At 38.4% G+C, this 57,671-nt stretch carries 46 protein-coding genes (2 of these 46 only partly in view); 36 read left to right on the top strand and 10 right to left on the bottom strand.

What is annotated here, in order from left to right; all coding sequences use genetic code 11:
- Together dnaK and dnaJ are read left to right on the top strand one after the other, a co-directional pair.
- Window positions 1-1,182: the 3' portion of a molecular chaperone DnaK gene (gene dnaK, locus JEP40_RS01520; RefSeq protein ID WP_115350510.1), read on the top strand. Its footprint begins 744 nt before the window's first position; the window shows 1,182 of its 1,926 coding nt (coding positions 745-1,926); the start codon falls outside the window, past its left edge; its stop codon occupies window positions 1,180-1,182.
- Between the two features lie 105 nt (window positions 1,183-1,287).
- A complete protein-coding gene (dnaJ, locus tag JEP40_RS01515) occupies window positions 1,288-2,427 on the top strand; it encodes a molecular chaperone DnaJ (protein WP_198622130.1) in 1,140 nt (379 codons plus the stop codon).
- An 80-nt stretch (window positions 2,428-2,507) separates the two neighbouring features.
- On the opposite strand, the gene JEP40_RS01510 is transcribed toward dnaJ, so the two are convergent.
- Window positions 2,508-3,353, bottom strand: coding sequence for a DMT family transporter (locus JEP40_RS01510; protein ID WP_198622129.1), 846 nt, complete (start codon window positions 3,351-3,353; stop codon window positions 2,508-2,510).
- Window positions 3,354-3,804: 451 nt separating this feature from the next.
- Here JEP40_RS01510 and nhaA point away from each other — a divergent pair, with 451 nt between their 5' ends.
- Together nhaA and nhaR are read left to right on the top strand one after the other, a co-directional pair.
- Window positions 3,805-4,983: a Na+/H+ antiporter NhaA gene (gene nhaA / locus JEP40_RS01505; RefSeq protein ID WP_198622128.1), complete on the top strand. Its 1,179-nt coding sequence runs from the start codon at window positions 3,805-3,807 to the stop codon at window positions 4,981-4,983.
- 190 nt (window positions 4,984-5,173) lie between these two features.
- On the top strand, window positions 5,174-6,094 hold the full coding sequence (nhaR, locus tag JEP40_RS01500; RefSeq protein ID WP_198622127.1) for a transcriptional activator NhaR: 921 nt from the start codon (window positions 5,174-5,176) through the stop codon (window positions 6,092-6,094).
- A 72-nt stretch (window positions 6,095-6,166) separates the two neighbouring features.
- On the opposite strand, the gene rpsT is transcribed toward nhaR, so the two are convergent.
- Window positions 6,167-6,427, bottom strand: a complete 261-nt coding sequence (gene rpsT / locus JEP40_RS01495; protein WP_004248964.1) for a 30S ribosomal protein S20 — start codon at window positions 6,425-6,427, stop codon at window positions 6,167-6,169.
- A 430-nt stretch (window positions 6,428-6,857) separates the two neighbouring features.
- On the opposite strand from rpsT, the gene ribF reads away from it, so the two are divergent.
- The 12 genes from ribF (at window position 6,858) to JEP40_RS01435 (ending at window position 23,767) form a co-directional block, all read left to right on the top strand.
- Window positions 6,858-7,799 (top strand): bifunctional riboflavin kinase/FAD synthetase, encoded by a 942-nt coding sequence (gene ribF, locus JEP40_RS01490; protein ID WP_198622126.1) that lies wholly within the window; start codon window positions 6,858-6,860, stop codon window positions 7,797-7,799.
- Window positions 7,800-7,828: 29 nt separating this feature from the next.
- Complete coding sequence (ileS, locus tag JEP40_RS01485) at window positions 7,829-10,639, top strand: isoleucine--tRNA ligase (protein WP_198622125.1); 2,811 nt, start codon at window positions 7,829-7,831, stop codon at window positions 10,637-10,639.
- Window positions 10,640-10,642: 3 nt separating this feature from the next.
- Window positions 10,643-11,158 carry a signal peptidase II gene (lspA, locus tag JEP40_RS01480; RefSeq protein ID WP_198622124.1) on the top strand — a complete coding sequence of 172 codons (516 nt, stop codon included), beginning with the start codon at window positions 10,643-10,645 and terminating at the stop codon, window positions 11,156-11,158.
- A 69-nt stretch (window positions 11,159-11,227) separates the two neighbouring features.
- Window positions 11,228-11,698, top strand: coding sequence for an FKBP-type peptidyl-prolyl cis-trans isomerase (fkpB, locus tag JEP40_RS01475; protein ID WP_072069463.1), 471 nt, complete (start codon window positions 11,228-11,230; stop codon window positions 11,696-11,698).
- A complete protein-coding gene (ispH, locus tag JEP40_RS01470; protein WP_109408056.1) occupies window positions 11,679-12,632 on the top strand; it encodes a 4-hydroxy-3-methylbut-2-enyl diphosphate reductase in 954 nt (317 codons plus the stop codon). Before fkpB ends, ispH begins: the two co-directional genes overlap by 20 nt.
- Before the next feature lie 224 nt (window positions 12,633-12,856).
- A complete protein-coding gene (gene dapB, locus JEP40_RS01465) occupies window positions 12,857-13,678 on the top strand; it encodes a 4-hydroxy-tetrahydrodipicolinate reductase (RefSeq protein ID WP_198622123.1) in 822 nt (273 codons plus the stop codon).
- Window positions 13,679-14,112: 434 nt separating this feature from the next.
- Window positions 14,113-15,276, top strand: a complete 1,164-nt coding sequence (carA, locus tag JEP40_RS01460) for a glutamine-hydrolyzing carbamoyl-phosphate synthase small subunit (protein ID WP_198622122.1) — start codon at window positions 14,113-14,115, stop codon at window positions 15,274-15,276.
- A 17-nt stretch (window positions 15,277-15,293) separates the two neighbouring features.
- A complete protein-coding gene (gene carB / locus JEP40_RS01455; RefSeq protein ID WP_198622121.1) occupies window positions 15,294-18,521 on the top strand; it encodes a carbamoyl-phosphate synthase large subunit in 3,228 nt (1,075 codons plus the stop codon).
- 504 nt (window positions 18,522-19,025) lie between these two features.
- Window positions 19,026-19,169, top strand: a complete 144-nt coding sequence (locus JEP40_RS01450) for a Hok/Gef family protein (protein ID WP_088493748.1) — start codon at window positions 19,026-19,028, stop codon at window positions 19,167-19,169.
- 119 nt (window positions 19,170-19,288) lie between these two features.
- Window positions 19,289-20,233: an AraC family transcriptional regulator gene (locus JEP40_RS01445; RefSeq protein WP_198622120.1), complete on the top strand. Its 945-nt coding sequence runs from the start codon at window positions 19,289-19,291 to the stop codon at window positions 20,231-20,233.
- 209 nt (window positions 20,234-20,442) lie between these two features.
- Window positions 20,443-22,137 carry an ABC transporter ATP-binding protein gene (locus JEP40_RS01440; RefSeq protein WP_198622119.1) on the top strand — a complete coding sequence of 565 codons (1,695 nt, stop codon included), beginning with the start codon at window positions 20,443-20,445 and terminating at the stop codon, window positions 22,135-22,137.
- Entirely contained in the window at window positions 22,127-23,767 is a 1,641-nt protein-coding gene (locus JEP40_RS01435) for an ATP-binding cassette domain-containing protein (RefSeq protein ID WP_198622118.1), read from the top strand. Before JEP40_RS01440 ends, JEP40_RS01435 begins: the two co-directional genes overlap by 11 nt.
- A 293-nt stretch (window positions 23,768-24,060) precedes the next feature.
- Here the strand turns inward: JEP40_RS01435 and JEP40_RS01430 are convergent, their stop codons facing one another.
- The 3 genes from JEP40_RS01430 to JEP40_RS01420 form a co-directional block, all read right to left on the bottom strand.
- Window positions 24,061-26,967, bottom strand: coding sequence for an inverse autotransporter beta domain-containing protein (locus JEP40_RS01430; protein ID WP_198622117.1), 2,907 nt, complete (start codon window positions 26,965-26,967; stop codon window positions 24,061-24,063).
- A gap of 207 nt (window positions 26,968-27,174) precedes the next feature.
- A complete protein-coding gene (dkgA, locus tag JEP40_RS01425) occupies window positions 27,175-28,005 on the bottom strand; it encodes a 2,5-didehydrogluconate reductase DkgA (protein ID WP_198622116.1) in 831 nt (276 codons plus the stop codon).
- A gap of 29 nt (window positions 28,006-28,034) precedes the next feature.
- On the bottom strand, window positions 28,035-29,192 hold the full coding sequence (locus tag JEP40_RS01420; protein ID WP_198622115.1) for an iron-containing alcohol dehydrogenase: 1,158 nt from the start codon (window positions 29,190-29,192) through the stop codon (window positions 28,035-28,037).
- Between the two features lie 177 nt (window positions 29,193-29,369).
- Here JEP40_RS01420 and JEP40_RS01415 point away from each other — a divergent pair, with 177 nt between their 5' ends.
- Window positions 29,370-30,152 carry a class I SAM-dependent methyltransferase gene (locus tag JEP40_RS01415; protein WP_198622114.1) on the top strand — a complete coding sequence of 261 codons (783 nt, stop codon included), beginning with the start codon at window positions 29,370-29,372 and terminating at the stop codon, window positions 30,150-30,152.
- Window positions 30,153-30,314: 162 nt separating this feature from the next.
- Here the strand turns inward: JEP40_RS01415 and JEP40_RS01410 are convergent, their stop codons facing one another.
- On the bottom strand, window positions 30,315-30,983 hold the full coding sequence (locus JEP40_RS01410) for a DedA family protein (protein WP_198622113.1): 669 nt from the start codon (window positions 30,981-30,983) through the stop codon (window positions 30,315-30,317).
- A gap of 123 nt (window positions 30,984-31,106) precedes the next feature.
- On the bottom strand, window positions 31,107-32,297 hold the full coding sequence (gene metC, locus JEP40_RS01405; protein ID WP_198622112.1) for a cystathionine beta-lyase: 1,191 nt from the start codon (window positions 32,295-32,297) through the stop codon (window positions 31,107-31,109).
- Window positions 32,298-32,624: 327 nt separating this feature from the next.
- On the opposite strand from metC, the gene exbB reads away from it, so the two are divergent.
- From exbB to yedF, 14 genes are all read left to right on the top strand, one after another.
- A complete protein-coding gene (exbB, locus tag JEP40_RS01400) occupies window positions 32,625-33,635 on the top strand; it encodes a tonB-system energizer ExbB (protein WP_198622111.1) in 1,011 nt (336 codons plus the stop codon).
- Window positions 33,636-33,641: 6 nt separating this feature from the next.
- Entirely contained in the window at window positions 33,642-34,070 is a 429-nt protein-coding gene (exbD, locus tag JEP40_RS01395) for a TonB system transport protein ExbD (protein WP_006535192.1), read from the top strand.
- Between the two features lie 1,923 nt (window positions 34,071-35,993).
- The gene (gene hybO / locus JEP40_RS01390; RefSeq protein ID WP_072069443.1) at window positions 35,994-37,118 is read left to right on the top strand and encodes a hydrogenase 2 small subunit; all 1,125 of its coding nucleotides are present in this window, start codon (window positions 35,994-35,996) and stop codon (window positions 37,116-37,118) included.
- Complete coding sequence (gene hybA, locus JEP40_RS01385; RefSeq protein WP_036911746.1) at window positions 37,115-38,128, top strand: hydrogenase 2 operon protein HybA; 1,014 nt, start codon at window positions 37,115-37,117, stop codon at window positions 38,126-38,128. The genes hybO and hybA overlap by 4 nt, the downstream gene beginning before the upstream one ends.
- Complete coding sequence (gene hybB, locus JEP40_RS01380; protein WP_023580918.1) at window positions 38,115-39,296, top strand: Ni/Fe-hydrogenase cytochrome b subunit; 1,182 nt, start codon at window positions 38,115-38,117, stop codon at window positions 39,294-39,296. Before hybA ends, hybB begins: the two co-directional genes overlap by 14 nt.
- Window positions 39,293-40,996 (top strand): hydrogenase 2 large subunit, encoded by a 1,704-nt coding sequence (gene hybC, locus JEP40_RS01375; RefSeq protein WP_198622110.1) that lies wholly within the window; start codon window positions 39,293-39,295, stop codon window positions 40,994-40,996. The genes hybB and hybC overlap by 4 nt, the downstream gene beginning before the upstream one ends.
- Complete coding sequence (locus JEP40_RS01370; protein ID WP_109408036.1) at window positions 40,996-41,484, top strand: HyaD/HybD family hydrogenase maturation endopeptidase; 489 nt, start codon at window positions 40,996-40,998, stop codon at window positions 41,482-41,484. The genes hybC and JEP40_RS01370 overlap by 1 nt, the downstream gene beginning before the upstream one ends.
- On the top strand, window positions 41,481-41,975 hold the full coding sequence (gene hybE, locus JEP40_RS01365) for a hydrogenase-2 assembly chaperone (RefSeq protein ID WP_198622109.1): 495 nt from the start codon (window positions 41,481-41,483) through the stop codon (window positions 41,973-41,975). The genes JEP40_RS01370 and hybE overlap by 4 nt, the downstream gene beginning before the upstream one ends.
- Before the next feature lie 62 nt (window positions 41,976-42,037).
- Window positions 42,038-43,270 carry a hydrogenase nickel incorporation protein HypB gene (gene hypB / locus JEP40_RS01360; protein ID WP_198622108.1) on the top strand — a complete coding sequence of 411 codons (1,233 nt, stop codon included), beginning with the start codon at window positions 42,038-42,040 and terminating at the stop codon, window positions 43,268-43,270.
- Entirely contained in the window at window positions 43,261-43,527 is a 267-nt protein-coding gene (gene hybG, locus JEP40_RS01355) for a hydrogenase maturation factor HybG (RefSeq protein ID WP_198622107.1), read from the top strand. The genes hypB and hybG overlap by 10 nt, the downstream gene beginning before the upstream one ends.
- Complete coding sequence (gene hypD / locus JEP40_RS01350) at window positions 43,514-44,650, top strand: hydrogenase formation protein HypD (protein WP_198622140.1); 1,137 nt, start codon at window positions 43,514-43,516, stop codon at window positions 44,648-44,650. The genes hybG and hypD overlap by 14 nt, the downstream gene beginning before the upstream one ends.
- Complete coding sequence (gene hypE / locus JEP40_RS01345) at window positions 44,647-45,666, top strand: hydrogenase expression/formation protein HypE (RefSeq protein WP_198622106.1); 1,020 nt, start codon at window positions 44,647-44,649, stop codon at window positions 45,664-45,666. Before hypD ends, hypE begins: the two co-directional genes overlap by 4 nt.
- A 209-nt stretch (window positions 45,667-45,875) precedes the next feature.
- Window positions 45,876-47,102 carry a selenium metabolism membrane protein YedE/FdhT gene (gene yedE / locus JEP40_RS01340; protein WP_198622105.1) on the top strand — a complete coding sequence of 409 codons (1,227 nt, stop codon included), beginning with the start codon at window positions 45,876-45,878 and terminating at the stop codon, window positions 47,100-47,102.
- A complete protein-coding gene (gene yedF / locus JEP40_RS01335; protein ID WP_006535172.1) occupies window positions 47,099-47,341 on the top strand; it encodes a sulfurtransferase-like selenium metabolism protein YedF in 243 nt (80 codons plus the stop codon). Before yedE ends, yedF begins: the two co-directional genes overlap by 4 nt.
- 77 nt (window positions 47,342-47,418) lie before the next feature.
- On the opposite strand, the gene JEP40_RS01330 is transcribed toward yedF, so the two are convergent.
- Entirely contained in the window at window positions 47,419-48,057 is a 639-nt protein-coding gene (locus tag JEP40_RS01330) for a TetR/AcrR family transcriptional regulator (RefSeq protein ID WP_198622104.1), read from the bottom strand.
- A gap of 93 nt (window positions 48,058-48,150) precedes the next feature.
- On the opposite strand from JEP40_RS01330, the gene JEP40_RS01325 reads away from it, so the two are divergent.
- Complete coding sequence (locus JEP40_RS01325; protein WP_198622103.1) at window positions 48,151-48,852, top strand: DAPG hydrolase family protein; 702 nt, start codon at window positions 48,151-48,153, stop codon at window positions 48,850-48,852.
- 227 nt (window positions 48,853-49,079) lie between these two features.
- Here JEP40_RS01325 and rdgC read toward each other — a convergent pair whose 3' ends face one another.
- The gene (gene rdgC, locus JEP40_RS01320) at window positions 49,080-49,988 is read right to left on the bottom strand and encodes a recombination-associated protein RdgC (RefSeq protein WP_198622102.1); all 909 of its coding nucleotides are present in this window, start codon (window positions 49,986-49,988) and stop codon (window positions 49,080-49,082) included.
- Window positions 49,989-51,316: 1,328 nt separating this feature from the next.
- Between rdgC and JEP40_RS01315 the strand changes: the two genes are divergently transcribed.
- The 4 genes from JEP40_RS01315 (at window position 51,317) to JEP40_RS01300 (ending at window position 57,074) form a co-directional block, all read left to right on the top strand.
- Window positions 51,317-52,531 (top strand): porin, encoded by a 1,215-nt coding sequence (locus JEP40_RS01315; RefSeq protein ID WP_232799114.1) that lies wholly within the window; start codon window positions 51,317-51,319, stop codon window positions 52,529-52,531.
- An 83-nt stretch (window positions 52,532-52,614) separates the two neighbouring features.
- Complete coding sequence (locus JEP40_RS01310; RefSeq protein WP_198622100.1) at window positions 52,615-54,570, top strand: bifunctional 2',3'-cyclic-nucleotide 2'-phosphodiesterase/3'-nucleotidase; 1,956 nt, start codon at window positions 52,615-52,617, stop codon at window positions 54,568-54,570.
- 85 nt (window positions 54,571-54,655) lie between these two features.
- Entirely contained in the window at window positions 54,656-55,432 is a 777-nt protein-coding gene (locus JEP40_RS01305) for a ribonuclease T2 family protein (protein ID WP_109408027.1), read from the top strand.
- A 19-nt stretch (window positions 55,433-55,451) separates the two neighbouring features.
- Window positions 55,452-57,074, top strand: coding sequence for a bifunctional metallophosphatase/5'-nucleotidase (locus JEP40_RS01300; protein ID WP_109408026.1), 1,623 nt, complete (start codon window positions 55,452-55,454; stop codon window positions 57,072-57,074).
- A gap of 262 nt (window positions 57,075-57,336) precedes the next feature.
- Here JEP40_RS01300 and JEP40_RS01295 read toward each other — a convergent pair whose 3' ends face one another.
- Window positions 57,337-57,671: the 3' portion of a nitroreductase family protein gene (locus tag JEP40_RS01295; RefSeq protein ID WP_109408025.1), read on the bottom strand. It continues 265 nt past the right edge of the window; 335 of the gene's 600 nt are visible here — the last part of the coding sequence; its start codon lies beyond the right edge, outside the window; the stop codon is at window positions 57,337-57,339.

Here is a 57,671-nt window from a genome sequence, read left to right as displayed (position 1 = left end):
GGCATTGATCTACGTAACGATCCATTAGCAATGCAACGTCTGAAAGAAGCGGCTGAAAAAGCGAAAATTGAATTATCTTCAGCACAACAAACAGATGTTAACTTGCCATACGTTACTGCTGATGCAACAGGTCCTAAGCACTTAAATATCAAAGTAACTCGTGCAAAATTGGAATCTTTAGTTGAAGATTTAGTTAAGCGTTCAATGGAACCAGTACGTGTTGCTTTAGAAGATGCTGGCCTGAAAGTAAGCGAAGTTAACGACGTTATCCTGGTTGGTGGTCAAACTCGTATGCCAATGGTCCAGAAGACTGTTGCTGATTTCTTCGGTAAAGAACCACGTAAAGACGTTAACCCAGATGAAGCGGTTGCAATGGGGGCTGCTGTTCAAGGTGGTGTATTAGCGGGGGATGTTAAAGACGTTCTGTTACTTGACGTAACTCCACTGTCTTTAGGTATCGAAACAATGGGTGGTGTAATGACATCTCTGATTGCAAAAAATACCACAATCCCAACTAAACATAGCCAAGTGTTCTCTACCGCAGAAGATAACCAATCTGCAGTAACTATTCACGTATTACAAGGTGAACGTAAACGTGCTAGTGATAACAAATCACTGGGTCAATTTAACTTAGATGGTATTCAGGCTGCGCCACGCGGTATGCCACAAATCGAAGTTACTTTTGATATCGATGCTGATGGTATTTTGCATGTATCAGCTAAAGATAAAAACAGTGGTCGCGAGCAAAATATCACAATTAAAGCTTCTTCTGGTTTAAATGAAGAAGAAATCCAAAAAATGGTACGTGATGCAGAAGCCAACGCAGAATCAGACCGTAAATTTGAAGAATTAGTGCAAACTCGTAACCAAGCTGACCAATTAGTTCACGGTACTCGTAAACAAATTGAAGAAGCAGGTGATAAATTACCAGCGAACGATAAAGAAGCTATCGAAAAAGCGGTAAGTGAATTAGAAATTGCGTCTAAAGGCGAAGATAAAGACGCTATTGAAGCAAAAATTAAAGCATTAGTAGAAGCTTCTGAAAAACTGTTAGAAATCGCACAACAACAAGCACAGGCTGGCGCTGCAGGTAATGCTGCTGGCGCAGATGCAAGTGCGAAGAAAGATGATGATGTTGTCGATGCAGAATTTGAAGAAGTTGACGGCAAAGATAAGAAATAATGCCCTTAACGGGCCACGGTAACTCACTTGTGAATAGTTACTGATACCGAACACGGGCGTCGAGGAAACTCTACGCCCGTGTGCTTATGTCAAGGGTAATCTAGAATGGCAAAAAGAGATTTTTACGAAGTTCTCGGTTTAAGCAAAAACGCCGATGAAAAAGAAATTAAACGTGCATATAAGCGTTTAGCAATGAAATATCACCCAGACCGTAATCAGGGGGATAAAGAGTCAGAATCAAAATTTAAAGAAATCAAAGAAGCCTATGAAGTCTTAAGTGATGCGCAAAAACGTGCAGCTTACGATCAATATGGTCATGCAGCCTTTGAGCAAGGCGGATTTGGTGGTCAAGGTGGTGGCGGTTTTGGTGGTGGCGCTGACTTTGGTGATATTTTCGGTGATGTTTTTGGTGATATTTTTGGTGGTGGTCGCCGTCAACAACGTGCATCACGAGGTTCTGACTTACAATACAACATGGACTTAACGCTTGAAGAAGCGGTTCGTGGTGTGACTAAAGAAATTCGTATACCGACATTAGAAACTTGTGATAAATGCCATGGTAGTGGTGCTAAAGAAGGTACTTCGGCAGAAACATGCTCTACCTGTCATGGTGCGGGTCAGGTTCATTTACGTCAAGGTTTCTTCACTGTACAGCAAGCATGTCCAACGTGCCATGGTCGCGGTAAAGTGATTAAAGAGCCTTGCTCTAAATGTCATGGTGATGGTCGTGTTGAGCGTTATAAAACACTGTCTGTTAAAATTCCAGCTGGCGTTGATACGGGTGATCGGATCCGCTTAAGTGGTGAAGGTGAAGCGGGCGAAAATGGTGCACCAGCAGGCGATTTATATGTACAGGTTCATGTTCGCCAACATCATATATTTGAGCGCGATGGTAATAACCTTTATTGCGAAGTTCCGATTAACTTTGCGATTGCTGCTTTGGGGGGCGAAATTGAAGTTCCTACACTGGATGGCCGTGTAAAACTTAAAATCCCAGCAGAAACTCAAACGGGCAAAATGTTCCGTATGAAAGGTAAAGGTGTCAAGTCTGTACGCAGTAGCACTGTCGGTGATTTGATGTGCCGTGTTGTTGTTGAAACCCCTGTTAAACTCAATGAGAAACAAAAAGAGTTAATGGAACAACTTGGTGAATCATTTGGTGGTAAAAGTGGTGAGAAAAATACACCGCGCTCTAAAAGTTTTCTAGATGGTGTAAAAAAATTCTTTGATGATTTAACGAAATAATTTTTATTACCCCCCTTTCAAAAAGGCCTGATGACAGTATTTATCATCAGGCCTTTTTATTTGAATATGATGGCTCAAGATCACCCCATTTTGATGGCGACAATACCCGCTAAAATGACTAAACAGGCTAATAATTGTTTACGGTTAAACTGTTCTTTTAGCAAATAAACAGATAAGACCATAGCAAATAGTACGCTGGTTTCTCTTAATGCTGCTACAAGCACAATAGAAGCATGACTCATCGCCCATATCACAATGCCATAACTGACTAATTGCATGATCCCACCTAAAAACGCGGGCTTCCAATAATCTTTTATTTTTGCTTTTAAGTGCTGGCGATAACGAAGCCATGCCAGTAAATACATTGCGATACCATTTAAAAAGAAGAGCCATAAAATATAAGCAAAAGGTGTTTCTCCCACTCGGGAGCCATTACCATCAGAAAGGGTATAACTTGCGGTAAATAATGCAGTAAGGAGCGCAAAAAAGAGTGCATCTTTACGTAAATTAAACGTCGCTATTTTTCTGCTACGTGAAATAAGGATAATACCCAAAATAATCAATAAAATGCCGATTAAGCCAGTAACAGGAAGTGTTTCATGAAAAAGAAAAAAGCTAAGAACAGCAGTCATTAATGGCGCACTACCACGAGAAATCGGATAGACCTGATTAAAATCTGCCAAGGTATAACATCGGCTTAAAGAAAGAGTGTAACCAATATGAAATAGGACGGAAAGAATAAGCCATTTCCATGCCCCTAGTTCGGGTAGTCCAATCCAAAACAGAGCAGGGATTGTCACAATACCTGAAAAAAATGTAAGTAACGAGATCCCCAAAAATCGATCACTGCCTACTTTGACTAATGCATTCCAACATGCATGGAAGACAGCGGCAAATAGCACGGCAATAAAAACGATAATCGACATATTGATAGAGGCCTTTGTACTAAAGCAAAAATTATTTTTATAAAACCATAACACAATGGGTAAATAGTGAAATATATAACATTTTCTTTTTCCTCATAATCTGAGAATGCTATAAATGAAAAAGTTAAAAATAATATTATTTTGTGATAATTAAAAATTAGTATGTTTGATCTATTTTATTGGTTGACGTTGTTTATTGAATTAGATGTTTGTTTTTACTAATAAGTTAAAAAATGGCATATTTATCAAATTGTTGTAATTTTATTATTCAATTATCGTTTTCTTTTTCTATTAAGAAATAATGTTGATTAATCTCGAGTATCTATCTTGTTTTTCTTAATATTTCTTATTTAACTCGAAAAAAGCGAGTTATTATCCATAAATAAACTGTTTTTTACGAATCCATGGTTAGCATATTATTAACAAGATTAGTGATTTTGAGGTTAATATTATGACGGCAATTATTAGACAGTTTTTGAGATTAGAGGCATCAGGCGGTATTCTTCTGATTATTGCTGCTATTATCGCATTGATTATGGCGAATACACCTCTAAGTGCTTTGTATAATGAGTTTTTATCTATTCCTATTATGATCAAGTTTGGTGCATTCGAACTTGATAAGCCATTACTGCTTTGGGTAAATGATGCCTTAATGGCCATTTTCTTTTTAGTGGTTGGATTAGAAGTTAAGCGTGAATTAAAAGAAGGCTCTTTAGCTCAACGTGATAGAGCTATTTTCCCTGCAATTGCTGCTGTAGGCGGTATGTTAGCTCCTGCATTGGTTTATCTTATGTTTAATCATGCTGATGCTGTTGGGCAACAAGGTTGGGCAATTCCAGCAGCAACAGATATTGCATTTGCATTGGGGGTGATGGCGTTATTAGGTAAACGTGTCCCTGTTGAATTAAAGGTTTTCTTATTAGCCTTGGCGATTATCGATGACTTAGGCGTTATTGTGATTATCGCACTCTTTTATTCAAAGAGTATTGCACTGATGCCATTGGCTTTGGCTGGGTTGATTGTTATTGCTCTGGGGATAATGAATTGGCGTAAAGTTGGCAATACAGCCGCTTATTTAGTTCTTGGATTTATTTTGTGGGTGTGTATTTTAAAATCGGGCATTCATGCCACTATTGCGGGTGTCATTGTCGGATTCATTATCCCATTAAGAAATAAAGAAGGTGATTCACCTTCTGAAGAATTAGAGCATGTGTTACATCCTTGGGTTGCCTATTTAATTTTGCCACTATTTGCATTTAGTAATGCAGGAGTTTCCTTAAATGGTGTGACGTTAGATGGCATATTATCAGCATTGCCATTAGGTATCGCATTAGGCCTATTTTTAGGTAAGCCGATTGGAATTTTTCTCTTTAGTTGGGTTTCGGTAAAACTAGGCATTGCAAAATTACCAGATGCGATTAATCTTAAGCAAATATTTGCAGTATCTGTGCTCTGTGGTATCGGTTTTACTATGTCTATCTTTATCGCAGGATTAGCATTTGATGGTGCAAGTGAAGCTTATAACACCTACTCTAAGCTTGGTATTTTAGTAGGTTCAACGGTAGCTGCAGTTGTGGGATATTTGTTGCTTCGTTCTGTTTTACCGAAGTCAAAAACGAAGCCAATATAAGGAAATTTATTACGGATTTGAGTTTCTCAACACAATAAATACCGAGCTATATATTTAAATCTACGGTGCAATACAGTGTATTGTGCCGTAGGTGTTTTTATGAGGATTGGATGCAAGGAAAGCCAATCGCAAACTAATGCGTTATTACATAGTCTGTGTCTAAGGCACAGAAGTTGAAAGGAAGATAACTATGCGGGTGTCACATCTCAATTTTAACCATCTTTATTATTTTTGGCATGTGTGTAAAGAAGGCTCTGTTGTAGGTGCAGCAGAAGCTCTGTATCTGACACCTCAGACAATTACAGGGCAAATTAAAGCATTAGAAGAAAGGTTGGGTGGTAAGTTGTTTAAACGCCAAGGAAGGGGGTTAGTGCCTTCAGAATTGGGGCAACTTATTTTCCGTTATGCCGATAAAATGTTTATGCTAAGCCAAGAGATGCTGGATATCGTCAACTATAGTCGTGAATCGAACTTGTTGTTTGATGTCGGAGTTGCTGATGCATTATCTAAACAATTAGTCAGTCGCGTATTAGAAACGGCTGTGATTGATCATGAGCAAATCCATCTGCGCTGTTTTGAATCAACGCATGAATTACTATTAGAGCAATTAAGCCAGCATAAGCTGGATATGATTTTATCAGATTGCCCTGTGGATTCTTCACAACAAGAAGGTCTGTTTTCTGTAAAACTCGGTGAATGTAATATGAGTTTCTTTTGCAGCCATCCACTTCCTGAAAAACCCTTTCCTGAATGTTTAGAAGAGCGAAAATTACTCATTCCTGGTCGTCGATATATGTTAGGTCGCCATTTGTTAACGTGGATACGTAATAAAAATCTGCAAGTGGAAATATTGGGGGAGTTTGATGATGCGGCATTAATGAAAGCATTCGGATTAAATTATAATGCTATTTTTGTAGCCCCTTCACTGTATACCGATGAAACTTTTGCTCATAGTAATATTGAAGAAATTGGGAAACTTGATACTGTAAAAGAAGAGTATTATGCGATTTTTGCAGAGCGGATGATCCAACACCCAGCCGTTCAACGCGTTTGTAATACTGATTTTTCAGAGCTTTTTAATGGGAACAAGAAGAGTGTTGTAAATTCATAAGTGATTTACGGTTAAAAAGTAGAAAACAAAAAACCGGCATAAGCCGGTTTTTTATAACACAAGAAAGCAATATTACATTGCTTTGATTTGTGCTTGCAGATTAGCTTTATGACGTGCAGCTTTATTCTTGTGAATTAAGCCTTTAGTTGCCTGACGGTCAACAATTGGTTGCATGTCATTAAATGCTTTTTGTGCTGCTTCTTTATCACCTGAAGCAACTGCTGCGTATACTTTTTTAATGTAAGTACGCATCATAGAACGACGGCTTGCGTTGTGCTGACGACGCTTTTCAGACTGAACCGCACGTTTCTTAGCTGATTTGATATTAGCCAAGTTCCAACTCCCAAATATATTCTAGCGAGGACAAATACAAAGGTGAAGGAATATGCCTTTTCAACCTAAGTTTGTCAATGGATTTATACAAAATTAGCGTCGTTGTACGCGACACTTGTTTCGTTGTGATGGCGCAAGATTTTATCAGTTAAGACGGGTAGAATACAGTCTTTTGAGTGAAAAAATCATCAAAATCGTGTATATGAGTAATAAATAATAGATTCTAATAGGATCTACGATTGATTTTATGCGATTTTATAACCAAGAAGTGAGTGATAGTCCATTTTTGTTTAATGTGAGTAATCACATTTAAGAATAATAGTGAATCGACTCGTCGAGATATTACTCATCAATAAACATTGATATATTGGGTTACTCTCAAGCCTTTGACAAGGTATAATCCAATAATTTCCACGGTATTGAGCCAGTTATGGAGCTAATTCGCGGTATACAGAATATTAGAGCGCTACATCATGGTTGCGTTCTGACAATTGGGAATTTTGATGGTGTCCATCGAGGCCATCAGGCATTATTGAAACACTTGAAGCAAGAAGCCTCACAGCGAGGGTTACCCACGGTCGTGATGACTTTTGAGCCTCAGCCGCTTGAGTTTTTTTTACCAGAAAAGGCACCAGCACGTCTGACTCGTTTACGAGATAAGATTAAGTATTTGGCTGAATGCGGTATTGACTACCTTTTGTGTGTCAAATTTGATAAACAATTTGCGGCACAAACACCCGAGGAGTTTGTTTCATCTCTACTGGTCGATAAGTTAGGGGTGAAATTTCTTGCTATTGGTGATGACTTTCGCTTTGGCAAAAATCGTGAAGGTGATTTCCATTTTTTACAACAAGCTGGCGTTCGGTATGGATTTGAGGTCGCAAATACAGAAAGTTATTGCGATAAAGGATTACGTATCAGTAGCACCGCAGTACGAGAAGCGTTACTCAATGATGATTTAGTTCTTGCTGAATCACTCCTTGGACACCCTTACAGTGTTTGTGGACGAGTTGTTCATGGTAATGAATTGGGTAGAACTATTGGTTTTCCGACAGCCAATATTCCAATGAAGCGCTTAGTTGCACCTGTGAAAGGCGTTTATGCCGTTGATGTCTATTTATCAGATAATCAATTACCTTTGCAGGGTGTGGCAAATATCGGAAGTCGCCCGACTGTAAAAGGAAAAGGCGTACAATTAGAAGTTCATTTAATCGACGTTAATATGGATTTATATGGACGTTGTATTGATGTTGTGTTACGAAAGAAATTGCGTAATGAACAGCGATTTGCATCATTGGATGCATTGAAGCAGCAAATCGCAGATGATGTGGCTACTGCTAGGGATTTTTTATCGCAGCGGTCGGAGTCATAAACTAGCGGAAAATTGGAACTGAGAATCGAATGAGTGACTATAAAAATACCCTGAACTTACCAGAAACAGGGTTCCCTATGCGCGGGGATTTAGCAAAGCGCGAGCCAGAGATGTTATCACGTTGGTACAAAGAAGGTTTGTATCAAGCTATTCGTCAGGCTAAAAGTGGTAAAAAAACATTTATTTTGCATGATGGCCCTCCATACGCTAACGGCAATATTCATATTGGTCACTCAGTAAACAAAATTCTCAAAGATATTATTATTAAATCCAAAGGGTTGTCAGGTTTTGACTCTCCGTACATTCCAGGATGGGATTGTCACGGATTACCTATCGAACTAAAAGTTGAACAAATCGTAGGTAAACCAGGAGAGAAAATATCGGCAGCACAATTCCGCGAGGAATGTCGTAAATACGCTTACGAGCAAATCGAAGCACAGAAAAAAGATTTTATTCGTTTAGGTGTTCTTGGGGATTGGGAAAAACCTTATCTTACAATGGACTATAAAACTGAAGCGAATACTATCCGTGCATTAGCGCGTATTATCGCAAATGGTCATCTGTTAAAAGGGGCTAAACCTGTTCATTGGTGTACTGCGTGTGGTTCATCACTGGCAGAAGCTGAAGTTGAATATTACGACAAAACATCACCTTCTATTGATGTGCGTTTCACCGCCGTAGATCCAAAAGCCGTTGCTGCTAAATTTGGTTCAGCAACAGATAAACCAATTTCTTTGGTTATCTGGACAACAACACCTTGGACATTACCTGCTAACCGCGCTATCGCATTAAATGCAGAATTTAATTATGCTTTGGTTTCATTTAATGATGAGTGTGTGATTTTAGCTGCTGATCTTGTTGAATACGTGATGAAACGTATTGGCGTAACTGGCTGGGCTGTTTTAGGTGAATGTAAAGGTACAGATTTAGAACTGCTACGCTTTAATCATCCATTTATGGGCTTTGATGTTCCTGCCATTTTAGGTGATCACGTTACTTTAGAAGCAGGTACAGGCGCGGTGCATACTGCACCAGGTCACGGTCCTGACGACTTTGTGGTTGGTCAAAAATACGGTTTAGAAGTTGCAAACCCAGTTGGGCCAAATGGCTGTTATTTACCAGGTACTTATCCAACATTAGATGGCGTTTTTGTTTTTAAAGCGAACGATGTCATCGTTGAATTGCTAAAAGAAAAAGGCGCTCTGTTACATCACGAAACATTGCAGCACAGCTATCCCTGCTGTTGGAGACATAAAACCCCTGTTATTTTCCGTGCAACACCACAATGGTTTATTGGCATGGATAAAAACGGATTACGTCAACAATCATTAAAAGAGATCAAGGGCGTTAAATGGATCCCTGATTGGGGCCAAGCACGAATTGAGTCAATGGTTGAAAACCGTCCCGACTGGTGTATTTCACGTCAGCGTACTTGGGGTACTCCAATGTCTCTGTTTGTTCATAAAGAGACACAGGAGCCACATCCACGTACTTTAGAGTTGATGGAAGAAGTAGCAAAACGTGTTGAGGTTAGTGGTATTCAAGCATGGTGGGATTTAGATATTCGTGAAGTGCTGGGTGATGAAGCTGACGATTACATGAAAACGCCAGATACGCTGGATGTATGGTTTGATTCAGGATCAACACACTCAACCGTGGTTGATGCTCGCCCAGAATTCCATGGTAATTCAGCTGATATGTATTTAGAAGGCTCTGACCAACATCGTGGTTGGTTTATGTCTTCTTTGATGATCTCAACGGCAATTAAAGGCAAAGCACCTTACCGCCAAGTATTAACACATGGTTTTACCGTAGATGGACAAGGCCGTAAAATGTCTAAATCTATTGGTAACACAGTAAGTCCACAGGATGTGATGGATAAACTGGGTGCTGATATCTTACGTTTATGGGTTGCATCAACAGACTACACAGGTGAAATCGCCGTATCTGATGAAATCTTAAAACGTTCTGCGGATACTTATCGTCGTATTCGTAATACTGCGCGCTTCTTCTTAGCAAACTTAAACGGTTTTGATCCTGTAAAACATCAAGTTAAGCCAGAAGAGATGGTGACACTTGATCGCTGGGCAGTAGGCCGTGCGAAAGCAGCGCAAGCGGATATCCTAAAACATTATGAGAATTACGATTTCCATAACGTTATTCAGCGCTTAATGCAGTTCTGTTCAGTGGAAATGGGTTCTTTCTACCTAGATATCATAAAAGACAGACAATATACCGCGAAAAGCGATAGCGTTGCTCGTCGTAGTTGCCAAACAGCATTATTCCATATCAGTGAAGCATTAGTTCGTTGGATGGCGCCAGTTATGTCATTCACTGCTGATGAGATCTGGAATGAACTACCAGGTGAGCGTGCAAAATACGTCTTAACTGAAGAGTGGTATACCGATTTATTTGGTTTAGATGCATCAGAAACCTTAAATGATGATTACTGGGCTGAATTATTGGCTGTTCGTGGTGAAGTTAATAAGGTGTTAGAGCAAGCACGTACAGATAAACAACTGCGTGGCTCTTTAGAAGCATCAGTCACACTGTATGCAGATAAAGCTTTAGCAGATAAATTAAATGCATTAGGTAATGAGCTACGTTTTGTTTTATTAACATCTCAAGCGACAGTCGCTGATATTAATGAAGCACCAGAAACAGCATTAGCCTCTGATATGGCGGGTTTAAAAATCGCCTTTAACAAAGCAGATGGCGAAAAATGCCCTCGTTGCTGGCATTATGCGACAGATATCGGTCAAGTAGCGGAACACGCTGAATTATGCGGACGCTGTGTTACTAACGTAGCCGGTAACGGTGAAGAACGTAAGTTTGCTTAATTAATGAAGAAAACACTTTGCTCTACAGGTTTACGCTGGCTATGGCTGGCCGTCGCTGTAGTGGTGTTGGATTTAGGTACAAAACAGTATTTCATGCAGACATTTCGTCTGTATGAATCTGTTGCCGTGATGCCTTTTTTCAGCTTCACTTACGCACATAACTATGGTGCTGCCTTTAGCTTTTTAGCGGATAAAGGGGGATGGCAACGTTGGTTTTTTGCACTGATTGCATTAGCAATTTGTATTACTTTATTAGTAATGATGTATAAAAATAAAGCGAATGCCAAACTAAGTAACATTGCTTATGCGCTTATTATTGGCGGAGCATTGGGTAATCTTTCTGATCGTCTGATCCACGGGTTTGTTATCGATTTCCTTGATGTTTATGTCGGAGATTGGCATTGGCCCACTTTTAATATTGCTGATATGGGTATTTGTATTGGTGCTGGACTTATTATCATTGAAAGCTTTTTCCCTGATAAAAATGTCAGTCCGCAAGATGCAAAAAAGCAAAAGTAATCAGACAATGAGTTAACTAAAATAACCCCTGCCTTATGGCGGGGGTTACGCTTAATAGAAGGTATTAGTATGGTTATGCAGGTACTCAACAACAGTGCGGTATTGCTGAATTTCACTTTAAAATTAGCCGATGGCTCTGTTGCTGAATCTACGCAAGCACATGGTAAACCCGCCCTTTTTCGTTTAGGTGATGAAAGCTTATCACCAGCCTTAGAAGCTGAATTATTGGGACTATCAACGGGAGATAAAAAAACGTTTACACTTGCGGGTGAACATCTTTTTGGTAAATATAATCCTGACTTGATCCAATACTTTATGCCTTCTGATTTTGCAGAGTCTGGAGTGCCAGAAGCCGGCACTATCATGCTATTTACAGCAATGAATGGCAGTGAAATGCCGGGCATTGTAAAAAATGTCACTGAAGATTCTGTCACGGTTGATTTTAATCACCCGTTAGCGTCAGAAGAAGTGACATTTGATATTGAAGTTGTCAGCATCAATCCTGAGGAGGAAACAACACATGCAAATACTGCTGGCTAACCCACGAGGCTTTTGTGCGGGTGTTGACCGAGCTATCAGCATTGTTGACCGCGCTCTGGAAATCTATGGCGCACCTATTTATGTTCGTCATGAAGTGGTTCATAACCGCTATGTAGTTAACGACTTACGTGAACGTGGCGCTATCTTTATTGAAGAAATTTCAGAAGTGCCCGATAACGCGATTTTAATTTTTTCGGCTCATGGTGTTTCTCAAGCTATTCGTCAAGAAGCTCGTTCGCGTAATTTAACGATGCTTTATGATGCAACTTGCCCATTAGTGACTAAAGTTCATATGGAAGTGGCTAGAGCTAGCCGTAAAGGTAAAGAAGCAATTCTAATCGGTCATGCAGGACATCCCGAAGTTGAAGGTACTATGGGGCAATACAATAACCCTGAAGGGGGGATGTATTTAGTTGAGTCACCTGCTGATGTTTGGAAATTAAAAGTCAAAGATGAAGATAATCTTTGTTTTATGACCCAAACGACACTTTCTGTAGATGATACATCTGAAGTTATTGATGCTTTAAATGCACGTTTTCCCAAAATTATTGGACCTCGTAAAGACGATATTTGCTATGCAACAACCAATCGCCAAGAAGCAGCAAGAGAACTTGCTGAAAAAGCAGATGTTGTTTTTGTGGTTGGCTCTAAGAACTCATCAAATTCAAACCGATTAGCAGAACTGGCTCAGCGTGCAGGGAAACCTTCTTATCTTATCGATAGCTTTGAAGATATTGATGAGTCATGGGTGACTAATGTTAATATTGTTGGAGTGACTGCGGGAGCTTCTGCGCCTGATATTTTAGTACAGCAGGTGTTAGAACGTCTAAAGAGCTTTGGTGCTGATGAAGTGATCGAATTATCAGGGCGTGAAGAAAATATTGTTTTTGAAGTGCCTAAAGAACTTCGACTCGATTATAAAGTTATCGAATAAGGCATCTAGAAAGCATAATTTTTAAAAGCAGAGTTTAAATCTCTGCTTTTTTTATACCTAAAGTTAAATGAATAATCATGCTGTTCATCTCTTTTACTGATAATTAGTCCTGTTTGGTGTGTTTTTCTTATCTGGAACGTTAAATGCTGGCATCAAACGAATGACCTCGCTAATCTGTAAACAATAAATAGAGATCATAAGCATTGTTAAGGAGAAATTTAGTTATGTCTGTAAAAGAACTTCGTCTTGCTGTTGTGGGTGCAGGTGGACGCATGGGACGCCAATTAATTCAGGCAATTTCTCAACAAGAAGGAACTGTGCTAGGTGCTGCTTTTGAGCGTACAAATTCTTCATTGATTGGCTCAGATGCGGGTGAGTTGGCTGGCATTGGTCATATAGGTGTCACGGTAACCGATAATTTATTAGCACAAGCTAATGCATTTGATGTGTTAATTGATTTTACACGCCCAGAAGGCACGCTTTCACATATTGAATTTTGTGTAGAACAACAAAAAGGCATGATTATCGGTACGACAGGCTTTGATGATGAAGGCAAGAAAGCCATAGATAATGCGTCAAAAATTATCCCTATTGTGTTTGCAGCCAACTTTAGTGTTGGCGTTAATTTAGTGCTTAAATTACTTGAAAAAGCCGCTAAAGTGATGGGATCTTACAGTGATATTGAAATTGTAGAAGCGCACCACCGCCATAAGGTTGATGCGCCATCAGGTACTGCATTAGCAATGGGTGAATCTATTGCAGATGCATTAGGTCGTGACCTTAAAAAGTGTGCTGTTTATGAGCGAGTGGGGCATACGGGAGAGCGTGATCCTCAAAGTATTGGTTTTGCTACTATTCGTGCGGGTGATATTGTGGGTGAACACACTGCGATTTTTGCAGATATTGGCGAAAGAGTCGAGATAAGTCACAAGGCTTCTAGCCGAATGACGTTTGCTAATGGTGCAGTAAAGGCAGCTATTTGGTTAGATTCAAAAAAATCAGGCCTTTATAATATGAAAGATGTGCTTTCTTTAGAGGATTTGTGATTTATTTGTTTTTATAACTAATTAAAAACTCATGGTTATTTTTTTAACTGTGAGTTTTTTCTTTTATTGGTTATTTTTTTCTACATTCCTTCTTATTTATATTGTTTATCTCTTATTTTTTGCTGTTTTTTTCTAAAAGTAGACTAAATCCAGCAGCATTTCCTTTTAAAATCTCATTTTTAAATTATCTTAGTAAGCAAACGGTTAAATCTGTAAGAATTGTTGTGTTAATTGTCACTTGGTTGATTAAATTGCTAATGATTGATATTTTTTTAATTAAAAAGGTGTTTTTTCTAGACATCTGCCTATTCGATCTTTAGAATGCGCCCAATTTGCCAAAAATTTGCCCAATTTTATGTTTTTGGCATTGATTTAGAGTCTTAAATCTGAATTAATATGCATGAAATGTGATTTATTATTCTCTGGAGGGCGTTTTGATTAAATCAGCTATACTGGTTCTAGAAGATGGGACCGAATTCCACGGCAAGTCGATTGGCGCAGAAGGCGCCGCCATCGGTGAAGTCGTTTTTAATACTTCAATGACTGGTTATCAAGAAATACTAACCGACCCGTCTTACTCCCAACAAATTGTTACTCTCACCTATCCCCACATTGGCAACACCGGCGTTAATCATTCAGATGAAGAATCAGAAACCATCCATGCTCAAGGCTTAATTATTCGTGATTTGCCATTAGTGATGAGCAACTATCGTGCACAAGAAACATTATCTGATTATCTTAAACGCCATAATATTGTTGCGATTGCAGATATTGATACACGCAAGCTAACGCGCTTATTGAGAGAAAAAGGCGCACAAAATGGCTGTATTATCGCAGGGGATTGCCTAGATACCCATGTTGCGCTCGAAAAGGCTAAATCATTTCCGGGTTTAAAAGGAATGGATTTAGCCAAAACAGTAACTGTTAAACAACCTTATCAGTGGACTCAAGGAAGTTGGACACTAGAGAGTGAATTACCCAAAGATAAATCAGCGAATGAATTGCCATTGCATATTGTGGCATATGATTTTGGTGTGAAACGTAATATTTTACGTATGTTGGTGGATAGAGGATGTCGAGTTACCATTGTGCCAGCACAAACGCCAGCGCAAGATGTTTTAGCACTTTCACCTGATGGTATTTTTCTTTCAAATGGACCCGGGGATCCAGAGCCCTGTGAATATGCCATTAACGCCATTCAAACGTTTTTAACAACCGATATTCCTCTCTTTGGTATCTGTTTAGGTCATCAGCTTTTAGCGTTAGCCAGTGGTGCAAAAACCATAAAAATGAAATTTGGGCATCATGGTGGTAACCATCCTGTAAAAGATTTAGATAAAAACACCGTGATGATCACTGCACAGAATCATGGATTTGCCGTTGATGAAACTTCACTTCCTGCCAATTTACGTGTGACACATAAGTCTCTATTTGATGGTTCTTTGCAAGGCATTCATCGCACAGATAAACCTGCGTTCAGTTTTCAAGGCCATCCAGAAGCCAGCCCTGGGCCACATGATGCCGCACCTCTTTTTGATCACTTTATCGAACTTATCGCGCAATATCGTCAAAACCTGCAATCAGTAACAACAAAATAAATCAGGAGCGAAAGAAAATGGCTAAAAGAACAGATATCAAAACAATCCTGATTTTAGGTGCCGGGCCGATCGTAATCGGACAAGCGTGTGAATTTGACTATTCAGGCGCTCAAGCATGTAAAGCTCTACGTGAAGAGGGATATCGAGTTGTTTTGGTAAATTCAAATCCTGCAACCATTATGACCGATCCTGAAATGGCTGATGCAACGTACATTGAGCCTATTCATTGGCAAGTTGTGAGAAAGATTATTGAAAAAGAACGTCCTGATGCCGTATTACCGACAATGGGCGGGCAAACAGCACTGAACTGCGCTTTAGAATTAGAGCGCCAAGGTGTTTTAGCTGAGTTTGGTGTTACCATGATTGGTGCAACCGCTGATGCAATTGATAAAGCAGAAGATAGGCAACGCTTTGATAAAGCGATGAAAAAAATTGGCTTAGATACAGCACGTTCAGGTATTGCACATAACCTTGATGAAGCGTTTGCGGTTGCACAACAGGTTGGTTTTCCTTGTATTATTCGTCCTTCATTCACGATGGGGGGAACCGGTGGTGGTATTGCCTATAATCGTGAAGAGTTTGAAGAAATTTGTATTCGAGGTTTAGATTTATCACCAACAAATGAATTATTAATTGATGAGTCTCTGATTGGCTGGAAAGAGTATGAAATGGAAGTGGTGCGTGATAAAAACGACAACTGCATTATCGTCTGCTCTATCGAAAACTTCGATGCCATGGGGATCCACACGGGTGACTCCATCACAGTTGCACCAGCACAAACACTTACCGATAAAGAATATCAAATTATGCGTAATGCCTCGATGGCGGTATTACGTGAGATAGGTGTTGAAACGGGTGGCTCTAACGTTCAGTTTGCCGTTGATCCTAAAACAGGGCGTTTGATTGTTATTGAAATGAACCCTCGAGTATCTCGCTCTTCTGCCTTGGCATCCAAAGCAACAGGCTTTCCAATTGCAAAAGTTGCCGCAAAATTAGCGGTAGGTTATACCCTTGATGAACTGATGAATGATATCACAGGAGGAAGAACACCTGCTTCTTTCGAGCCTTCAATAGACTATGTTGTGACAAAAATTCCTCGCTTTAACTTTGAAAAATTTGCAGGAACAAACGACAGATTAACCACACAAATGAAATCTGTTGGTGAAGTGATGGCAATTGGTAGAACGCTACAGGAATCTATGCAAAAAGCGTTACGAGGTCTTGAAGTTGGGGCTACTGGCTTTGATCCTAAAGTTGATTTAGATGATCCCGAAGCTTTAACGAAAATTCGTCGAGAACTAAAAGAAGCGGGTTCTGACCGAATTTGGTATATCGCAGATGCTTTCCGTGCTGGATTATCCGTTGATGGTGTTTTTAATCTCACCAATATTGATCGCTGGTTCTTAGTGCAAATTGAAGAAATTGTTCGTCTTGAAGAAAAAGCCAATGAAATCGGTATCGAAGGGTTGAGTGCTAATTTTTTACGTCAGTTAAAACGTAAAGGTTTTGCTGATGCACGTTTAGCTAAAATACTTAACGTAAAAGAGCATGCTATTCGCCAATTACGAGAGCAATATCAGCTACATCCTGTCTATAAACGTGTTGATACGTGTGCGGCAGAATTTGCGACTGATACGGCTTATATGTACTCGACTTATGAAGAAGAGTGTGAGGCAAATCCACATCAAGATAAACCGAAAGTAATGATCTTAGGCGGTGGACCTAATCGTATAGGTCAAGGGATTGAATTTGATTATTGCTGTGTTCATGCGGCGCTTGCGTTACGTGAAGACGGTTATGAAACCATTATGGTGAACTGTAATCCTGAAACGGTTTCAACGGATTATGACACTTCTGACAGACTCTATTTTGAACCAGTCACATTAGAAGATGTGCTTGAAATTGTGCGTATCGAAAAACCCAAAGGGGTTATCGTGCAATATGGTGGGCAAACCCCACTAAAATTAGCAAGAGCACTAGAAGCCGAAGGTGTGCCTGTGATTGGTACAACCCCAGACGCTATTGATAAAGCAGAAGATCGTGAGCGTTTCCAAAAAGCGGTTGATAAATTAGGGCTAAAACAGCCTGAAAATGCCACGGTGACCGCTTTAGAAGAAGCCGTAGAAAAAGCACAATTGATTGGTTATCCGCTGGTGGTTCGTCCTTCTTATGTCCTTGGTGGGCGTGCCATGGAAATTGTTTATGATGAAGTCGATTTACGTCGCTATTTCCAAACCGCCGTCAGTGTGTCAAACGATGCCCCTGTATTATTAGACCGTTTTCTTGATGATGCGATTGAAGTCGACATTGATGCAATTTGTGACGGTAAACAAGTCGTGATTGGCGGCATTATGGAGCATATCGAACAAGCGGGTGTTCACTCTGGTGACTCCGCTTGTTCATTGCCTGCTTATACCCTAAGCACAGAAATTCAAGATGTGATGCGCAAACAAGTTCGTGAACTTGCTTTTGAATTAGGTGTAAAAGGGTTAATGAATGCACAATTCGCGGTAAAAGGTGATGATGTTTATCTCATCGAAGTCAATCCTCGCGCTGCTCGTACTGTACCTTTTGTGTCAAAAGCTACAGGTGTGCCATTAGCAAAAGTCGCCGCACGTGTCATGATTGGCCAAACTCTTGAAGAGCAGGGGGTAACAAAAGAAGTTATTCCCCCTTATTACTCAGTAAAAGAAGTAGTTTTACCTTTCAATAAGTTTGCTGGTGTTGATCCGATTTTAGGGCCTGAGATGCGTTCAACAGGTGAAGTGATGGGAGTTGGTGCAACCTTTGCACAAGCTTTTGCTAAGGCGATGTTAGGCAGCAGTTCTACCATGAAGAAAAAAGGTAGAGCACTTCTTTCTGTGCGTGAAGGTGATAAAAAACGAGTTGTTGATTTGGCCACTAAATTGTTGAAAAGTGGATTTGAATTAGATGCTACACATGGTACAGCCATTGTATTAGGTGAGGCGGGAATAAACCCACGTTTAGTCAATAAAGTGCATGAAGGTCGACCACATATTGAAGATAGAATTAAAAATGGTGAATATGACTATATTGTTAATACCACATCGGGTCGTCAAGCCATTGAAGATTCTAAAATTATTCGTCGTAGTGCATTAAGATATAAAGTCCATTATGACACGACGTTAAATGGCGGATTTGCAACAACACTATCATTAACGGCAGATCCGACGGCGAGTGTTATTTCAGTTCAAGAAATGCATAAAAAGATAAATAAAGCTTAAGTTTATTTGTTGCCGTAATAATGATCCCGAATATGAGGAAACTTGTATTCGGGATTTTTTGTTTTTTTATCGCTATTTAAAAAAAGAAAATTTCACGGAAAAAAGAAAGCCCCAAATAAATTTATTTGGGGCGATTGCAAAACAAAGAGGTGGGTGCGGATCTTTTTTTCAAGTAAGGAGTCAAGAAAATAAAACAAGTTAATTTCTTTGTTTTAGCGAATTTATTTTGTCTTTTTTTGGCGTTTGAGTCAATAGTAAATCATTTTACGTAATCAGCTAATATATTGTTTTAACTTGATTAAATTTGTAATTTGCCACTGATAAGGTATAGGGGATAGAGAAATTTCTGTTACTATATTGGTGGGTGCTTGGATCATTTTGGTTCAAGCATTTTGCAAGAGCCAGAAAGAGAAAAGCCCCGAATTTTATTCTCATAAAATCCGGGGACAGACTCAAACCTCAACAACTTGATTCTGTCTCCTTTTCACAAAGGAGTCAATAAAATTGACTAAAATAACCTTATTTGGAATTACTGTTATTTGTGCGACCGTTCTTTCTTTCACAATGATTGTAGGTGAACGATTATGTTCTCTTAACATTAGTGATGGAAGCACTGTAGTTCAAGCTATTTTGATGTGCAATAAATAGTTTGGTGGGGGAGGTTTTCTCCCCCCAATTTTTCTTCAAGTTGTTAGATTTGTGGTACAAGCACCCTGTCTTTAAAATAGGCTATTCGACATAAATGATAATGATTGCTATTTCGTTGAATGTTTGACAACATAGGTGATTATTTACTCTGCCGATATCTTTCTATTATGTCTCAACACTCTTCATTCTATTCATACATTGGTTATCAACCTAAGCATCAGCAGGTTGAAGAATATCGCTTTCAAGACCAAATTCTATTGCGCCAAGGTGTATTGGAAACCACGGAAGATCTGCAGATTGAAGAGACTTATCAAGCTGGCTTTAATTTAGTGGCTGTTCATAGTGGAAGTGTGATTAGTGAAAGTGTGAATGGGCAGAAAATAGAGATAGTGACACCGAGTATTTTTATTGCTAATAGTGTTGAACGCTATTCTTTATTGAATCAATTTAAATCTGGCGATCCTCTAAGATACACATTATTGCAATTATCATCTCAGTGGCTTGAGCAACAACATATTTTGTTACCTCCTATACTGCAACAAAATCAATCCCTCATGTTGCATCATCTGACTATGGATAACACTTTTTTGGCGTTAACCATGCAGTTATTTCAAAACCCAGTTCACGACTCTTTAAAACCACTTTATTATTCTGGTAAAGCGTGCGAATTTGCTTCATTAAGTTTGCAATATTTATGTCATGCGCAAGAGCCTGCGAATCGACCATTAAGTCAGCGTGAAAAAAACAGCTTAAAACAGGCGAAAGAGATTTTAATTGCTGAAATGGAAACACCACCGAAACTTGAAATATTAGCGGCACGGGTGGGATTAAATACACGAAAACTCACTCAAGGTTTTCGTCAATTATTTGGTAATTCTGTTTATGGTTGGCTACAAGAATATCGCTTACAAACCGCATATAATATGTTGTTAAATGAAGGGGAATCTATATCAAGTGTTGCCTACTATGTTGGGTACACGCCGGCTCATTTTTCCGTCGCGTTTCGTAAACGTTTTGGTATATTACCGGGGGATGTACGCAAGGGCATTTCACGCCTTAATTGATTTTATTAAGTTTATGGGTAATATTGATATTCCTTCAATTTTAATTACTACACCTTAAACAGGTAATTAACTTCACTTCTCTCTATCTTGCTTAGTAAATAAGCAATTTGCTTCTAAATCGAAAGTAATAGTCACGCAATCTAAAGCCTTGTCGCTAGAGGGTAAATACCCTTTTCGTTATAGTGCCACAATATGTTGTGGAGATTATTATGCATAATGAATTATGGGCGTTATTACGTCCTTATCGCCCTTTATTAATAGGTGCCTTGTTACTACAAGCAGTTGCAGGTTTTAGCTCTTTAGTACCGTGGTTAGCACTTTATCAGCTTCTTCTTTCTTTCCCTTCTAGTAATACGTTGTGGTTAACCATTGCTGTGATTGGTGGCGTTGTATGGCTTATTTCGCAGACTATTGCCTTTCATTTAACGCATTTAATGGATGCTAAATTAACCTATCAATTACGGTTAGCATTATCAGAAAAAATGCAAAAATTGCCGTTGAATTGGTTCGTTAACCAAGGAAAAAATGGTATTAATCAATATGTTCAGCGCGATATCAAAGCATTACATCAATTAATTGCTCATGCACCCGCTGATATCGTGCAATTAATCGTTGTTCCTGTTATTGCTATTATCGTGTTATTAACGGTGAATCCTTTTTTACTGGTTTTCTCTCTTGTTCCTTTAATCCTTGCTTATTTTTGTTTTAAACAAACTCAATCATCACGTTACCAAATGTATTGTGAACAACGTGATGAGGCAATGAAAACGCTCTTTGAAGATTATCAACTTCTTGCTGAAAATCCACTTGTAGCACGTCAATTTCCGCATAAAGGTATTGTGGATAGAACAGAGAAAGCACTATTTAATTTTGTTTATCATTTTCAAAATTGGGTTAAACGAGTCGGGTTATTAGGATCACTTACTCAGCTATTATTGAGTGCGACGTTATTAACGGGATGGCTATTACTGGGCGCAACTCTTTTTGAACAGGCGTTACCATTGGCCGATTTATTACTGTTTATTTTATTGTTAAGGCGTATTGCAGAGCCTGTCATGGCAATGGGACATGGTGGCGATGCTTTACGTGTCGCAAAACAATCCGCACAGCGGATCCAACAATTATTACAGCAATCTGAAATACAATATGGTGAGCAATCTGTAGAAGGTATTTCTCATCATGTCGCGTTAACGGCTGATTCTGTTTGTCTCTCTTATGGTGATAAAAAGATCCTCAATAATATTAATTTTGAAATTAAAAAAGGGGAGTTTATTGCCATCGTCGGGCCTTCTGGTGCAGGTAAGAGCTCTTTATTACAACTTATTGCTCGATTTATGGATACAACATCAGGTGAGATCATGATTGAGAATAAGCGCTTACAAGCATATTCACGTCATGCATTAAACCAGATCACCACTGTGGTGATGCAAAACAGTCAACCATTACCTTATTCTATTAAAGATAACTTGTTGTTATTTAATCCACATTGTAGTGAAGAACAACTGCAATCTGCGATTAATGAAACACATTTTGCTGAAGTCGTTGCTAATTTACCTCAAGGTTTATCTACCTTAATTAATGATGAAGCGCCACTTTCTGGCGGTGAAGCACAACGTTTGGCGATAGCTCGTGCTTTCATTGCTGATAGCCCACTGTTATTGGCTGATGAACCTTCGTCAGCGCTAGATCCTGATAATGCTCAATATATTTTTAATGCGCTAAAAAATAAAACTATGACACGGATAGTCGTCACACATTCATTGGTTTTAGCACAACAAGCAAATAGAGTGATATTTATGGTTGATGGAAGGTTGGTAGCAATGGGAAATCATGATGATTTGCTACTCAATTGTGAGCACTATAGTGATTTTGTTCAGAAACAAGGAGAGCAAAATGAAGACTAATCCCTTTGTTTCATTACTCTTATCCTTAAAATACCCCCTTAGTTTTATGGTATTGAGTGCCATTTTAGAAGGGCTATGTGGTTTATTATTATTGCCGATTATTATCTATTGGGATCAAGATCCTAGCCAATATTTATGGATATTGGCAGGATTAACGCTCGTTACGCTGGTTTTTCAGTATATTGCGACACTAAAAGGTTTTCTAGCCGGTACGACGGTGATGAAAATCTTAGTCCAAGCCTTGATCCGTCATTTACCGCGTAGTTTAACACCACCGCCTCAAGTACAAACGTTATGTTCAGGCGCTGCAATGAGCGCAATGAGTATTCCTGCTCATTTACTAGCACCTATTATCAGTGTTGTGGTTACGCCATTAACTGTAATTATTGGGCTTTTATTTTATAACATCACTTTTGCTTTGATTTTTATAGTGGCCACATTATTACTTGTTGCAGTGATGCAAATAAGTGCTAAAGGTCTGTATAGACAAGAAGTAACACTGCAAGTAGCAGAGGCTGTTGCTGCTAAAACATTGGCGGATTTTGCACAATATCAGGCATTGTTGCGAAAAAGTGGGCAAAATACGCTGTTTTCACAGCAGTTACAGCAAGATTTATTAGCGCAACATCACCAACAAGTGCAGTTATTACAACGAAGTTTACCTTATCATCTGATTTTTTCTTTCTGTATTCAGGTTATTTTTATTGCTGTTTTAGTTATTGGTGCAATGAATGTTGATACTAATACTCTTTCCTTAACGCAGTGGTTGGCTGTGGTGGTATTAATTGCTCGCTTTATTGAACCGTTATTTCAGCTTTCTCATATTGATCAGGCATTAAGACAGAGTAAACAATCACTTACTTTAATAAAAAATGCATTAGATGCTCCCGCATTACAAAGCCCAAAACAAAGTGATATACCTAAAAGTTATGACATTCGTTGTGAACAACTAGATGTAAACAATAGTTTAGGAATGCCGATCCTTTCTAACATAACTGTGCTATGCCCCGATAAAAAAATGACGGTTATTGTCGGTAGTTCTGGCGCGGGTAAAACAACATTACTACGTGCTTTGGCACGTCTTAGTGATGCTGATAAAGGGCAAATTTATTATGGAGATAAAAAGGTCAATGATTTATCTGAGAGTGTATTAGCGCAAACAAGACAAATCGTATTTCAACATAGCCAATTAATTAGAGGCACATTACGTTGGTCATTATTACAAGATGAGAGATCAACAATCAGTGATAATGATATTTTACATCTACTTAATGCATTGAATTTATCGTTGACGCAAACTGATTTAGATGAAGATGTGGGTGCTCAGGGAGATCATTATTCTGGTGGACAAAAACAAAGGCTATGTTTAGCGCGTTCATTATTAGCCACTTCCAAGATATTATTTTTAGATGAGCCAACGGCGAGCCTTGATACAGTCAGTCGTGAAAAAGTGGTAGGTTATCTTGAAGGGCTAACGTCTACTCGTGTTGTGATCACGCATGATCCTGATATTGCTAAGCATGCTGATCATGTGATTGTGCTTGATAACGGAAAAGTTATTGCTGAAGGTTCACCTAATACGTTGTTGTCATCATCAACATGGTTTCTGAATTTTTGTGACTCGTTGTAAGTTTTAGATCTTTGCTGATTGCCAATCAATATCGATTGGCAATCGAAAGAGATAATCTGACAATCTAAAATACCGTGATCCTAAAATTGGTAAAGTGATAACCATTATCATTTGAATGTGTTGGGATGGGTATGGTCTACATTTCTTCTTTAGCTGCTATCATTGCATTAGGTGCATTGTTAGTGACTATTGCTAACGTCCGTTATCAGGAAAAATGTAAGGTATTTTAAATTATAGCCCAAAGATACAAGGGTATTTTTGGGCTATAGATTTTTATTAAAACTAAATCATGTTTAATCTACTTCAGGTAGGACAGATGGATAATCATTAATATATAATATTTTTTGTGTTTTAAAATTTATGCCATTAACACTAAAGAATAAATTTACCTTACCTGAAATGATACCCGTTACTTCAATAACATAATGGCCTGGAGAAACTTGTTTTGTTTCACTAAATCTCACTATCGCTTTATCAGAAACTGCTATGACTTTTTGGTCTGGCAATGGATTTCCCCATTGATCGCTAAGTTCTAATGATAAAAAGGCGTTATCTATACCATCTGAATAGATATCTGTTGCAGATAAGCTAATTTTAGAGTGTGCTTCACTGGCTATTTTTGATTCAAATGTAATAGGCTGAGCTGACAATGAGTCATTATCTATAGTTGCAGTGACAATAACGTCAAGAGGTTCTGTGCTTGAGATAGAGGTAACGGCAATCCCTTTATCATTAGTTGCCGACGTTTCATTATCAATATTGACGATGTTTTTATCTTGATTGGTAGACCAATTTACCTCCACATTAGGAAGTGGTTTATGGTTTTGATCTTCAACAACGGCGGTAAAAAGAACACGCGTTTGCCCATCTGCAATGTAAAGTGATTGAGTCGGAATAATTGAAGTAATATTCCCATTTGCCTTGTTATTTACAAAGAATGTTGATTCTTCCGTGACATTATGTGTGGAAGTCACCTCTGCTTTTACAACGACTTTACCTGCAACATTGCTGACCATTGTTGTACTGGCTTTACCGTCTTTATCTGTAGTCAGAATTGCGTTTTTAAAGGTGGCTTGATCTAATGTTCTTAAAATAACTTCCATGTTAGGAATAGGAAGCTGGTTCTTATCAATTACAGTCAGATTGATAGTTTTCTCTGTGACATTATCTGCTGGTGAAATTTCAGGGGTAATAGTTAAATAAGAACGTGGAATATAGGCACTATCTTTATCAATGACAGGTGTGAAATTAACAGAAATAGGATATTCCACCTCTTTTACTTTCACTTTAATGGTGGTATTACCTGGATGAGTATTGGTAATAGGGACAATGACTTCACCCGTAAATGAAGTATAACCTGCGGGTTGAATGAAAGCACCATTGTCAGCCGTAAATTTAACAATATAATTATTAATAGGATGATTTTCTTTATCAGTTACAATTAATTTTAATTGGTTTTTATCTTTGCCATCAGCTAAAGCATTATTTTTAATTACTGACAGATTACCATTTAAAATAGTGGCACCATCAGCATTTGCAATAAATTGTATATCAATAGGATTAAATATATTGTTCAGATAGCTAGGGGTAATACTCACAATTTCAGGGGATGTTCCTGCGGTTATTATTGCTTTATATTTTCCTTTCTCTAGTCGGGAAAATGAGGTTAATTTGCTTGAACTTACTGTATTGTTTGATTTTTTTTCTAATGATATTTTTTCAGGTTCAACATTAACAGGTAAATTATCATTATCTCGTATTGTTAAAATTAGTTCTTGAGTAGAGTGACCATTAGCTATCAATATTTGTCTAGCTGATCGAAATTGACTGTTGTTTATGTTAATTCCACTCTGATTAACAATAATTTTTCCTTGGGCTGACTCAGAGCGATTGCCTTTTTCATCAATCGCAATAGCATTAATAACATACGTGTTTTGTTGCGGTGTACCTGATATATACGCTGGTAATGTGACTGAATAATTTAAACCTTGTTTATGATTTATTTTACCGCCATTTGATAAAAATTTACTTGCAGACCATTCAATATTTTTAATGGGGTAGGTTGAGTTAATTTTAATATCAAGTGCTTTTTCTTCTTTTGAATAACCCATAATATTGGGTGAAAAAGAAAATGAGATAGTTGCTTTTTTCTTATATTCTAAAACAATGTCGTTATTTCTATCGACAAAATCGTAGCGATTACCCGACAATAAACGCATAGCGCGTACGTTATCAGGATCAAATTGTGAAGTGAATGATTCACCTAAACGGTATTGAAAATTAACACTCAATGTATTATCGCTATTATCATGTAAACCCATTCGACGATCTGCACTTAACGTTATTAAAGGGATCGGGGTATAGGTTAATCCTGCGGTATAGGCATGAGGATTTTCTTGTCGGCTATCTGCATTAAACAGCCCAACTTCTTTACCATAATATTGTTCAAAAATGAGTTTTGCACCGAGTTGAGGATAAGCTGGAAGGTAACCTTCTGCTCTTAAATCCCAGCCATTTGCAGGGCGCTCATCATAATTTCCTATGCTCTTTGAGGTACGCCAATTTGATAATCGATAATAATGATTTGCACTGAATTTCAAATAATCACGCCATAGTTCAGCACCAATACCAACGCGGCGATGATGACGAGTTAGATCATGATCATAAAAAGCATTAATTCCGAGCATAAATCTATCTGTAAAGTAACGATATCCTAAGCCTTGATTTATCTGGCTACGTGAATCTTTACGGTGATAACTGGTTTGAGAAAAAATAATATTTTGATTGTATTCGTATAAAGGAATTAAAAAATCAGCCGCACTATTTTCTAATGTGAATTTATTATCTGCTGCAAGAGAGATGCGTGCATTTCCGAATTGATTTAACCATTGCTCTATTTTGGTACTGGCTTTATTCGTGACTTGATTGACAGCATATTGTGTTGCATTTGTTTCTTTATTTAATAAGTTCGTGTTGTTTACAATTAGTTGCGCTAATTTTGAGTGTTCTTCTGTTATGGGGGGAAGATGCTCATTGTTAGAGTTATTAATTTGGTTTTTAGTTTGATTATCTTGTGCAAAAGTAGAATAAGGAAATGTAGCTGATACAGGGAAAGCTATTTGAATAAAAATATTTATCCAGGTTACTTTTTTTGTAATAGAAGATATGGGGGAAGTGACATCCCATTTTTGTGTTTTCATTTTAAAACTCATCGCAATAAATAGTGGTGAGATTCTCTGATTTATATAAATTTTCGATATCAAAAAGAAAACATAAATAGATAAAAATAAGGTAATTGAAAAAATGATAGGTTGTTTTATAAAAAATAAGGTGATTTTAAGTGTTTTTATTTATAAATAAAAAGCCAATATAAATGAATATATTGGCTTTGAGTAAATAGGAGGAAATTAGATATCAACAAAAATATCAGGATCAGGTCCTAAACGTTTTTTCTGATCAAGCATTGTTATTTCCGCAACTTCCTCTTTTTCTAATTTGAAATCAAAAATGTGAAAGTTTTCTTCAATACGAGAAGGGGTGACAGATTTTGGAATAACCACTAGTCCACTATCTAAATGCCAACGTAACACAATTTGAGCGGGGGTTTTATGGTATTTTTCAGCGAGTCTTTGAATAATTTGTTGATTAAATACTCCTTTTCCACCTTGGGCTAATGGGCTCCAAGATTCGGTCACAATATTATGAGTCGTATTCCATGCTCTTAATGGTGCTTGTTGCATTAATGGGTGAATTTCAATCTGATTAATAACAGGAGTAACACCCGTTTCAGTAATAATACGTTCAAGGTGCTCTTCTTTAAAATTACAGACACCAATGCTTTTTACTAATCCTTCTTTTTGCAAAATAATCATTTGCTTCCACGCTTCAATGTAGAGCTCGCGCGAAGGTACAGGCCAATGCATTAAATAGAGATCAATATAATCAAGTTTCAAACGCTGGAGGCTTTCTAATACGGCACCACGGGCATGAGTCTGATCGTTATTCCATAATTTTGTGGTGATAAAAAGTTCATCACGAGGAACAGTGGTCTGTTTTAGCGCTTTACCTACACCTTCTTCATTGTGGTAAATGGCTGCTGTATCAAAAAGACGATAGCCTGTATCAAGTGCGTGATGAATTGCGTTAACAACTTGATGATTATCTGCTTGCCAAACACCAAGCCCAAGTTGTGGGATAGCATTTCCATCAGATAACTTGATCAGTTTAGGTTTATCCATTTTCTGTCTCCAAAGTCGCATTAAAGTACTTAGAGTGCCGCTGTATAAATACGTTGACTGACTTCTAATGTGATATCTTGATGCTCGCCTAGTGCGGTTTGTCCATGTTCTTCCAATTTACGCACTAAAGCAGGTATATCTTCTTCAGTGATCTTGAAATCAGCCAGTCGAGTTCTAAGTCCCATTAATTCAAAGAATTTTCGAGTTTCATTAATCGCAGTTTCAATTTTAAAAGCGTCAGAACCTTGGTTTATACCCCAGATTTTTTGTCCATATTGGATTAACTTCTCATATTTAGCCTGTCGTTTTTCATTTAATAGGGCTGGTAAAACGATGGCGAGAGTTTGTGCATGATCAAGCCCGTGTAAAGCGGTGAGTTCATGACCTAATGCATGTGTAGCCCAATCTTGAGGAACACCAACACCAAGGATACCATTAAGGGCTTGTGATGCTGTCCACATTATATTAGCACGGATATCATAGTCTGTAGGTGATGCCAGCGCTTTTGGTCCTTGATCAATCAAAATACGTAAAAGACCCTCTGCATATTCATCTTGTACACGAGCATTCACAGGATAAGTGAGATATTGCTCTAATATATGAATAAAAGCATCTACAACCCCATTAGCTGTTTGTCTTGGGGGTAAAGAATAGGTAGTTGTAGGATCTAAAATGGCACAATGAGGATAAACATAAGGGCTGGCAAAGCTTTGTTTATCCATTGTCTGTTTTTTACTGATAACAGAAAAACTGTTCGTTTCTGTACCAGTTGCTGGAAGAGTTAATACGCAGCTTAACGGTATTGCTTTTTCAACGGTTTTACCGCGACTGGTGACAATTTCCCATGGCTCACCTTGATAGGGTACAGCGGCTGCGATAAATTTTGTCCCATCAATAACTGATCCGCCCCCTACGGCTAATAAGTGCGTGATGCCGTGATATCTTGCATAAGAGACGGCTTTCATCAGTGTTTCATAAGAAGGATTGGGTTCAATACCACCAAATTCATGAATTTGATGACCGGGAAGTGCAGTATAAATTTGGTCTAATACGCCATTGCGTTTAATACTACCACCGCCATAAGTTAATAGAATACGCTCATTTTTTCCTATTTCAGAACGTAATTTTTCTATTTGGCCTTGACCAAAATGAAGACGAGTTGGTGAGTAATAAGTAAAGTTTTGCATTTTGTTTCCACCATAATTTAATGTTCTGCAGTATGACAATTAATCAGGAAAGTTTATTTCACTGTGTCTAGACGAAATTGCATAACACAACTATAACTTTTAGGTTGTGAAAATGAGAGTTGAGTTAAATTTTTTAACAACAACAGTTCATATTGTAGTTAATTTATAAGGAGTGATATGAAAAGTTATTATTTAACATTAAACCAAGAACATTGGGATAAACAAGCCACAATGGAAAATCAGTGGTCTAAGCCAGTAAGCGATGAAGAAATTATTGCAGCAAAGCAAGGCGACTGGAAAGTTCATTTAACACCTAATCCAGTTAAGAGTGAATGGTTAGCGAATATTAGAGGTAAAAAAATACTCTGTTTAGCGTCTGCGGGCGGGCAACAGGCACCTATTTTAGCGGCTGCTGGTGGTATTGTGACAGTATTTGATTTATCAGAAGGACAATTAAGTAAAGATAATCAACTGGCGCAAAAGCATCAGTTAGATTTGGTGGCAGTACAAGGTGATATGGCAGATCTAACGGCATTTGCTGATGAAAGTTTTGATATTATTTTTCATCCTATTTCTAATTTATATGTACCAGATGTAAATCCTGTTTGGCAAGAGTGCTACCGTGTTTTGAAGAAGGGCGGTGTACTAATGGCGAGTTTCTATAACCCGGTTGTATTTGTTGATGATAGAGATCCGCAATTACGTTCTCAGGGATTAATGAAACCCACTTATCGCTTACCGTATAGCGATCAGGGTTCATTACCTTCAGATATTTTGCAAGAAAAAGTGGCCAAAGGTGATGGGCTTGTATTTGGTCATTCTTTAACTGATCTTATTGGTGGGCAATTAGCTGCGGGATTTTTATTACAAGATTTTGTTGAAGATTTTGCCCCTCATGCTCGTTTTCTCGTTGATAGCTATATTCCTACATTCCTTGCTTCAAAAGCGATTAAGCTTTAAAGAGAAATAGAGTAAAAAAGATCATGATTGTAATTAATATAAATGGATTTTTAGTCAGATATTAATAGATTAGGAGATAAGACAATGAACAACTGAACTTTTGAAGTATTAGATGATTAAAAACGCCATTACGATGATTAAAATAATGGCGTTTTTTTTGAATTACTTATTACTGGTGCTATTTTTACGATGGCGAATATACATTACGATAGAGCCAATTAAACCTGCGCTTAAGAGTAAGACAGGCAATGTCATCAGAATATTCATCACTAATGTTTCATGCTTTTGAATAAAGGGAATTAAATTCAATACATAACCTAGTGACACAATAATACCCACCCACAAAAAGCCACTTAACCAGTTAAATATTTGAAAGCGACGTTGTTGTAATTCGGATAAGCCTGCTAACGTTGGCAATAATGTTCGTACAAAACCGATAAAGCGACCAATTAATAGTGCATACAAACCTTGGCGATGGAAAAGATCATTTGCCTTATGGTGATATTGCTCTGGTAATTGCGCCATCCAACGTTTAACTATTTTTGTATCACTTAACCAGCGACCTTGTAAAAATCCAAGCCAACTCCCAATACTGGCGGCAGTACCTAATATAATGACTGTTGGAAAGAAGTGTAAAACATCTTTTGCAATTAAAGCACCGCAAAGAATAAGCAGTGTATCTCCTGGTAAAAATGCTGCGGGCAATACCCCGTTTTCCAGCATAATAATAACAAAAAGAACAATATAGATAACCCATAACACATTAGGATTAGCCAACACCATATAATCGTGTTGCAATAATGCGTGAATTATCTCTTTTAATGTACCCATTAGCGAACTCGCATTAAAAAGAACTTTATGTTCGCTATTCTAACGCAAAATAAAGATAACAGTTTGATTTAATCCCTGTGGAACCACAGGGATAGATTTTTTTTATAAAAATTTAATGATTAATTAAGAAATACGTAAAAACGCGTATTCAAGATCTTCAATTAAATCATCCACATTCTCTAATCCAATATGAACACGGAATAATGTGCCAGTAAATTTAGGTTGTGTTTCATATTGGCGCATCGCTTTAATGTCATTTGGTTGATAACCCAAAATTAAAGATTCAAATCCTCCCCATGAAAAAGCCATTTTAAATAATGAAAAATTATCTAAAAAAATCGCAAATTCTTCTGGTGTGAGACTTTTCTTCAAATTAAAAGAGAATAATCCATTACTGCCTGTGAAATCACGTTGAAAATATTCATGTCCAGGGCAAGAGGCTAGCGCAGGGTGATAAACATTATCAACTAATGGGTGTTGTTTTAGCCAACGAGCCACTTCTAATGCGCTTTGCTCATGTTGTTTCATTCTCACTGGTAATGTTCTTAACCCTCTTGCTGTCATATAAGCAGTATCAGGATCAACACATTGTCCTAATAAATAGGCATTTTCTCGTAACTGCCCCCAACAACGTTCATTAGCCACAGCAAAACCTAACATGCCATCAGAGTGGCCATTAATATATTTTGTAGCAGATTGGATTGAAATATCGACACCAAAAGTGAGGGGTTTAAGCAGTAACCCTGCGGCCCAAGTGTTATCAATCATAATAATGATATCAGGATTATATTGACGAATTGAGCTGACAATTCCTTGTAGATCTTGAATTTCCATCGTGATTGAACCTGGGGATTCAAGAAAAACGATTTTTGTTTCAGGTTGCAGTAGTTGACTGATATTTTTCCCTATTAGTGGATCAAAATAGGTTGTCGTGACTGAGAACTTACGTAAGATCTGATCACAAAAGTTTTGCGTTGGATCGTAAGCCGATCCTGTCACAAGAATATGAGAGCCTTGCTCAACAAACGCGAGTATAGACTGTGTAATAGCTGCCGCACCTGAAGGAAAAAGTGCACAACCTGCACCTTGTTCTAATTCAGTTAGGGCTTCTTGTAAGGCAAAATGAGTAGTTGTGCCTCGACGTCCATAAAAAAGTGTACCCTCAGCACGTTTTTGCGTTGCTTCACGTTTTTGGGCAACAGAATCAAAAATAACAGATGAAGTACGTTGTATAATTGGATTTACTGCGCCTTGGGAGTATTTTTTAGCTCGTCCAGAAAGGAGGAGTGAGGTTTCTTGTTTTTTTAGCGTCATCCTTAATACCTTCTTTTAATTGATGGTGTGTTTACTTCACGTTAATTCATTTTTTGGATAAGTACAAAAGACGATCGGTGTAGTTGATAAAATTTCACGTTACGTGAAATAACGAAAATTTGTCTTAAAAATCGACAAATGAAAAAAAAATAGCCAAATAGTAATGATAATTACTATCAAAATGCTTCATGTTTGATATCATTTGAGCGTTTCTCTTTCCTGATGGCAAACAGGATGATTGTAAGCGAACGATTTTGGGTAAGTAGTGGCGGAAAACGTCATTGCTGAATAAATAAATAGATAAAAAAGAGAGTAAAAGGCCAACTGATGCGTAATTTGACAGCTTCTATTCTATTGGCAATCGGTCTGACAGGCTCTGCTTTTGCGGATACGACTCCTGCCACACCAACCGAACAGCCAACTACTGCTGCCGTTTCTTCAACAGCTTCTACACAGGGAACTGCTACAACAGCAACACCAACAACAGACTCATCTGCGAATACAGGCAATGAGGTTAAAGTACCGGGATCAGAACCTGCTAAGCCTGAGGGTGAAAATACTTCACTTACAACGGCTGAAAATACAGAAAACACCCCGTTAGCAACAGAAAACACATCATCAGTAGTAGAACCAGAGATGGTTGCAGGTGGTGGGTTTGCAGAAGATTTATCCGTAATGGGCATGTATCGTAATGCCGATTTAGTTGTTAAAAGTGTCATGATTGGCTTACTGTTAGCTTCTATTGTGACGTGGGCGTTATTTTTCGCCAAAGGAAGCTACTTACTCTCATTACGTCGTCGATTAAGAAATGAAACAGCACAATTGGTTGATGCTAAATCACTCAATGATGCTTTAACTATTAGCAAAAAATTTGGTAATAAGAGCGCGACAGCTGATTTCTTTAATGATGCTGAATTAGAGCGTACTTACTCTCAAGATAGTAAAGTGGCATCAGGCATTAAAGAACGTGTTGAAATGCGCATGGAACGTCGAGTTGCTGCCATTGTTCGTGAGTTAGGCCGTGGTAATGGCTACTTAGCTACTATCGGTGCAATTTCTCCATTTATCGGTCTTTTTGGTACGGTTTGGGGAATTATGAATAGCTTTATTGGTATTGCACATTCTCAAACAACTAACTTAGCGGTTGTTGCTCCGGGAATTGCAGAAGCCTTATTAGCTACCGCGATTGGTCTGATTGCTGCTATTCCAGCTGTTATCATTTATAACATTTTTGCTCGTATGATAGCAGGTTATCGTGGTGAGATTGGTGATATTGCAACAGGTGTGGTGACATTAGTTAGCCGTGACTTAGATATCGAAAACAGCAAAGCAAGGTAATGAATTATGGCAATGCGTCTTGGTGATGATTCAGGTGATGATAATGAATTACATGATATCAATGTGACGCCTTTTATTGATGTCATGTTGGTTCTGCTCATTATCTTTATGGTAGCCGCGCCTTTAGCTACCGTTGATATAAAAGTAAATTTACCCGCTTCAAGTGCAAAACCACAGCCTCGCCCTGAAAAACCTGTTTATTTGACTATTAAGTCTGATAAGCAAATTTTCATTGGTGAAGAGATGGTCACGCATGAAACGATGGCTAATGTGTTAGATACTATGACACAAGCCAATAAAGAGACCACGATCTTTTTCCAAGCAGATAAAACCGTTGATTATGAAACGCTAATGGCTGCAATGGATTCGTTAAGAAAGGCTGGGTATCTCAAAGTTGGATTAGTAGGGATGGAAACAGTCTCTACAGGTGGCTAACGTTTAGAAATACGCTATTCAGCTAAGTAGCATTATTACGCTATTTTAAAAGCACTTTATTTGTCGTTGTAAAATGATGAATAAAGTGCTTTTTTATTGTACAAAAAAAAATGCTTATATTTTTTTATGGCTTTTAGTTATTAATGAGACAATTAATAAAATTGAGTTAGAATAAAATTTAGCTTTAGTCTTAAATTATATTAATAATAGATAGATTAATTTTAAGAATAAATAATTAATTAAGCTTACTTGGTAATAACAAGCTGAATCAATTAATGCTAAGTAGATATTATTATTTCCACTTGCCTTACATTAATATTCATTAACTCTTCATTTTTTTTCACTTTTTGATTTATTGATATTTTCTTTTCTAAGTTAAATTTTACTATAACCATATGATTGGTAATGTTTTTATGTGAATTTGGTTTAAGTGTAAAAATGCTTGCGCAAAAAATCTTATTGGATATAATGCATCCACGTTACAAATTGAAACATCCTGTAACGTGCAAGAACGCCTAATTTGTTTATTATCTAAGTTATCCGTATTTGGATACTTATTTTTTTATTGCACCAGGTAGACCGTTGTTTTCAGTCATTCCAATTTCTGGTAAGTAGATTTTATTTACTTATTTAAACCACTTCTTATCTTTGATAAGCAGTGAGTAAAATAAAACGTGAAAGGCAGAGAACTACACATAGCATTTTATTATTTTAATAAATTTAAAAGCCATAACATTTCGGTGTTATGGCTTTTTATTTTGTTGACTGATTCTGTTCCTATCGTTCCTATCGTTCCTATCGTTCCTATTGTTCCTATTGTTCCTATTGTTCCTAAATTTTAGCCTAAAGGGGATGTGTTTCACTTTTATCCTTTACTTTTGGTTTATCTCTTATTCTTTACAAAATTTTTGTCAGATTGAAAACTACAAACAGTTAACAAAGTACTTTTCTATTTTTTAGATTTATGACCACTTCTTTTACCTATTCTCACAAAAAAAAGAAATATGCTTTATTTTAGGATTTTTTATCGATAACTTGTGCTTTTTTTATCCACAATAACAACAAGGATTTAACATGAAAATTTATTTAGGTTAATTTCATTATAAACTCGATATGTTATAAAATAACCTAATGTAATTATCGCGATTGATTACTAATTAGTAATTATTAATGATCTTATCTTTTGAATGTTACCTTATATCAATATATATTTAATTTTATAGCGATTTTATACTAGGGTATTAGCTTATTCCAAAAACGAATATACATATAACTATATGAAAAATGATAAGAAAAACAGGTTAATTTATGATTAAAAAGTAAACAGAGCAATAATTATTAAAAAATAATAACAAATGAAGATTGGATAAATTAGTAATTAAAATAGGCTGAAATTAAATATATTAATGTAATGATTTCTTGTTTATGAAATGCAATTTTTAACATTATTTATGATGTAATATAAAGGTTGATAATATGAAAACAAGAGTCATCATTATAATTAAAAAACATATTAAAACTTATTTTTAATAAAATTTTTTAGAAAATTGAAATTATTAATTATTAATTTTGTATTATTTTAAATTTATTGTCTTATAAATTGAGTGTTTTTTGATTTATTTCTATCGTGTTGATTTATAACAATTAATAAATTCACACCTTCCTATTTATTGAGATAATGAGAATTATTACTACTTAAATTATCATTACTAAATAGCGTTTTAATAATTTTAAAATGACGAAATATATAAAATATAGGCATTAAACCTTATATTGCTGAAACGTTTTTACTCACATAAAAGAATAATTTATTTTTTAATGAATTATCGCTTGATAATGATCAAGTCATTATTGTGTCGGAGTGTTAAAAAGGCGGTGTTTTAAAATTATTCCAATTAAAAATCATCATATCAGGAGAGATATATGGCCTTGGGGAATAATGTTTTTTCCCATCATGGTATTAACCGACGCGATTTTATGAAATTGTGTGCTGCGTTGTCAGCTACCATGGGATTAAGCGGCAAAGCCGCCGCAGAAATGTCAGAAGCAATGGCGTCATCTGAACGCCCACCCGTTATCTGGATTGGTGCTCAGGAGTGTACAGGGTGTACGGAGTCTTTATTACGTGCAACTCACCCGACTCTGGAAAACCTAGTACTTGATGTTATCGCACTTGAATATCATGAAGTGCTTTCTTCGGCTTTTGGTGATCAAGCTGAAGAAAATAAACACAACGCGATGGAGAAATATAAAGGTAAGTACGTTCTCGTTGTCGATGGTTCAATTCCAGACAAAGATGGCGGTGTTTACTGTATGGTTGCAGGAAAACCTATTCTTGAGCATATCAAAGAAGCTGCTGAAGGAGCAGCTGCGATTATTGCAATTGGTTCATGTTCTGCATGGGGTGGTGTGCCAGCAACAGGGGGTAACCCAACCGGTGCTAAATCATTGGAAGCAATTTTACCGGGTAAAACGGTTATCAATATTCCAGGATGTCCACCAAACCCACACAACTTCTTAGCAACTGTTGCACATATTATTACTTTCAATAAATTGCCTAAGTTAGATAGCAAAAACAGACCGCTTTTTGCTTATGAGCGTTTAATTCACGAAAACTGTGAACGTCGCCCTCATTTTGATGCGGGTCGTTTTGCTAAAGAATTTGGTGATGAAGGTCATCGTCAAGGTTGGTGTTTATACCATTTAGGCTGTAAAGGCCCTGAAACCTATGGTAACTGCCCAACATTGGAATTCTGTGATGTCGGTGGTGGAATTTGGCCTGTGGGGATCGGTCATCCTTGTTACGGATGTAACGAAGAAGGGATTGGCTTTACTAAAGGTATTTTCCAATTAGCGAATGTTTATCAGCCAACACCAAAAGCACAAGTACCTGATGTTAATGCGAAAGAAGGTGGTGGCGTGTCTTATGGTGCTGCGGGCTTGCTCGGTGCTGTCGTGGGTGCTGTCGCCGGTGTCAGTGTGATGGCTGTGCGTCAATTAGGCCGTGACAAGAATGCCACAGGAGCCTCACAGGAGGATAAACGGTGAATAGGCGTCATTTCTTTAAGCTGGCATCAGGTGGAGTTCTCCTTGCGGGAATGGCTCCCACTGCGAGTCATGCTGCGGCGCAGAACCGTCCCCCAATTCCTGGGTCTCTCGGTATGCTCTATGACTCTACATTATGTGTAGGCTGTCAAGCATGTGTCACAAAATGTCAGGAAATCAATCACCCGGAGCCAATGGAGCGTGGTGATACTTACGCCAATGGTGATCCGATTTGGTCAAACAATGACAAATTAAGTCCTTACACAAATAACATTATTCAAATTTGGCGTGATGGTACTGGTGAAAATAAAGACCAACTGGAAAACGGTTATGCCTTTATTAAGAAACAATGTATGCATTGTGTTGATGCAAACTGTGTTTCTGTTTGTCCTGTTTCTGCGTTAACCAAAGATCCAAAAACCGGTATTGTCCATTATCACGCAGATATCTGTACAGGTTGTCGTTACTGTATGGTGGGATGCCCTTATAACATTCCAAAATACGACTACGACGATCCATTTGGTAAGCTCTACAAATGTGAGCTTTGTAACCAAAAAGGTGTTGAGCGTTTAGACAAAGGCTTATTACCAGGTTGTGTTGAAGTGTGTCCAACGGGGGCGGTTATTTTCGGTACACGAGAAGAATTGCTTGAAGAAGCAAAACGTCGTTTAGCGAAAAAAGCGGGTGAGGAATATCATTACCCACGTCAAACCATTAGTGGCGGCGATACTTATCTGCATAAAATTCCTGAATATCAAGATCATATCTATGGTGAGTTTGAAGGTGGTGGTACGCAAGTTATGGTACTTTCAGCGGTACCTTTTGACAATTTAGGAATGCCAGAAGTAGCACCATTATCTACAGGTGCGCGTTCTGAACATATTCAACACACGCTTTATAAAGGCATGGTATTACCAATAGCGGCCCTTGCAGGGATCACCTATTTGGTTAACCGTAATAGTAAAAAACAAGAGCAAGAACACCACAAGGAGGATAACGATGTCGAGTCATGATCCTCGTCCACTTGGCGGTAAGTTATTTACTCTCGCTGTAAGAGTGTTTTTACCGCTTGCTGTGCTCGGTTTTATTCTTATTGGTAAGCGTTTGGTATTAGGTCTAGGTGATGTCTCTGACCTGAATGGGGGATATCCTTGGGGTATTTGGATTGCCTTTGACTTATTGATAGGAACAGGTTTTGCATGTGGCGGTTGGGCACTTGCATGGGCTGTTTATGTCTTTAATAAAGGCGAGTTTCATCCATTAGTGCGTCCCGCATTATTAGCGAGCTTGTTCGGCTATTCATTAGGTGGTTTATCCATTGCTATTGATATCGGTCGTTATTGGAACATGCCTCACTTCTTTATGCCACAATACTTTAACGTTAACTCAGTGTTGTTTGAAACAGCGACCTGTATGACCATCTATATTATGGTGATGGCATTAGAATTCTTACCTGCGTTATTAGAACGTTTAGGCTGGAAAGTGTCGTTGAAACGTCTTAACAAAGCGATGTTCTTTATTATTGGTCTTGGTGCTTTACTGCCAACTATGCACCAATCTTCAATGGGATCATTAATGATTTCAGCGGGTTGGAAAGTACATCCATTGTGGCAATCTTATGAGATGTTACCGCTGTTTTCTCTGTTAACTGCTTTCCTTCTTGGTTTCACTATCGTTATTTTTGAAGGTTCTTTGCTAAAAGCAAGCCGTACCATGAATGATGATGAAACACCGCTATTTACCAAGTTAACTAAAGTGATCGAAGTGCTACTGATTGCGTTCTTGGTCTGTCGCTGGGGTGAAATTATTTGGAACGGTAAGCTGAGTTATATCGGAAATGGGGATATGTTCTCGTGGTTATTTATTGCTGAAAGTGCATTGTTATTACTTCCTCTTATTTTGATGCATTTAAATAATAATCGCCGTAGCCCAAAAATGCTGTTTGTCTGTGCTGTCTTTATCTTAATTGGCGCAGCAATGTGGCGTATGAACTACTCTTTAGTTGCTTACAATCCAGGCAATGGTTACCACTATTTCCCAACAGCAAGTGAATTGCTGATTTCTATTGGTTTCGTTGCATTTGAAGTAACAGCTTACATTCTTATTATCCGTTTACTGCCGGTTTTACCTGCACAAACAGACTCAAATATACAATTAAAAAAGGCTGAGGTTAAATCATGAGCCAACGCATTACTATTGATCCTATTACCCGTATTGAAGGGCATTTACGCGTCGATTGTGAAATTGATAACGGAAAAGTTGTTAAGGCTTGGTCTTCCGGTACCATGTGGCGCGGAATGGAGGAGATCCTAAAAGGAAGCGATCCTCGTGATGCATGGATTATCGTGCAACGTATTTGTGGTGTTTGTACGACAGTTCACGCAATTGCCTCAGTACGTGCTGTAGAAGATGCTTTAGGTATGGATATTCCTGTGAATGCACAGTATATCCGTAACTTGATTTTAGGTTCACATATCATCCATGACCATATTGTTCACTTCTACCAGCTTTCTGCGATGGACTGGGTTGATATCACTTCTGCATTACAAGCCGATCCTGAAAAAGCATCAGCGATGTTAAAAGGGGTTTCTGAATGGCATCTGAACTCTGCTGAAGAATTCAGAAAAGTACAGAAAAAAATCCAAGGTTTAGTGGACAGTGGCCAGTTAGGTATTTTTGCTAATGGTTACTGGGGTCACTCAGCCATGAAATTACCACCAGAAGTTAACTTGATTGCGGTCGCTCACTACTTGCAAGCACTTGAGTGCCAGCGTGATGCAAACCGTATTGTGGCTATTTTGGGCGGTAAAACCCCTCATATCCAAAACTTGGCTGTGGGTGGCGTGGCTAACCCGATTAACCTTGATGCGCCAAGTGTTCTCAACCTAGAACGTTTAATGTACGTGAAAAGCTTTATCGACAAGCTGGGTGATTTTGTTAACCAAGTTTATAAAGTGGATACTGCTATTTTTGCTGCTTATTATCCTGAATGGTTAAAAATCGGTAAAGGTGCTAACTACTATCTGTCTGTACCTGAATTACCAATTAATGGTAACAACACTGAGTTTTTACTGTCTGGTGGTTATATGGAAGGGATTGATTTCTCTACTTATCGACCAATTAAAGACTGGAAAGATCAGAACCTGAAAGACGGTATCGAAGAAAGTGGTAAACACGCATGGTATGAGGATGATGAACCATTAAAACCATGGGAAGGTTTAACTCGTCCTAAATACACAGGTTGGGATGAGAACAACAAATACTCATGGGTTAAATCACCAACATTCTATGGCAAGCCTGTAGAAGTCGGCACGCTAGCATGGTTAGTGTGCGGTTTAGCGGGTAAACACGAAGGAACGGTTAGAAACTATAACGACATCAACAAGATCTATACTCAATTAACCAATGAAACACTGGTGACCGAGCAACTTGAATCGACTTGGGGACGCATTATTGGGCGTACTGTCCATGCGTGTGTGTTACAAGAATCACTAGCCTCTTTATGGCAATCACTGGTTGATAATATCGGTCGTGGCGACACCGCCGCCTTTATTAAACCAGAGTTTGAACCAGGTAAAGAGTATCGTGGTGTCGGTTTCGAAGAAGCCTCTCGCGGTATGCTATCTCACTGGATCGTGTTTAAAGACGGTAAAATTACTAACTATCAGGCAGTTGTTCCATCAACATGGAACGCGGGTCCTCGTAACTTTAATGATGAACCGGGTCCTTATGAGCTATCATTGGTGGGTACACCTGTTGCTGATCCGAAAAAGCCGTTAGAAGTGGTAAGAACGATCCACTCCTTTGACCCATGTATGGCATGTGCTGTGCATATGGTTGATTTAACAGGTAAAGAGCTAAGTAAGGTGAAGGTATTATAATGCGAACTCTCGTCTTAGGTATTGGTAATTTATTACTAAGCGATGAAGGCATTGGTGTTCGTATAGTAGAGGCGCTCGAAGAGCGCTTCTCTTTACCAGAGAACGTCGATGTTATTGATGGTGGCACATCAGGTATGGAAATTTTGCAAGATATTGCTGCAAGAGATTTGCTGATTGTTGCCGATGCAGTAAGAAGTAATCATGAACCAGGCAGTATTTTTATCTTACATGATGATGATGTTCCTGCACTTTTTACACAGAAAATTTCTCCTCATCAACTAGGTTTATCTGATGTACTAATGGCTTTGCGTATGACGGATGAATTTCCTCGTAAGCTTATTTTAGTGGGCATTGAACCTGCATCATTAGAGCCAAGCATGTCATTGTCTGACATTGGTGAAAAATCAATGGAAATTGCATTAGAGCATGTGGTGAATATTTTGCGTGAATACGGCATTCCTGTCACACCTAAAGAGGTAACAGCATGAGTGAATTAAGCTGGGATATCCTAGGATATGACGAACCTCCTGTTGAGCAACTTGAAGCACGTTTTAGTGAAATTGCTGAAAAAGAGATGAAAGGGCTTCCTTTTTATCGAGAAGGCATCCCTGTAAAAGCAGGTGGTTTTACCTTATTTGAAAATCAGTGGATTGGATCTGTTTTAACGCCTTGGATGTTAGAGCTTGTCGTCTTTCCGGGACCGTCACAAGAATGGCCACATCGTAAAGTGGGTGATCGTATTGGATTAGAATTACCTTGTGGACAGATTAAATTTGTTGTGGGCGAGCTTACGGGTGGTATGCAATATCTTGCTTGTTCATTAATGTCACCACTTGATAGACACCTAACAGGTGAACATGCTGTTGAGTTGGTTGAAAATAGTGTAAAAATGGCACTTTCTCTTCCTGTTCAGACACAATCCGTAGCAGAAGTTGATTTAAGTCGTCGTTCTCTCTTCCGTGGTCAGTTAAGATCATAGTGTAGAAATTTTACGCGACACAGAGTCACATTCTTCTTATTGAATAGTACAGGAGTCAGAATATGTGTAGCACTTGCGGTTGTGGCGAAGGCAATGTCAGAATTGAAGGCGTTGAGCCTCATTCACATGAGCACCACCATCATCACTCTCACGACCATGATCATCACGACCACGGTCATCATCATGATCACGACCATCATGGGCATGATCACCATCATGAACACAAGGCTACTCCAGCGAATACTGTTCATAAATATATTGATAAGTCTGAACAAAAGCATAAGCATAACTACGAAACTAATGGTCAGCCTATCATTGTTCATCATCACTATTATCATAACAGCGGTGATGTTCATCTCCATTTTCATAACGATACACAGCTAAACGAAACCCCTGTTTTCCATGAGCATCATCATGGGCATGACGATCATCACCAGCATGATCATCATGAGCACGATCATCCACACAGTCACTCTCACGAACATGCTCACGATCATAGTCATGGGCATTCCCATAGTCATTCGCGCGATCACAGCCATGATCACAACCATGATCATGAAGAACAATTTAGCCCTGTGATTGAAAATCAAAATATGCATTATGGCCAAGGTGAAGCAGGGACACATGCTCCCGGTATTAGCCAAAAGCGTATGCTGAAAATTGAAATGGATGTGTTGGATAAAAATAACCGTATTGCCGTTCATAACCGTGAGCATTTTGAACAACAAAATGTGTTGGCATTAAATCTCGTTTCAAGTCCCGGTTCTGGTAAAACCACACTGTTAACACAAACGTTAAAACAGTTAGCGCAACGCGTCCCTTGTGCCGTGATCGAAGGCGATCAGCAAACTACCAATGATGCTGATCGTATCCGTGAAACGGGTGTTCCTGCTATTCAAGTGAATACAGGTAAAGGTTGTCATCTAGATGCACAAATGGTGCATGATGCAACACACCAATTAGGCTTGCAGGATAATAGTGTTCTCTTTATTGAAAATGTGGGTAATTTAGTGTGTCCAGCCAGTTTTGATTTGGGTGAAAAACATAAAGTGGCTATTCTTTCTGTCACTGAAGGTGAAGATAAGCCACTGAAATATCCGCATATGTTCGCCGCGGCTGACTTAATGATTATCAACAAGATTGATTTAGTGCCCCATCTTAATATTGATGTTCAAGCCTGTATCGAATCTGCTCGCCGCGTTAACCCTAATATCGAAATTATCGCATTATCGGCAACCACTGGTGAAGGCATGGAAGCGTGGTTAGCTTGGTTGGAGAGTCGTTTATGTGCTTAGGTGTTCCAGCTAAGATTGTTGAGGTGGGCGAAGACGTCCACCAACTCGCTTATGCCGAAGTCAGTGGCATCAAACGTGCTGTTAATATTTCAATGGTATGTGAAGGCGAACCAAATGAATTATTAGGTAAATGGGTGCTAATTCATGTGGGATTTGCTATGAGTATTCTTGATGAGCAGGAAGCACAAGATACCCTTGATGCATTACAGCATGTTTATGGTGTAACCCTTGAAGAGGCTGATGATGCAGTACGTTGATGAATTTCGTGATCCCGAACTTGCGAAAGCCTTACTTGCTCAAATTCGTGAAACCATTTCACAATGGCCTCAGCCGATTACACGTCCATTACAAATTATGGAAGTGTGTGGTGGGCATACACATGCCATTTTTAAATTTGGTTTAGATCGCTTATTACCTGAAGAGATTGAATTTGTTCATGGGCCGGGTTGCCCGGTTTGTGTATTACCTATGGGGCGAATTGATGCATGTTTAGAAATCGCAGCACGTCCTGATGTGATTTTCTGCACATTTGGTGATGCAATGCGTGTGCCGGGTCGTAATGGTTCAATGCTGGATGCGCGTCGTCGTGGTAGCGATATTCGTATTGTTTACTCACCGCTTGATTCACTGAAAATTGCTCAAGATAACCCAGATAAACAAGTTGTTTTTTTCGGTTTAGGTTTTGAAACAACTATGCCAAGTACTGCAATGACGCTACAACAAGCAAAATTGCGTGGACTTAAAAACTTTTCTCTATTTTGTCAGCACATTACTATCGTACCTACTTTGCGTTGTTTACTCGAGCAAGATGATGTTCGTATTGATGGCTTTATTGCACCGGGGCATGTGAGTATGGTGATTGGGTGTACACCATATCAACCGCTATGTGATGAATTTGAAAAGCCTTTTGTGGTGACAGGATTTGAACCATTAGACTTATTGCAAGCTATACTGATGGTCATTAAACAGCTTAAAGCAAAAGCAGAAAATGTAGATTATGTTTTAAGTATTGAAAACCAATATAGTCGCATTGTACCAAACGAAGGTAATAAGCTAGCTCAAAAAGCGCTGAAAGATGTATTTATGTTAAAAGAAACCAGTGAGTGGCGTGGATTGGGCGAGATCCCAATGTCAGGTATTCAATTAACACCTGCTTATTCTGAGTTTGATGCGGAGTTACGTTTTACGCCCGCACCACAAAAAGTGGCAGATAACCCACAATCTCGCTGCGGTGATGTATTAACAGGACGATGCAAACCTTCGGATTGCCCGTTATTTGGCAAAAGCTGTACGCCAGAAACCGCATTAGGTGCTTTAATGGTGTCATCAGAAGGGGCATGTGCGGCTTATTATCAGTATCGCCGTGAAGGTAATATATGAAACAACCTGATGAAATCACCTTAGCCCAAGGTAATGGTGGGCAAGGTATGCAACAACTGATCGAAGGCCTATTTTTAAAAGCGTTCGATAATCCGTTATTAAATGAAAAAGAAGATCAAGCGCGGATCTCGTTAAATGAGTTAACAGCTCTTGGTGATCGACTTGCTTTTAGTACAGACAGTTATGTGATTGATCCGATAATTTTTCCCGGTGGAAACATTGGTAAATTATCTGTTTGCGGTACTGCTAACGATCTTTCTGTTGGTGGTGCTGTACCTCGTTACCTGTCATGTGGTTTTATTCTTGAAGAAGGACTACCATTTGAAACCCTTGAAGTACTTGTATTAGCGATGGCAAAAGCAGCGTCACAAGCAGGGATACAAATTGTCACTGGAGATACAAAAGTGGTTCCCCGTGGTGCCGCGGATAAGATCTTTATCAATACTGCAGGCATTGGGGTTATTCCAACCCAAATTAATTGGGCCGCAAGCAATATCAAAGCCGGTGATAAGATCTTAGTGAGTGGTACGATTGGTGATCATGGTGCAACAATTCTTAATCTTCGTGAAAATCTAGGATTAGAAGCAGACCTACAAAGTGATTGCGCTGTTCTTGAGCCAATGATTGCACCTTTACGCCAACTTGAAGGTATTCGTGCATTACGTGATGCAACACGAGGCGGAGTGACAGCAATTTTGCATGAATTTGCCCAAGCCAGCGGTTGTGGCATGAATATACATGAAAGCAAATTGCCAATGAAACAAGCCGTTCGTGGTGTATGCGAATTGTTAGGCCTTGAGGCGCTTAATTTTGCTAACGAAGGTAAAATCGTTTTAGTGGTATCGCCTGACGCTGAAGCACGAGTTCTTGATGCTTTACATCAACATCCTTTAGGCAAAGATGCTTGTACTATCGGTGAAGTTACAACGGATAGCTATATTCGTTTAACTGGAATTTTCGGTACGAGTCGTATTCTTGACTTACCCTATAACGAGCCACTGCCTCGTATTTGTTAAGCACTTATTCCCCACTTATAAATAAAAATTATGGCTGAATTTATAAGTGGGATAAGTTATCTATCTGTTACAAAAACTTTGTTATAACGCAAATTTCCTTCATTTATCTGAATACTGACTCTTTGATAAAAAAATTATTGGAGTAACATGTTCGGCCAGTCCTACTGCGTGGAGAGGGTCTCTCGTAGAGGTAAGCTCTAGGAAAAAACATGTCTTGGTCAGAATTTAAATCTCAATACCTGATCCGTTTTTGGAAGCCTCTTCCAGCTGTTATTGCGGCAGGTATCTTATCAACTTACTACTTTGGTTTAACCGGCACTTTCTGGGCTGTCACGGGGGAGTTTACTCGTTGGGGCGGTCACGTTATGCAATGGTTTGGTGCTCATCCTGAAGAATGGGGATATTTTAAAATTATCGGGCTTGAAGGTACGCCATTAACGCGTATTGATGGTGTGATGATTATTGGAATGTTTGGGGGTTGTATTATGGCTGCTCTTTGGGCCAACAACGTCAAACTTCGCCATCCGCAACATAAAATTCGTATTCTTCAAGCGGTGCTTGGCGGGATCATCGCCGGTTTTGGTGCTCGTCTAGCAATGGGTTGTAACCTTGCCGCTTTCTTTACGGGTATTCCTCAGTTTTCTTTACATGCTTGGTTTTTCGCGGTTGCAACGGCAATTGGTTCTTATTTTGGTGCCAAGCTTTCATTGATGCCACTGTTTCGTATTCCCGTAAAATTACAAAAGGTCAGCCAAGCTTCACCAATTACTCAAGATAAACAACGTGCAAAACGTCGCTTTAGATTGGGAATGGTTATCTTTTTTGCCATGATTGCGTGGTCTTTAATTATTCTTTTTGATTCACCAAAACTAGGCTTTGCTATGTTAGGCGGTATTGGTTTTGGTATTTTAATCGAACGAGCGCAAATCTGTTTTACCTCTGCTTTCCGTGATTTATGGATAACGGGCAGAACCCATATGGCAAAAGCGATTATTATTGGTATGGCAGTGAGCGCGATTGGGATCTTCAGCTATGTTCAATTAGGTGCTGCACCTAAAATTATGTGGGCAGGGCCGAATGCTGTAATTGGTGGCTTGCTCTTCGGTTTCGGTATTGTACTTGCTGGTGGGTGTGAAACTGGCTGGATGTATCGTGCTGTGGAAGGTCAAATTCACTTTTGGTGGGTTGGATTGGGTAACGTTATCGGCTCTACATTATTGGCTTACTACTGGGATGATTTTGCCTCAGTGATCGCAACTGATTATGACAAGATTAATTTACTTGATACCTTTGGCCCTGTGGGGGGATTAGGTGTGACCTATCTAATGCTTGGTTTGTCATTTGTATTATTACTTTGGTGGGAAAAACATTTTTTCCGTAAAAAAGCCCAACAAGCACAATCTATTTCAATGCAGATTAATAAGGAAATCGTATGAGCCAGAAAGACACTATTATTCCTGATTATCGTCTAGATATGGTCGGTGAGCCTTGTCCTTATCCTGCGGTGGCAACGCTTGAAGCAATGCCATCACTGAAAAAAGGCGAAATATTAGAAGTGGTGAGTGATTGCCCTCAATCAATCAACAATATTCCGCTTGATGCGAAAAACTACGGTTATACCGTGTTAGATATTCAACAAGATGGTCCAACTATCCGTTATTTAATTCAAAAATAATAATCAGATATCTTAGTTGAAATAATCGCAATAAAAACAGTGAGCACAGCAATAAACGCTACTCGCTGTTTTTATTTTTAAGGCTTTAATATCGGTGTAATGAGTTGTATCGCTTGCTGAATTCGCAGATCAAAATTTGATTTTGGTGTCGGTGGAACAATCCCTAATGCAATTTGGCGTAAAGGCTCTGCGATCACCATGGCTAATAAAAGATCACTTAATGTAGCATAGTCATAAGATCTGATTATTCCGTTTTTTTCTTGTTGTTGTAACCACCGCGTAAGTAGACTGCGTCCTCTTAATATCCCACTGCGTTGATATTTTTCCATAAGCACTTCACGGCCAGGAAAGTTCTCTTGCAATAACTTATATAAACCGACGGCTTTATCATTAAGTACTGTTTGAACCATGCTGTTTAAATGTTGTGAGAGCAACAGGGTAAACTCTTTAAAATCAATGGCGTTATCATGAAAAATAGCGACAAAATTGTCTGTCCATGACAACACGATTTGTTCCACTAAATCTTCTTTATCTTTGGTAAAACGATAAATTGTTTTTTTGGCAATGCTTGCCTGTTTTGCAATTGCATCAATGGTTGTTGTGCTGTAACCCCGCTCTAAAAGCAAACTCATGGTCGCTTCATATATTTCTTGGCGGATCTCTTCTTCAGGGCGGGCAGGGCGTCCTCGTTTTTGATTAATCTTGCTATCTGTCATTTTTTAACCTCTTTTTTAGTTGATTTTATCACTCTTTAGGGATAAAACAATTAGGAAACGAAATTGGTTTCCTAATTAATCGGAGTTGAGAAAATGAAAAAGCAAACATTGCATTTACCTTGGGCTTTAAATGACATTAATGAACTTTTATCTCCCGCGCCATTACGCTTAGAAATGGGAATTGAAAGGGATGAAGCTGGGCATTTAACAGTTGCAGTACGTACCGATTTGCATGGTTGTAAAGGTAAGATGCTAGATTGGTGGTTTACCTTTTTTGAAGTATCACAACATATTCGCTGGTGGCATCCCCATGATCATGTTGCTCACAATGGTTGGGATGATAAATGGATAAAAGGAAAGAGTTATATCGGTGCATCAATTAAGGCGATTGAATCCTTGGGGGATATTCCACCTGTTGGAGCACAACTTAAATTCCATGATGCGAAAGATTTTTTTGATAACACATTATTAGAAGAAGCCTATAAAACAGGTGCACTTTCTAGTGCTGTATGTGCCACTATTGGTTTTGGCTCTGATGTGAAAATAGATGAAAATGGTGATCCCATTGACGGTAAAATGGTGCATTTAACGCGAGATACGGATTGGGGATGTGTATTGAGAAGCCGTTTTTATTTAGGTCATTCATTAGAAAATCCAGCCGTGGAATTACCGGATGAGGTAGCTTTTGGGTTATTGCAGCACTGTTATAACGAGTTTACTTATCTTTCTCGCTTCTTACCGTCATTGTATTACGGTGAGCATGCGAATGGGGAGAAGGGGCCGTTACCTTGGTAATAACCAATACTCGTCATACTTCAAACTGTAGCGTTGTTGACTATGTTCACTCGCACTAGTCACATACTATTGTATGCTCCTAGTATCTCATTTATTTGTTGCCTAGCTACATCTTGAATTATTTAGAGTATTTAAGAGGATATAAAGAGTAGAAGAGTAAATGAATAAAAGAGTTATTGTGGGCAGATCAGCGGGATGGCTGATCTGCTTGTTGCATTCTATGCGAGTTACTCTGCTTCGCCGCCTAAAACTTCAGTGACTCGTTCAATTAAAGCGCTTAATTCGCCGGTCATTAAAACAAAATCAGCATCAAAACGTTGAGCAAAATCAGCTTTATCGATGTCATCATTTTGCTCACGTAAAGTTTCGCTGAATTTAATACGTTTAATAGAGCCATCATCACAGAGCATAAATTGAAGGCGATCTTCCCAATCTACAGAAAGTTTGGTGACAAATTTGCCCGCTTCAATATGTGTCGCAATTTCATCAGAGACTAATTCTTGTTTCTTACAACGAATAACACCGCCTTCTTCTAATACGGCTTTTAGCTCAGCCTCATCCATTAAGGTAAAACCGGCTGGAAGTTCTCCAGAACGTACCCATTCTGTCATTTTTAATTCAACGGATTCATTAAAGTTCATAGGAACAACAGGTAATGAACCTAAGGTCTTGCGTAACAAGGCTAAGTTATCTTCAGCACGTTTCGCACTACCTGAATCAACAATGACTAATTGTTTTTCTAAATCTAACCAAATAAAAGTTTGTGAGAATTTGCTAAAAGCACGAGGAAGTAGGGTATGAACTACTTCATCTTTTAGGGTCGCTTTTTCTGTTTTTTTCAGTTTGCGTCCTTGTTCACCTTCAAGTTTTTCAACTTTGTCTTGTAAGGCATTTTTAATCACTGTTGCAGGCAAGATTTTGTCTTCTTTCCGAGCACATATCATTACTTGCTTACCCGCAACATGAATAAGCGCTTCACCACGATCGCCCATAGGCGAAACCCAACCTGTTTTGGTCATATCTTGGCTACTGCAAGGTGTGAATGCCAATGAAGCAAGCTGTTGTTCTAACTCATCCATTGACAGTGCTATCTCTTTATTTAAGCGATAGACCAAAATATTTTTAAACCACAGCATCTGACATTCCCCTTAATCATTATTTACCGCATTATGATACTGAATGTTTAGGGTATCTAAAAGGTAATATCCCTTAAAAGAAAATATCCATAATGTTATTTAATAAAAAAGAAAAAAAAGCTGAAACGAATAATTAGTAAATCTACTCTATGATAATGAGTTTTATTCTTACTTGGATTAAATTAATTAAGAATATTAATGCTGAAATAACGGGATTTTTAGTACAAGCTCTTATGTGATAATAATCACATAATTTTATTTTATAGCCATTTATTGTTTACAATATGAAATCATTTTCAGATTTATCCCTGCATTAATTTACAAAACAAAAATCTTCTTGACGGTCTCATGTGATAATTGTCACAAAAATAAGAAAATATAAAGAGTGATTTTTCACAAACGTCTAGGTGACCTACATCACAAAACTGAATATTTGTTTTTTAAATATAATCAAAATAGCACGATTGGGCTTTTTATATTAACCATGGTTATAGTTTAGAATTTGTAATGTTTTGTTGTGTTTCTCTGTTACTTGTACGTATTGATTAGATATTGTGATTGAATGGTATTCTTGTGCTTCTCTTTTTAATATTTGCAGTTAATTATTCTTTTTTCGAGTGAGTGTTACTCGTTACCACCAGTTAAATTGTATTTAAATGTGATTTTGCTTTTATTTAAATAAGAAATAAATATAAAGATAAAAAATTATTAATTAGGGATAGCAATATTCAAATCTTTAGTGTTATTTATTTAGTGGTTAAAATTAATACTTCCTTTTAAATATATTAAATAGGGGGATAAATTTTTTATTAGCAAAAAAAATAGTCTTGTAACAAAATGAAATCTAAAAGAAAAATCAAAAAATGTTATTTTTAAAAAGTTGATTTAGTTCAAAAAACACGTATCTTTACCTTTAATTGTGATGCCTATCACTTAGGTATGTAACCGTGAAATTGCATGTTGGTGTAATTGTGGGCTACATCACGAAAGAAGGGCTTTTTTTTGAGTAACATGCCAACGAAAACTCAACGACCTATTTCTTTTCCTAACAGAAATAAAAGCAATGCCCTTATTTAAATATAATGAGGATATTATTTTTGTGTCTTATTGGTGATTACGTCTGTGTCAAGGAAATTAAAACCTTTAAGAAAATTTTGTAGAGTCATAATTAGTAGCTATAAAAATTATCAATTGTGAGAGCGATTTTCTTTTTCGAAATTCGTGGCAGAGATCTTTTGTCTGAATCTCAGGTCAACTATATACGGCGGTATTATTTTTGACCTTAAAGGAAATCATAAAACTATAGAAAATAGATGGGTATTTTAATCATGAAAAGCTTGAAGCCTCTAGCAGCACTGGTTGGTTTGTTGGTTCTTTCTGGATCTGCAAACGCAGTAAACGTGTATAACGATAAAGGAACACGTTTTGATGTAAACGGTCAGTTCCGTTTAAAAACGCAAGTGACTAACCAAAATCACGAAATGAAAATGACGGATGATGGTAGTCGTATTGGTTTCTTTGGTTCACACGAACTGACTAACGATATCAAAGTATTTGGTAAATTAGAGTGGGGTTCAGATACTCAAAGAACTAACAGTGACAACCCTAAATCAAACTTTGAAATGTACAACCGTATTGGTTATGTCGGTTTCTCTCATCGTGATTATGGTCAAATCCAATTTGGTCGTACCTATATTCCGATCGACTGGGTTAAAAAATCAAGCTATGGCTATGGTAACACTGGTGTATTCTACTTTAGCGATGTATTAGGTCGTTCAGTAGGTTTCTCTGGTGGTAATACGAATATTACAGAAGATAAAAATGGTTATCATCGTATAGATTATAATGGTGTTGGTAAAAACAACTTTATGACCCGTTTACCACAAACTATTTTCTTAGAAACTAACCGTTATGAAGGCTTTAAATTAGCGGGTACGGTGACGGGTAAATCTGGTGATGATGGTCGTCGTGTTGCAGGTGATATTACTCGTGCATATTCAGTAGTTGGTTTCTATAAATCAACTTTCGGTTTGGAGTTTGATGCGGGTTATTCAGCAGCTAAAGGTGAAGCAAATACTTCAGGTCCAAATAAAGACAAAACACCTGAAAACAGTATTTTAGCTTTTGGTGCTGAATACTTCTTCCCAGGACGTGAATTCTCTATTGGTTTAGACTATGGTCAATCTCGTGCTAAAAACCCAGGTTTAGCACTCTATGAAAACCAATTTAAAAACCCTCGTGGTTGGAACTCAGTTAAAGGCGACTGGAAAGCAGATTTATATGGTGTTGGTGTGAAATGGCACTGGGATCGTATCGAAAGTGGTATGTATGCAGGTTATTATCTGCGTGATGGTGATGCAAACACGTTCAACTACAAAAAAGAAACCTATACTGTGGGTGTAGATAAACGTTTTGCAGTATCTAAATATAACAACTTACGTTTATTCGCTGAAGTAGCATACGATGATGCTCGTAGTGATAACGTGAAGTATGAAGATAAAAAACAATATATCTTCGAAACGGGTATGCGTCTGTACTTCTAGTCCTTTCAAAGAGACTGTTTGACAGAAGTAACGAAAGGAGAGCCATTTTGCTCTCCTGTTAACCAATATATAAGGGGTGTGTAATGGTTAAGAATGTGTTGAAAATTTCAACATTAGCAATGTTTGTCGCATTCAACGTGAATGCTGCGACAGTCGATCTTCGTATTATGGAGACGTCTGATGTTCACAGTAACTTAATCGACTTTGACTACTTCAAAGACAAACCAACAGAACAGTTTGGTTATGTTCGTACTGCTAATTTAATTAAAGCAGCGAAAGCAGAAGCAACCAATGCGATTTTAGTTGATAACGGCGACTTGATCCAAGGTAGCCCACTGGCTGACTACCAAGCAGCTAAAGGCTTAGAAAAAGGCGAATCTCATCCAGCTCACCAGCTGATGAACACCATGGGCTATACAGTAGGTAACTTTGGTAACCATGAATTTAACTACGGTTTAGATTACCTGAAAAAAGCCATAGCTGGTGCTAAATTCCCTTACATCAACGCCAACGTGATGGATGCGAAAACAGGCAAAAACTATTTCACACCTTATATCATTGTTGATACACCAGTAAAAGATCGTGATGGTAAAGAACACACTATCAAGATTGGTTATATCGGCTTCGTACCACCACAGATCTTAATCTGGGATAAAGCCAATCTGGATGGTAAGGTCGTTGTAAATGATATTACAGAAACAGCGAAAAAATTCGTCCCTCAAATGAAAAAAGAGGGTGCTGACCTGATTGTGGCTATTCCTCACTCTGGTTTCGCGTCAGAGCCATACAAAGCAATGGCGGAAAACTCTGTTTATTATTTAAGTGAAGTTGAAGGCATCAATGCCATCATGTTTGGTCACGCTCACGGCGTATTCCCAAGCAAAGAATTTGAAGGCATTAAAGGTGTAGATACAGCGAAAGGTACCGTAAACGGAGTTCCTGCTGTTATGCCTGGTCAATGGGGTGATCACTTAGGTGTCGTTGATATGGTTATCAATAACGACAGCGGTAAATGGGTGATGACTGAAGCAACAGGTGAAGCGCGTCCTATCTTTGATAAAGCAAACAAAAAAGCATTAGTTGAACGTGATGCTGAATTAGCTCAAATTATCGAAAAAGCACACCAAGGTACCCGTGATTTCGTGGGTAAACACATTGGTAAAGCTTCTGCCAACATGTACAGCTTCTTAGCATTAGTACAAAGCGATCCAACTGTACAAATCGTTAATGATGCACAAGTTGATTACACCAAACACTTTATTCAAGGTGATCCGAACTTAGACGGTTTACCAGTATTAGGTGCCGCAGCACCATTTAAAGCAGGTGGTCGTAAAAATGCACCAGCAGACTTTGTAGAAGTTGAAAAAGGTGACTTAACCTTCCGTAACGCTGCAGATTTATATCTGTATCCAAACACATTAGTGGTTGTTAAAGCGACCGGTGCGGATGTTGTTGAGTGGTTAGAATGTTCAGCGGGTATGTGGAACCAAGTTGATCCTAATTCAACTAAACCACAAGAACTGATCAACTGGGATGGTTTCCGTACTTATAACTTCGACACCATTAGCGGTGTGAATTATAAAGTTGACTTAACTCAACCAGCTAAATATGACGTTGATTGCCAAGTGGTTAACAAAGATGCGAATCGTATCAAAGAAGTGACTTACGAAGGCAAACCAATCGATCCTAAAGCAACATTCCTTGTTGCAACAAATAACTACCGTGGATACGGCGGTAAGTTCGCAGGTACAGGTGAAGCGAATATTGCATTTGCATCTCCAGATGAAAACCGTGCAATTTTAGCGTCTTACATTGCTAAACAAACGAAAGAAAAAGGTGAAGTTGCGACTAAAGCCGCTAACAACTGGTCATTCTTACCTATTAAGACTGATAAAGCGTTAGATGTCCGTTTTGAAACTTCGCCAAGTGAAAAAGCAGCTGCATTTATTAAAGATTTCGCTCAATATCCAATGACCTTCGTGGAAAATGATGAAATTGGTTTTGCAATTTACAAAATCGATTTAACTGAGAAGAAATAAGCAATTAAACCTGCCCGTTCAGGGCAGGTTTTTCTTACCTTTTTGAACCAAAAGAGTGGCGTTTATGACTCTTTAAGGGGATTTTATGCGCTTTATGAAGCTATTGCCTGCTGCTTTTGCGTTAGTGTTAGCAGGATGTGCAACGCAAGCACCTGAAATTACAGAACCATTAAAACCTCAAGCTAAATTAGTTGAAGGCGTATCTTGTATTTTACCTGATGCTCCAACGGCACCTTACGACTACATTGCTTCTAATGATCGCTATGGTCAAAACAGCACAGCATCAACAGATTACTTTAAGTTAGCGATTAACTACTCACCGGCTTTTTGTGATTATAAAAGTAATAATATTAAACGTTTAAATAACGATAATGAAAAAGATCGTGCAAAACGTGAGTACGATAAATTTGAAATCCAATGCTTCTCAGATAATAAATTTGGTTGGATTGTTCATGGGCTGTGGGCTGAAACCTGTGATGGTAAATCATGGGAAGACTGCCGCGATTGGAAAGACATACGCAAGCATCCTCGTTTATGTAAAGGCGATTTACCACCTTTAGAATACTCTGCTATCAAACCTTATCTGTGTGATTCTCCGGGTATCGATCTGTTACAAGGCGAATGGGAAAAACATGGTGTTTGTGCGTTTGATACACCAGATGCATTCTTTGGTAAACAAAAAGAGTTGTATGAAGCGTTAGTATTACCAGAGGGCCGTCCTTCAAATAGTGCATTGATTAAGTTCTTAAAAGAACACAATCCATCGCTGAAGGATAAAGAAATTCAAATTAATCGAGATGAATTCTATATCTGTTATAGCAAAGATTTCGAAGTAATTGATTGTCCGAAACGTGAATTTTGATCTTAGGGATAAATTTTAAATGAACCATAAATATAAACTCGTTGCACTCGCAGTAAGCTCAGTCTTATTAGCCGGTTGTGCAAAGAACTACGATGAAGCTAATGTTGTTGATGTGCGTGTTATCGCAATGAACGACTTCCATGGTGCGCTAAAAGCGCCAGGTCCAAACAAACCTGGTGGTATCGAACACATGGCAACATTAATCAAAGAAATGAAGAAAGATAACCCGAACAACATCGTTGTTGCTGCGGGTGATATGGTTGGCGCAAGCCCTCTGTTATCTTCAATGTTCCATGATGAACCATCAATTGAAGCATTATCATTAGCAGGCTTAGAGGCAACTTCTGTGGGTAACCACGAATTTGACAAAGGCATGGGCGAGTTACTGCGTAAACAAAACGGTGGTTGCCACCCAGTAACGGGTTGCCAAGGTCCAACTGAGTTTAAAGGCGCAGATTTCCAATACTTAGCGGCTAACGTTATTGTTAACGAAACTGGCAAAACCTTATTCCCAGAATATGTTATTAAAGAATTCAACGGTATTCCTGTTGCATTCATCGGTTTAACTTTAGAAGGTACTGCGGCTATCGTAACACCTAAAGGAACCGAAGGTTTAAGCTTCCATAATGAAGCAAAAACAATTAACGCATTAGTGCCTCAGTTAAAAGCAAAAGGCGTTCAAGCAATTGGTGTTCTGATCCACGAAGGTGCTGCGCAGCGCCGTGATGGTGGTCCGGTTAATATCAACGCATGTAATGGTATTACAGGTAAAGTACTGGGTGTTGTTGAACAATTAGATCCAGCAATTGACTTTGTTGTTACAGGGCATACTCACCAAGCTTATAACTGTACTATCAACGGTAAATCAGTGACATCTGCACAGTCTAACGGTGCAATGTTAACGCGTATTGACCTGAAATTAGATAAAACAACGAAAGATGTTGTTGATATCGAAGCTCGTAATATCTGGGTTGATAACCGTAAATACGAAAAAGATCCAGCAGTCACTAAACTGTTAGAAGCTTACGAAAAAATTGCTACCCCATTAGCTAACCGCATTATCGGTAAGTTAGAAGGTAATTTAACTAAGCAAACTAACGATGCGGGTGAATCTGCACTGGGTCAAGTGATTGCTGATGCACATTTATATACTGCTAAACCAAAAGATATGGGTGGCGCACAAATCGCGTTTATGAACAGCGGTGGTATTCGTGCTGATATGACAGGTGGTGACGTTTCTTATAACGCAATCTACACTGTACAGCCATTCTCTAACGTACTGTTAACTCAAACATTAACGGGTGAGCAAATCAAGCGCCTGTTAGAACAACAGTGGGATCGTTCACGTCCACAAGTGTTAGCGATTTCAGGTAACTTCCAGTACACATGGGATAGCAAAGCATCTAATGGTAACCGTGTTATCGTTGAATCAATGAAAATTGACGGTAAACCAGTGGATATGAAAGCATCTTACCGTGTTGTGGCTAACGAATACTTAGCAACAGGTGGTAGTAACTTCTCTGTACTGAAAGAAGGTAAAGATCCAGTTTACAGCGTGCCAGATGTTGATGCAGTCGTGAAATACTTTGCTGAGCAGTCTCCAATTGCTCAACCAAAAGCGAATAACATCACACGTAAATAACGTATTTTCATACGCCTTGTGAAAATCGCACCTTTTACTTCGGTAAAGGGTGCGTAAATAAATAAAGAGAGCAAAGTGTTGAACACAAAGGGTCCATCCCTACCTTTGTATTCATTGCGCACTTTGCTCTTTTTTAATTAAAAATGACTGTAAATGGCTTAAATAGTAGTTAAAAAAAAGCCCACAGTGGCTGTGGGCAAGGAATGAAAGTAAAAAAAGAGGGTATTATTTAGGGTCTTTTGTCAGATGTCTGTTCTAACACTTATTTGAAGATTTTAAAGCGTGAATCATCTTCCATATAATTCTTCTCGCCAGCCTCTTGTTCAATTGAACCAAAGACCATTTGAGCTCTTAATTTCCATGTTTTTGGCAGATCCCAAGTTGCATGAACTTCATCATCAATAATTGGGTTGTAGTGTTGTAATGAAGCACCTACGTTCTCTGCTGCTAATGCAGTCCAAACAGAAAGTTGTGCCATACCACTTGCTTGCTCTGACCATACAGGAAAGTTTTCAGCGTACAGTGGGAACTGCTCTTGCAGACCTTTTACGATATCAGTATCTTCAAAATACAAAATTGAACCAGCACCTGCGGCGA

It is taken from the genome of Proteus vulgaris (genome assembly GCF_016239305.1).
In the GTDB taxonomy this organism is placed as follows: Bacteria; Pseudomonadota; Gammaproteobacteria; order Enterobacterales; family Enterobacteriaceae; genus Proteus; species Proteus vulgaris_C.
Note: the sequence above shows the minus strand (reverse complement) of the source record. Positions and strands in the feature narration are given on the sequence as shown.

What these genes read in the sequence shown, in the direction of transcription:
- yedF (WP_006535172.1), top strand. Translation starts at nt 47,099, where the DNA reads ATGAGCCAGAAAGACACTATTATTCCTGATTATCGTCTAGATATGGTC.
- JEP40_RS01445 (WP_198622120.1), top strand. Translation starts at nt 19,289, where the DNA reads ATGTTTGACAACATAGGTGATTATTTACTCTGCCGATATCTTTCTATT.
- fkpB (WP_072069463.1), top strand. Translation starts at nt 11,228, where the DNA reads ATGGTTATGCAGGTACTCAACAACAGTGCGGTATTGCTGAATTTCACT.
- nhaA (WP_198622128.1), top strand. Translation starts at nt 3,805, where the DNA reads ATGACGGCAATTATTAGACAGTTTTTGAGATTAGAGGCATCAGGCGGT.
- yedE (WP_198622105.1), top strand. Translation starts at nt 45,876, where the DNA reads ATGTCTTGGTCAGAATTTAAATCTCAATACCTGATCCGTTTTTGGAAG.
- metC (WP_198622112.1), bottom strand. Translation starts at nt 32,297, where the DNA reads ATGACGCTAAAAAAACAAGAAACCTCACTCCTCCTTTCTGGACGAGCT.
- hybB (WP_023580918.1), top strand. Translation starts at nt 38,115, where the DNA reads ATGTCGAGTCATGATCCTCGTCCACTTGGCGGTAAGTTATTTACTCTC.
- hypE (WP_198622106.1), top strand. Translation starts at nt 44,647, where the DNA reads ATGAAACAACCTGATGAAATCACCTTAGCCCAAGGTAATGGTGGGCAA.
- ribF (WP_198622126.1), top strand. Translation starts at nt 6,858, where the DNA reads ATGGAGCTAATTCGCGGTATACAGAATATTAGAGCGCTACATCATGGT.
- dapB (WP_198622123.1), top strand. Translation starts at nt 12,857, where the DNA reads ATGTCTGTAAAAGAACTTCGTCTTGCTGTTGTGGGTGCAGGTGGACGC.
- hypD (WP_198622140.1), top strand. Translation starts at nt 43,514, where the DNA reads ATGCAGTACGTTGATGAATTTCGTGATCCCGAACTTGCGAAAGCCTTA.
- JEP40_RS01410 (WP_198622113.1), bottom strand. Translation starts at nt 30,983, where the DNA reads ATGGGTACATTAAAAGAGATAATTCACGCATTATTGCAACACGATTAT.
- JEP40_RS01440 (WP_198622119.1), top strand. Translation starts at nt 20,443, where the DNA reads ATGCATAATGAATTATGGGCGTTATTACGTCCTTATCGCCCTTTATTA.
- JEP40_RS01430 (WP_198622117.1), bottom strand. Translation starts at nt 26,967, where the DNA reads ATGAAAACACAAAAATGGGATGTCACTTCCCCCATATCTTCTATTACA.
- JEP40_RS01435 (WP_198622118.1), top strand. Translation starts at nt 22,127, where the DNA reads ATGAAGACTAATCCCTTTGTTTCATTACTCTTATCCTTAAAATACCCC.
- exbD (WP_006535192.1), top strand. Translation starts at nt 33,642, where the DNA reads ATGGCAATGCGTCTTGGTGATGATTCAGGTGATGATAATGAATTACAT.
- rdgC (WP_198622102.1), bottom strand. Translation starts at nt 49,988, where the DNA reads ATGCTGTGGTTTAAAAATATTTTGGTCTATCGCTTAAATAAAGAGATA.
- hybG (WP_198622107.1), top strand. Translation starts at nt 43,261, where the DNA reads ATGTGCTTAGGTGTTCCAGCTAAGATTGTTGAGGTGGGCGAAGACGTC.
- JEP40_RS01510 (WP_198622129.1), bottom strand. Translation starts at nt 3,353, where the DNA reads ATGTCGATTATCGTTTTTATTGCCGTGCTATTTGCCGCTGTCTTCCAT.
- JEP40_RS01420 (WP_198622115.1), bottom strand. Translation starts at nt 29,192, where the DNA reads ATGCAAAACTTTACTTATTACTCACCAACTCGTCTTCATTTTGGTCAA.
- dnaJ (WP_198622130.1), top strand. Translation starts at nt 1,288, where the DNA reads ATGGCAAAAAGAGATTTTTACGAAGTTCTCGGTTTAAGCAAAAACGCC.
- JEP40_RS01370 (WP_109408036.1), top strand. Translation starts at nt 40,996, where the DNA reads ATGCGAACTCTCGTCTTAGGTATTGGTAATTTATTACTAAGCGATGAA.
- ileS (WP_198622125.1), top strand. Translation starts at nt 7,829, where the DNA reads ATGAGTGACTATAAAAATACCCTGAACTTACCAGAAACAGGGTTCCCT.
- JEP40_RS01330 (WP_198622104.1), bottom strand. Translation starts at nt 48,057, where the DNA reads ATGACAGATAGCAAGATTAATCAAAAACGAGGACGCCCTGCCCGCCCT.
- JEP40_RS01310 (WP_198622100.1), top strand. Translation starts at nt 52,615, where the DNA reads ATGGTTAAGAATGTGTTGAAAATTTCAACATTAGCAATGTTTGTCGCA.
- hypB (WP_198622108.1), top strand. Translation starts at nt 42,038, where the DNA reads ATGTGTAGCACTTGCGGTTGTGGCGAAGGCAATGTCAGAATTGAAGGC.
- hybC (WP_198622110.1), top strand. Translation starts at nt 39,293, where the DNA reads ATGAGCCAACGCATTACTATTGATCCTATTACCCGTATTGAAGGGCAT.
- JEP40_RS01415 (WP_198622114.1), top strand. Translation starts at nt 29,370, where the DNA reads ATGAAAAGTTATTATTTAACATTAAACCAAGAACATTGGGATAAACAA.
- ispH (WP_109408056.1), top strand. Translation starts at nt 11,679, where the DNA reads ATGCAAATACTGCTGGCTAACCCACGAGGCTTTTGTGCGGGTGTTGAC.
- JEP40_RS01300 (WP_109408026.1), top strand. Translation starts at nt 55,452, where the DNA reads ATGAACCATAAATATAAACTCGTTGCACTCGCAGTAAGCTCAGTCTTA.
- JEP40_RS01305 (WP_109408027.1), top strand. Translation starts at nt 54,656, where the DNA reads ATGCGCTTTATGAAGCTATTGCCTGCTGCTTTTGCGTTAGTGTTAGCA.
- JEP40_RS01325 (WP_198622103.1), top strand. Translation starts at nt 48,151, where the DNA reads ATGAAAAAGCAAACATTGCATTTACCTTGGGCTTTAAATGACATTAAT.
- JEP40_RS01315 (WP_232799114.1), top strand. Translation starts at nt 51,317, where the DNA reads ATGAAAAGCTTGAAGCCTCTAGCAGCACTGGTTGGTTTGTTGGTTCTT.
- nhaR (WP_198622127.1), top strand. Translation starts at nt 5,174, where the DNA reads ATGCGGGTGTCACATCTCAATTTTAACCATCTTTATTATTTTTGGCAT.
- lspA (WP_198622124.1), top strand. Translation starts at nt 10,643, where the DNA reads ATGAAGAAAACACTTTGCTCTACAGGTTTACGCTGGCTATGGCTGGCC.
- dkgA (WP_198622116.1), bottom strand. Translation starts at nt 28,005, where the DNA reads ATGGATAAACCTAAACTGATCAAGTTATCTGATGGAAATGCTATCCCA.
- exbB (WP_198622111.1), top strand. Translation starts at nt 32,625, where the DNA reads ATGCGTAATTTGACAGCTTCTATTCTATTGGCAATCGGTCTGACAGGC.
- hybE (WP_198622109.1), top strand. Translation starts at nt 41,481, where the DNA reads ATGAGTGAATTAAGCTGGGATATCCTAGGATATGACGAACCTCCTGTT.
- carB (WP_198622121.1), top strand. Translation starts at nt 15,294, where the DNA reads ATGGCTAAAAGAACAGATATCAAAACAATCCTGATTTTAGGTGCCGGG.
- hybO (WP_072069443.1), top strand. Translation starts at nt 35,994, where the DNA reads ATGGCCTTGGGGAATAATGTTTTTTCCCATCATGGTATTAACCGACGC.